Annotated in this window: 47 protein-coding genes and 2 riboswitches (1 of these 49 running past the window's edge); of the genes, 26 read left to right on the top strand and 21 right to left on the bottom strand. The window is 72.3% G+C overall.

Features of this window, described 5'->3' with window-relative positions:
• Window positions 1-155: 155 nt before the first annotated feature.
• From AB0C78_RS00820 to AB0C78_RS00810, 3 genes are read left to right on the top strand one after another with little or no spacing between them, the layout of a single operon-like run.
• Window positions 156-1,184, top strand: a complete 1,029-nt coding sequence (locus AB0C78_RS00820) for an iron ABC transporter permease (protein WP_360740220.1) — start codon at window positions 156-158, stop codon at window positions 1,182-1,184.
• On the top strand, window positions 1,181-1,951 hold the full coding sequence (locus AB0C78_RS00815) for an ABC transporter ATP-binding protein (RefSeq protein WP_360740217.1): 771 nt from the start codon (window positions 1,181-1,183) through the stop codon (window positions 1,949-1,951). The genes AB0C78_RS00820 and AB0C78_RS00815 overlap by 4 nt, the downstream gene beginning before the upstream one ends.
• Window positions 1,952-1,953: 2 nt before the next feature.
• Window positions 1,954-2,700: an adenosylcobinamide amidohydrolase gene (locus AB0C78_RS00810; protein ID WP_360740452.1), complete on the top strand. Its 747-nt coding sequence runs from the start codon at window positions 1,954-1,956 to the stop codon at window positions 2,698-2,700.
• Between the two features lie 134 nt (window positions 2,701-2,834).
• Here the strand turns inward: AB0C78_RS00810 and AB0C78_RS00805 are convergent, their stop codons facing one another.
• The 3 genes from AB0C78_RS00805 to AB0C78_RS00795 all read right to left on the bottom strand — a co-directional run bounded on the left by AB0C78_RS00805 (window position 2,835) and on the right by AB0C78_RS00795 (window position 6,576).
• Entirely contained in the window at window positions 2,835-4,112 is a 1,278-nt protein-coding gene (locus tag AB0C78_RS00805) for a chromosome segregation ATPase (RefSeq protein ID WP_360740214.1), read from the bottom strand.
• 161 nt (window positions 4,113-4,273) lie between these two features.
• The gene (locus tag AB0C78_RS00800; RefSeq protein ID WP_360740211.1) at window positions 4,274-5,830 is read right to left on the bottom strand and encodes an AMP-binding protein; all 1,557 of its coding nucleotides are present in this window, start codon (window positions 5,828-5,830) and stop codon (window positions 4,274-4,276) included.
• A gap of 134 nt (window positions 5,831-5,964) precedes the next feature.
• On the bottom strand, window positions 5,965-6,576 hold the full coding sequence (locus AB0C78_RS00795) for a TetR/AcrR family transcriptional regulator (RefSeq protein WP_360740208.1): 612 nt from the start codon (window positions 6,574-6,576) through the stop codon (window positions 5,965-5,967).
• Between the two features lie 76 nt (window positions 6,577-6,652).
• Here AB0C78_RS00795 and AB0C78_RS00790 point away from each other — a divergent pair, with 76 nt between their 5' ends.
• The 4 genes from AB0C78_RS00790 to AB0C78_RS00775 are packed head-to-tail and all read left to right on the top strand — an operon-like array spanning window position 6,653 to window position 12,334.
• Entirely contained in the window at window positions 6,653-8,266 is a 1,614-nt protein-coding gene (locus AB0C78_RS00790) for a carboxyl transferase domain-containing protein (protein ID WP_360740205.1), read from the top strand.
• A gap of 56 nt (window positions 8,267-8,322) precedes the next feature.
• Entirely contained in the window at window positions 8,323-10,260 is a 1,938-nt protein-coding gene (locus AB0C78_RS00785; RefSeq protein ID WP_360740202.1) for a biotin carboxylase N-terminal domain-containing protein, read from the top strand.
• Window positions 10,260-11,183: a hydroxymethylglutaryl-CoA lyase gene (locus tag AB0C78_RS00780; protein WP_360740199.1), complete on the top strand. Its 924-nt coding sequence runs from the start codon at window positions 10,260-10,262 to the stop codon at window positions 11,181-11,183. Before AB0C78_RS00785 ends, AB0C78_RS00780 begins: the two co-directional genes overlap by 1 nt.
• Window positions 11,184-11,185: 2 nt before the next feature.
• Window positions 11,186-12,334, top strand: a complete 1,149-nt coding sequence (locus AB0C78_RS00775; RefSeq protein ID WP_360740196.1) for an acyl-CoA dehydrogenase family protein — start codon at window positions 11,186-11,188, stop codon at window positions 12,332-12,334.
• Between the two features lie 36 nt (window positions 12,335-12,370).
• Here AB0C78_RS00775 and AB0C78_RS00770 read toward each other — a convergent pair whose 3' ends face one another.
• A complete protein-coding gene (locus AB0C78_RS00770; protein WP_151541991.1) occupies window positions 12,371-12,817 on the bottom strand; it encodes a MarR family transcriptional regulator in 447 nt (148 codons plus the stop codon).
• A gap of 114 nt (window positions 12,818-12,931) precedes the next feature.
• Here AB0C78_RS00770 and AB0C78_RS00765 point away from each other — a divergent pair, with 114 nt between their 5' ends.
• From AB0C78_RS00765 to AB0C78_RS00735, 7 genes are all read left to right on the top strand, one after another.
• Window positions 12,932-13,600 (top strand): class I SAM-dependent methyltransferase, encoded by a 669-nt coding sequence (locus AB0C78_RS00765; RefSeq protein ID WP_360740193.1) that lies wholly within the window; start codon window positions 12,932-12,934, stop codon window positions 13,598-13,600.
• A 62-nt stretch (window positions 13,601-13,662) separates the two neighbouring features.
• A complete protein-coding gene (locus AB0C78_RS00760) occupies window positions 13,663-14,232 on the top strand; it encodes a DUF4240 domain-containing protein (protein ID WP_360740190.1) in 570 nt (189 codons plus the stop codon).
• Window positions 14,233-14,314: 82 nt separating this feature from the next.
• Complete coding sequence (locus AB0C78_RS00755; protein WP_360740187.1) at window positions 14,315-14,734, top strand: DUF4260 family protein; 420 nt, start codon at window positions 14,315-14,317, stop codon at window positions 14,732-14,734.
• 43 nt (window positions 14,735-14,777) lie between these two features.
• A riboswitch (cobalamin riboswitch) is annotated at window positions 14,778-14,970 on the top strand.
• A gap of 34 nt (window positions 14,971-15,004) precedes the next feature.
• Window positions 15,005-15,619, top strand: a complete 615-nt coding sequence (bluB, locus tag AB0C78_RS00750; RefSeq protein WP_360740184.1) for a 5,6-dimethylbenzimidazole synthase — start codon at window positions 15,005-15,007, stop codon at window positions 15,617-15,619.
• Between the two features lie 56 nt (window positions 15,620-15,675).
• Window positions 15,676-16,557: a GNAT family N-acetyltransferase gene (locus AB0C78_RS00745; RefSeq protein ID WP_360740181.1), complete on the top strand. Its 882-nt coding sequence runs from the start codon at window positions 15,676-15,678 to the stop codon at window positions 16,555-16,557.
• A gap of 136 nt (window positions 16,558-16,693) precedes the next feature.
• Complete coding sequence (locus AB0C78_RS00740; RefSeq protein ID WP_360740178.1) at window positions 16,694-17,275, top strand: RNA polymerase sigma factor; 582 nt, start codon at window positions 16,694-16,696, stop codon at window positions 17,273-17,275.
• Window positions 17,268-18,434, top strand: coding sequence for a hypothetical protein (locus AB0C78_RS00735; protein WP_360740175.1), 1,167 nt, complete (start codon window positions 17,268-17,270; stop codon window positions 18,432-18,434). The genes AB0C78_RS00740 and AB0C78_RS00735 overlap by 8 nt, the downstream gene beginning before the upstream one ends.
• A 65-nt stretch (window positions 18,435-18,499) precedes the next feature.
• Here AB0C78_RS00735 and AB0C78_RS00730 read toward each other — a convergent pair whose 3' ends face one another.
• Together AB0C78_RS00730 and AB0C78_RS00725 are read right to left on the bottom strand one after the other, a co-directional pair.
• Window positions 18,500-18,832, bottom strand: a complete 333-nt coding sequence (locus AB0C78_RS00730) for a DUF397 domain-containing protein (protein WP_360740173.1) — start codon at window positions 18,830-18,832, stop codon at window positions 18,500-18,502.
• A complete protein-coding gene (locus tag AB0C78_RS00725) occupies window positions 18,829-19,677 on the bottom strand; it encodes a helix-turn-helix transcriptional regulator (RefSeq protein ID WP_360740170.1) in 849 nt (282 codons plus the stop codon). The genes AB0C78_RS00730 and AB0C78_RS00725 overlap by 4 nt, the downstream gene beginning before the upstream one ends.
• Window positions 19,678-19,863: 186 nt before the next feature.
• Here AB0C78_RS00725 and AB0C78_RS00720 point away from each other — a divergent pair, with 186 nt between their 5' ends.
• Window positions 19,864-20,253, top strand: coding sequence for an ATP-binding protein (locus tag AB0C78_RS00720; protein ID WP_360740168.1), 390 nt, complete (start codon window positions 19,864-19,866; stop codon window positions 20,251-20,253).
• Window positions 20,254-20,263: 10 nt separating this feature from the next.
• On the opposite strand, the gene AB0C78_RS00715 is transcribed toward AB0C78_RS00720, so the two are convergent.
• A complete protein-coding gene (locus AB0C78_RS00715; protein ID WP_360740450.1) occupies window positions 20,264-20,749 on the bottom strand; it encodes an Lrp/AsnC family transcriptional regulator in 486 nt (161 codons plus the stop codon).
• A gap of 94 nt (window positions 20,750-20,843) precedes the next feature.
• Here AB0C78_RS00715 and AB0C78_RS00710 point away from each other — a divergent pair, with 94 nt between their 5' ends.
• Window positions 20,844-21,392 (top strand): alpha/beta hydrolase, encoded by a 549-nt coding sequence (locus AB0C78_RS00710; RefSeq protein WP_360740166.1) that lies wholly within the window; start codon window positions 20,844-20,846, stop codon window positions 21,390-21,392.
• 28 nt (window positions 21,393-21,420) lie between these two features.
• On the opposite strand, the gene AB0C78_RS00705 is transcribed toward AB0C78_RS00710, so the two are convergent.
• Both AB0C78_RS00705 and AB0C78_RS00700 read right to left on the bottom strand, forming a co-directional pair.
• Window positions 21,421-22,047, bottom strand: a complete 627-nt coding sequence (locus AB0C78_RS00705) for a GNAT family protein (protein WP_360740164.1) — start codon at window positions 22,045-22,047, stop codon at window positions 21,421-21,423.
• A complete protein-coding gene (locus tag AB0C78_RS00700; protein WP_360740162.1) occupies window positions 22,044-22,661 on the bottom strand; it encodes a GNAT family protein in 618 nt (205 codons plus the stop codon). Before AB0C78_RS00700 ends, AB0C78_RS00705 begins: the two co-directional genes overlap by 4 nt.
• Window positions 22,662-22,667: 6 nt before the next feature.
• A riboswitch (SAM riboswitch) is annotated at window positions 22,668-22,757 on the bottom strand.
• 404 nt (window positions 22,758-23,161) lie between these two features.
• On the opposite strand from AB0C78_RS00700, the gene AB0C78_RS00695 reads away from it, so the two are divergent.
• A complete protein-coding gene (locus tag AB0C78_RS00695; protein ID WP_360740159.1) occupies window positions 23,162-23,419 on the top strand; it encodes a DUF397 domain-containing protein in 258 nt (85 codons plus the stop codon).
• A 24-nt stretch (window positions 23,420-23,443) separates the two neighbouring features.
• Here the strand turns inward: AB0C78_RS00695 and AB0C78_RS00690 are convergent, their stop codons facing one another.
• The gene (locus AB0C78_RS00690) at window positions 23,444-24,325 is read right to left on the bottom strand and encodes a helix-turn-helix transcriptional regulator (RefSeq protein ID WP_360740157.1); all 882 of its coding nucleotides are present in this window, start codon (window positions 24,323-24,325) and stop codon (window positions 23,444-23,446) included.
• Between the two features lie 298 nt (window positions 24,326-24,623).
• Between AB0C78_RS00690 and AB0C78_RS00685 the strand changes: the two genes are divergently transcribed.
• From AB0C78_RS00685 to AB0C78_RS00675, 3 genes are all read left to right on the top strand, one after another.
• Complete coding sequence (locus AB0C78_RS00685; protein ID WP_360740155.1) at window positions 24,624-25,262, top strand: hypothetical protein; 639 nt, start codon at window positions 24,624-24,626, stop codon at window positions 25,260-25,262.
• Between the two features lie 46 nt (window positions 25,263-25,308).
• Window positions 25,309-28,563 (top strand): NACHT domain-containing protein, encoded by a 3,255-nt coding sequence (locus AB0C78_RS00680; RefSeq protein WP_360740152.1) that lies wholly within the window; start codon window positions 25,309-25,311, stop codon window positions 28,561-28,563.
• A 384-nt stretch (window positions 28,564-28,947) separates the two neighbouring features.
• The gene (locus AB0C78_RS00675) at window positions 28,948-30,498 is read left to right on the top strand and encodes a DHA2 family efflux MFS transporter permease subunit (RefSeq protein WP_360740150.1); all 1,551 of its coding nucleotides are present in this window, start codon (window positions 28,948-28,950) and stop codon (window positions 30,496-30,498) included.
• 111 nt (window positions 30,499-30,609) lie between these two features.
• Here AB0C78_RS00675 and AB0C78_RS00670 read toward each other — a convergent pair whose 3' ends face one another.
• Complete coding sequence (locus AB0C78_RS00670; protein WP_360740147.1) at window positions 30,610-32,145, bottom strand: acyl-CoA synthetase; 1,536 nt, start codon at window positions 32,143-32,145, stop codon at window positions 30,610-30,612.
• A 57-nt stretch (window positions 32,146-32,202) separates the two neighbouring features.
• On the bottom strand, window positions 32,203-32,430 hold the full coding sequence (locus AB0C78_RS00665) for a DUF397 domain-containing protein (protein ID WP_151541974.1): 228 nt from the start codon (window positions 32,428-32,430) through the stop codon (window positions 32,203-32,205).
• Between the two features lie 198 nt (window positions 32,431-32,628).
• On the opposite strand from AB0C78_RS00665, the gene AB0C78_RS00660 reads away from it, so the two are divergent.
• Window positions 32,629-33,240: an ATP-binding protein gene (locus AB0C78_RS00660; protein ID WP_360740145.1), complete on the top strand. Its 612-nt coding sequence runs from the start codon at window positions 32,629-32,631 to the stop codon at window positions 33,238-33,240.
• Here AB0C78_RS00660 and AB0C78_RS00655 read toward each other — a convergent pair.
• From AB0C78_RS00655 to AB0C78_RS00645, 3 genes are all read right to left on the bottom strand, one after another.
• A complete protein-coding gene (locus AB0C78_RS00655) occupies window positions 33,221-34,648 on the bottom strand; it encodes a trehalose-6-phosphate synthase (protein WP_360740143.1) in 1,428 nt (475 codons plus the stop codon). The two genes, AB0C78_RS00660 and AB0C78_RS00655, sit on opposite strands and share 20 nt — an antisense overlap.
• 229 nt (window positions 34,649-34,877) lie before the next feature.
• Entirely contained in the window at window positions 34,878-35,744 is an 867-nt protein-coding gene (locus AB0C78_RS00650) for a PCRF domain-containing protein (RefSeq protein WP_360740140.1), read from the bottom strand.
• A 68-nt stretch (window positions 35,745-35,812) separates the two neighbouring features.
• Window positions 35,813-36,283 carry a DoxX family protein gene (locus AB0C78_RS00645; protein ID WP_360740137.1) on the bottom strand — a complete coding sequence of 157 codons (471 nt, stop codon included), beginning with the start codon at window positions 36,281-36,283 and terminating at the stop codon, window positions 35,813-35,815.
• 125 nt (window positions 36,284-36,408) lie between these two features.
• On the opposite strand from AB0C78_RS00645, the gene AB0C78_RS00640 reads away from it, so the two are divergent.
• Together AB0C78_RS00640 and AB0C78_RS00635 are read left to right on the top strand one after the other, a co-directional pair.
• Window positions 36,409-36,870 (top strand): MarR family transcriptional regulator, encoded by a 462-nt coding sequence (locus tag AB0C78_RS00640; RefSeq protein ID WP_360740134.1) that lies wholly within the window; start codon window positions 36,409-36,411, stop codon window positions 36,868-36,870.
• Between the two features lie 75 nt (window positions 36,871-36,945).
• Complete coding sequence (locus AB0C78_RS00635; protein ID WP_360740132.1) at window positions 36,946-38,040, top strand: FAD-binding protein; 1,095 nt, start codon at window positions 36,946-36,948, stop codon at window positions 38,038-38,040.
• 112 nt (window positions 38,041-38,152) lie between these two features.
• On the opposite strand, the gene AB0C78_RS00630 is transcribed toward AB0C78_RS00635, so the two are convergent.
• The 5 genes from AB0C78_RS00630 to AB0C78_RS00610 are packed head-to-tail and all read right to left on the bottom strand — an operon-like array spanning window position 38,153 to window position 41,817.
• Window positions 38,153-38,737, bottom strand: coding sequence for an HDIG domain-containing metalloprotein (locus tag AB0C78_RS00630; RefSeq protein WP_360740129.1), 585 nt, complete (start codon window positions 38,735-38,737; stop codon window positions 38,153-38,155).
• Between the two features lie 2 nt (window positions 38,738-38,739).
• Window positions 38,740-39,258: a YbaK/EbsC family protein gene (locus AB0C78_RS00625; protein WP_360740125.1), complete on the bottom strand. Its 519-nt coding sequence runs from the start codon at window positions 39,256-39,258 to the stop codon at window positions 38,740-38,742.
• 27 nt (window positions 39,259-39,285) lie between these two features.
• Window positions 39,286-39,930, bottom strand: coding sequence for a response regulator transcription factor (locus AB0C78_RS00620; RefSeq protein ID WP_360740122.1), 645 nt, complete (start codon window positions 39,928-39,930; stop codon window positions 39,286-39,288).
• Window positions 39,921-41,117, bottom strand: coding sequence for a sensor histidine kinase (locus AB0C78_RS00615; RefSeq protein WP_360740119.1), 1,197 nt, complete (start codon window positions 41,115-41,117; stop codon window positions 39,921-39,923). The genes AB0C78_RS00620 and AB0C78_RS00615 overlap by 10 nt, the downstream gene beginning before the upstream one ends.
• Entirely contained in the window at window positions 41,101-41,817 is a 717-nt protein-coding gene (locus AB0C78_RS00610; RefSeq protein ID WP_360740116.1) for a DedA family protein, read from the bottom strand. The genes AB0C78_RS00615 and AB0C78_RS00610 overlap by 17 nt, the downstream gene beginning before the upstream one ends.
• 226 nt (window positions 41,818-42,043) lie before the next feature.
• Here AB0C78_RS00610 and AB0C78_RS00605 point away from each other — a divergent pair, with 226 nt between their 5' ends.
• The 3 genes from AB0C78_RS00605 (at window position 42,044) to AB0C78_RS00595 (ending at window position 43,991) form a co-directional block, all read left to right on the top strand.
• Window positions 42,044-42,859: an SAM-dependent methyltransferase gene (locus AB0C78_RS00605; RefSeq protein ID WP_151541964.1), complete on the top strand. Its 816-nt coding sequence runs from the start codon at window positions 42,044-42,046 to the stop codon at window positions 42,857-42,859.
• A gap of 295 nt (window positions 42,860-43,154) precedes the next feature.
• The gene (locus AB0C78_RS00600) at window positions 43,155-43,643 is read left to right on the top strand and encodes a hypothetical protein (RefSeq protein ID WP_360740113.1); all 489 of its coding nucleotides are present in this window, start codon (window positions 43,155-43,157) and stop codon (window positions 43,641-43,643) included.
• 138 nt (window positions 43,644-43,781) lie between these two features.
• Window positions 43,782-43,991: a DUF5999 family protein gene (locus AB0C78_RS00595; protein WP_190858671.1), complete on the top strand. Its 210-nt coding sequence runs from the start codon at window positions 43,782-43,784 to the stop codon at window positions 43,989-43,991.
• A 73-nt stretch (window positions 43,992-44,064) separates the two neighbouring features.
• Here AB0C78_RS00595 and AB0C78_RS00590 read toward each other — a convergent pair whose 3' ends face one another.
• Window positions 44,065-46,121, bottom strand: the 3' portion of a protein-coding gene (locus AB0C78_RS00590) for a molybdopterin-dependent oxidoreductase (RefSeq protein WP_360740110.1). The gene runs 100 nt beyond the window's last position; the window shows 2,057 of its 2,157 coding nt (coding positions 101-2,157); its start codon lies off the right edge, out of view — the gene reads right to left on this strand; its stop codon occupies window positions 44,065-44,067.

Genomic DNA, 46,121 nt, shown 5'->3' with positions numbered 1-46,121 from the left:
TCACGGCAGATGCGGGAGGCGTCTCCGCGGACGCTGAGGACGTCCGGGGGGACGGGGAGGGCGTCTCGGGGCGGGCTGAGGACGTCTCCGGGCGCGGGTTTCGGAGCGCGCGCGGGGCGGGGGTCGTGGCGGGGCGGAAGGAGGCCGGGCCTCGGGTGCGGGGGCGGCTGCGGGCGTTGCCGCTGGCGGTGGCGCTGGTCCTGCTGGCGGCGACGCTGCTGGCGGGCCTGGTGGTGGGCGCGGCCGGGCTGCCGGTCGCGGGGATCCTGAAGGCGCTCGCCGACCGGATCCCGTTCGTGCACGTCGACAGCGGGTTCAGCGTCGTCGACGAGAACGTCCTGTTCCAGCTGCGGGTGCCGAGGGTGCTGATGGCGGCGCTGGTCGGCGGGATGCTGTCGATGGCCGGCGCGGGATACCAGGGGGTGTTCCGCAACCCGCTGGCCGATCCGTACCTGCTCGGCGCGGCGGCGGGCGCGGGCGTCGGGGCGACGCTGGTGATCGTGCTGGTGCCGGGCGACCCGGGGTACGGGGTGCCGCTGGCGGCGTTCGCGGGCGCGATCCTCGGCGTCGCGATGGCGTACGCGCTGGGCAGCGCGGCGGGGCGCGGGAACCGGGCGGCGACGCTGGTGCTGGCGGGGGTGGCGGTGTCGTCGTTCCTGTCGGCGGTGCAGACGTTCGTCCAGCAGGTGAAGGCGGAGGAGCTGCAGCGGATCTACTCGTGGATCCTCGGCGGCGTCGGTTCGGCGGACTGGCACCAGCTGGCGCTCGTCGCGCCGTACTCGCTGGTCTCGACGGTGGTGCTGCTCGCGCACGGGCGGCTGCTGGACGTGCTGAGCGTCGGCGACGAGGAGGCGGCGTCGCTCGGGCTGTCGGCGGTGCGGGTCCGGTTGACGGTGCTGGTGGCGGCGTCATTGGCGACGGCGAGCGCGGTGGCGGTGAGCGGGCTGATCGGGTTCGTCGGGATCGTGGTGCCGCACGCGGTGCGGCGGCTGGCGGGCGGGTCGTACCGGGTGGTGCTGCCGCTGTCGCTGCTCGGCGGGGCGGCGTTCCTGGAGCTGGCCGACCTGGTGGCCCGGACGGTGATCGCGCCGGGCGAGCTGCCGCTCGGCGTGGTGACGGCGTTCGTCGGGGGGCCGTTCTTCGTGGCGGTGCTGCGGGCGAGCCGCCGGCAGGTGGAGACGTGACGGTCGCGGTGCGGGGCCTCGACGTGGCGCTGGGCGGGCGTCCGGTGCTGAAGGGCGTGTCGCTGGAGGTCCCGGGTGGGTCGTGGACGGCGGTGATCGGGCCGAACGGGGCGGGGAAGTCGACGCTGCTGCGGGCGGTGCTGGGGCTGCTGCCGTGCGCGGGCGAGATCGCGGTGGCGGGCGCGGACCTGTCGGCGCTGAAGCCGCGGCAGCGCGCGCGGCTTGTGGCGTACGCCCCGCAGAGCCCGAACCTTCCGGTCGGGATGACGGTGTTCGACTACACGTTGCTGGGCCGGTCCCCTTACATCCCGCATCTGGGCCGCGAGAGCGCGCGCGACCGGACCATCGCGGGCGAGGTCCTCGACCGCCTCGACCTGACCGGGCTCGCGGATCGTCCGCTCGACCATCTGTCCGGCGGAGAGCGGCAGCGCGTCGTGCTGGCGCGCGCGCTGGCCCAGCAGACGTCGGTGCTACTGCTGGACGAGCCGACGACGGCGCTCGACATCGGCCACCAGCAGCAGGTGATGGAGCTGATCGACCAGCTCCGGCTGTCGGACGGGCTGACCGTCGTGACGACGATCCACGACCTGACGCTGGCCGGGCAGTACGCCGACGACCTGGTGCTGCTGTCGGGCGGCCGGGTCGCGGCGGCGGGGGCGCCCGGCGAGGTGCTGACCAGGGCGGCGATCCAGGAGCATTTCGACGCCCGCGTGCACGTCCTTCCCGGGCCGGACGGCCGGCCCCTGCTGTCGCTGGAGCGTCCGTGAACATCGAGCTGGTCTGGCGGGACGAGGACGGCGCGCGGCTCGCCGCGACGGTGTGGCGCGCGGGCGGCGGGTGGCGGGCGGTGTCGTCGGCGATGCTCGGCGGCGGGATCGGGCCGCTGAACTGGGTGATGAACGCGCAGGTCCGCGGCCGGTACGCGCGGACGGACCCGGTCGTCCATCTGGCGGAGCTGGCCGCGTCGTTCGGGCTGGACGGCCCGGGGACCGGCATGCTCACGGCCGCGTCCGTGGCCCGGACGATGCGGCGCGAGGACGGCGGCGTCGCCGTCTCGGCGACGGTCGGGCTGCGCGTGCCGACGTGGGCGGCGGCGCCCGAGGGGGCCGCCGACCCGGAGCTGGCGCCGCTCCACCTCGACGTCCCGCTGCCGGCGCACGAACCCGCTCCCCCGCGACCCGCGCCACCGCGACCCGCGCCACCGCGTCCCGCTCCCCCGCGACCCGGGACGATCAACATCGTCGTCGCGGTGCCGGTCGCGTTGAGCGATGCCGCGCTGGTGAACGCCGTGGTCACCGCGACGGAGGCCAAGACGCAGGCGCTCCTGGAGGCGGGCTACCCGTGCACGGGCACCGCGTCGGACGCGATCTGCGTGGCGGCGTCGACGTCGGGCGAGCAGGAGCCGTTCGCGGGCCCCCGCTCGACGTGGGGCGCCCGGATCGCGCGCGCCGTGCACGCGGCGGTCCGCGCGGGCGCGGAGGACTACACCGAGTACCTGCGAACCAGCCGGCCCTAGCCAGGCATACCGACCTGAAAACCGGCGTACCGGCCGCCCCACCACCCCGGTGCGGTGCGGGCGGCCGGTTCAGGGCCAGTGCCTTGGGGTGAAGGGCCTCACCTCCTCCTCGTCGTCGGTACGCCGGCCGATGGTCAGCCGGCGTGGGGAAGGCGGTGGCCGTTGACCGCGAGCGGATCGGTACCGTCCAGCGACGACCCGTTCGACCGCGAGGACGCATGCGGCGAGGACCCGTTCAGCGACGACCCGTTGAGCGGGGGCAGGGGGTGCAGGCCGGTCGGGGGCTCCCGGTCGGCGGCGGGCCGGCCGTCCGGCCGCGGGTCCGCCGGGCGGGTGAGCGCGTCGACGCGGCGGCGGGCGCGGTCGGCCTCGGCGCGCGCGGCGTCCCGTTCGGCGGTGAGGGTCTGGACGGCGGCGCGGAGCTCCTCGTTGGCGCGCGACAGGTCCCAGTTGCGCTCCTCGATCTCGCGGGCGCGGGCCTGGATCTGGTCGCGGTCGGCGACGGCCTGGCCGCGCTGGGTCTCGGCGTCGCGGACGGCCGCGCGCAGGTCGTCGGCGGCGCGCCGGGCGGCGGCGGCCTCGATCCGCTGCCCCTCGACGACGGTCTCGGTCTCCGACAGCCGGCCGTGCAGGCCGACGAGCTCGGTCCGGGCGGTCTCGAGCGCGGCGAGCAGCTCGCCCTCGCGGGAGGCGATCCGGTCGCGCTCGCGTTCGGCGGCGAGCTGGGCGGCGACGGCGGCGTCCGCGGTGTCCATGGCCTCCTGGCCCTCGCGCCGGGCGGTGTCGCGTTCGGCGGCGGCCTGCTCGGCCGCGGCGCGGGCGGCGGCGGCCTCCTCCTCGGCGGCGTCGGCGCGCGCGCGGGCGGTCGTGGTCTCGCGCCAGGCGGCCTCGGCCTGCCGCTGGGAGGCGTCCCGTTCCCGCTGCGCGATGGCGACCTCACCGGCGGCGTCGGCGCGGGCGTCGGCGACCCGCCGCTCGACGCCGGCGACGCCCAGCTCGGAGACCAGCGACCCGGCGAGCCGGTCGGCGACGGCTTCGAGCCGCTCCACCATCTCCCACGTCCAGGCGACCTGGCCGGTGAGTCCCGGCACCTCGCGCGCGCGCTCGCGTTGCTCGTGCGCGGCCCGCTCGCACGCGCCGCCGGTGTCCTGGCAGTAGCGGACGGTGCGGGCGCCGCGCACCGGCTGCGGTACGGGCCTGCCGCAGCCGGCGCACGGCCAGACCGCGACCGGGTCGCCGACGCGGGCGATCCCGGCGCGGGGCACGGTGTCGAGCCCGGCGTCGAGCCCGGTGTCGAGCCCCGTGTCGAGCCCGGCTCCGTCGCCCGCGGGCGCGGCGGACGGCGCGTCCTCCGGCGGGACGCTCTGGGCGGCGTACGCGGGGTCGTTGTAGAAGCCGGGGTCCGTGATCACTGGAAGGTCGGTCAACGTCGGGGCGGCAGGGGTCGGGGCGCTGTCGAACGGGGCGACCTTCTGGTCTTCCATGTGCCGTTGTACGCGGCGCAACGCGGGAACGTTCGACGGTCTCGCCGGCGACTTGCGGCGCCCCTCCCCCACGCGCCGCGCGCGACCGCCTAGCCCGCCTGTTCCCGCAGGTAGGCGTCGCGCACGCGGCTGCGGCTGAGTTTGCCGGACGGGGTGCGCGGCAGCGTCGCGCGGAACTCCACCTTGCGCGGGTGCTTGAGCCGGGCCAGCCGGGGCTCGCAGTGGGCGAGCAGCTCGGCGGCGAGGGCGTCGCCCGCGTCGGCGCCGTCGGCGCCGTCGGCGGGTTCGACGAGGGCGACGACGCGCTGCCCCCAGTCCTCGTCCGGGACGCCGATGACGACGACGTCGCCGACGGCGGGATGCTGGAGCAGCACGGACTCGATCTCGGCCGGGTAGATGTTGACGCCGCCGGAGATGATGAGGTCGGTGCGGCGGTCGCTCATGTAGAGCCAGCCGTCCTCGTCGAGGTGGCCGAGGTCGCCGGGGGTGTAGAACGCGCCGCGCATGGTGGAGGCGGTCTTGTCGGGGTCGCCGTGGTATTCGAAGCCCGGCTGGCCGGCGGCGTAGATCAGGCCGGTCTCGCCGGGCGGCAGCTCCGCGCCCTCCGGGTCGAGGATCTTGATCTGCACGCCGTCGACGGCGCGGCCGACCGTCCCGGGGTGGGCGAGCCAGTCCTGCGGGGTGGCGACGACGACGGCGCCGCTCTCGGTGGAGCCGTAGTACTCGTAGAGGACGGGCCCCCACCAGTCCATCATCCGCTGCTTGGTCTCGACGGGGATCGGTGCGGCGCTGTGGTAGACCTGCCGCAGCGACGACAGGTCGTAGCGGGCGCGGACCTCGTCGGGCAGGGCGAGCATGCGGTGGAACATGGTCGGCACCATGAAGGAGTTGGTGACGCCGTGCCGCTGGATCAGTTCGAGGGTCTGCTCGGGCCGGAACCGGGACGCGACGACGACGGCGTGCCCGAGGTTGAGCGCCATCATCGCGTGGACGCAGGGCGCGGAGTGGTAGAGCGGTCCGATCGCGAGGTGCACCTCGTCGCCCGGTTCGAGGCCCAGGTGGGTCATCAGGGTCGAGCGCATGAGGTCGAAGAGCAGTTCCGGCGGGACGTCGAGCAGCGGGCGCCGCACGCCCTTGGGGCGCCCGGTCGTCCCGGACGTGTAGAGCATGATGGAGCCCATCCGGCGCTTGGCCGGGGGTGCGGCGCTGCCGGTCGCGCACAGCCCCGCCATCGAGCGGTAGCCGTCGGCGGGGTCGACGCTGATCCGCAGCCCGGCGGCGATCCCGGCCTCATCGGCGGCGCCGGAGACGACATCCGCGAACGCGCTCTCGGTCACGACGGCGCGGGCGCCGCAGTCGGCGAGGATGTAGCCGATCTCGGGCGCGGTCAGGTGCCGGCTGACCGGCACGATGTAGAGGCCGGACTGCATCGCCGCCAGCAGCACGGTGAGGAAGTCGGGGCGGTTGCCGAGGACGGTCGCGACGGCGTCGCCGGGCCGCAGCCCGAGCCCGTCCAGGGCGTTCGACAGCCGGTTCACCTCGGCGTGCAGCTCTCCGTAGGAGACGGGTACGCCGGGGGCCAGGATCGCGGGGCGGTCCGGGTCGTTGGTCGCGATCTCGTAGAAGCCGACGCCCTCGACGCCCATACGGCTCTCCTCTGCAGCGGGTGGGATGGCCGGTGACCTTTCATCCCATATGACCCACCCGGGTGTCGGCGCGTCAAGATTGCGGACCGTCCGGAATCCGGGCCGCCCGGGGCCGGCCGGGCGCGGCGCGCGCGTCAGGCGGCTTCGAGGGCGGCGCGGGCCATGGTGTGCAGCAGGTCGCCCATGGCGTCGCGGTCGAGGCCGGCGGCGCTGCGCGGGGTGGAGTTGAGGAGGCCGAAGCAGGCGTGGACGGCGGCGCGCGTCCGCCCGTCGGGCAGGGCGGGGCGCAGCCGCCGCAGCACCGCCACCCATTCCTCCACGTAGGCGCGCTGCAGCCGGCGGACCTCGTGGCGCTGCGGCGCGGGGACGTTGTCGAGCTCGCGTTCGTGGACGGTGATGAGCGCGGGGTTGTCCAGCGCGAACGCGATGTGCCAGCGCAGCAGCGCGTCGAGGGCCCGGCCGGGGTCGGGGTCGGCGGCGCGGCGGACGCCCTCGGCGTGCAGCCGCTCGCTGATGTCGACGAGCATCTCGGCGAGGACGGCCTCCTTGCCGGTGAAGTGCCGGTAGAGCGCGGGCCCGGTGAGCCCGACGGCCCGGCCGAGGTCGCCGATGGACGCCCCGTGGTAGCCGCGGGCGGCGAACAGCTCGGCCGCCGCGGCGAGGATCTCGGCGCGGCGCGGGTTGACCGCGGCGAGCGGCGGCCCGGCGGCCGGGTCGCCGGGCGCCGGGGCCGGGTAGGAGGACATGGGGACAGTCTAGACTAGAGATGTTAATCGGCATTAACATCGGCGTTGTTAACGAGCATTAACTGGGAAGGGGACCATGACCGGACCCGAGATCGGCAGCCGCGCCGACGTCGCCGGCGAGGCGTTCAAGGCGAGCGCAGCGCACAACGAGGCGCTGGTCGCCGAGCTGCGCGACCGCGTCGACCGGGCCGGGCGCGGCGGTCCGGAGCGGGCCCGCGAGCGGCACGTGGCGCGCGGCAAGCTGCTCCCCCGCGACCGGGTCGACACGCTGCTCGACCCTGGCTCGCCGTTCCTGGAGCTGTCGCCGCTGGCCGCGAACGGCATGTACGGCGACGAGGCGCCGGGCGCCGGGATCATCACCGGCGTCGGCCGGGTGGCCGGCCGCGAGTGCGTGATCGTCGCCAACGACGCCACCGTGAAGGGCGGGACGTATTACCCGGTCACGGTCAAGAAGCACCTGCGCGCGCAGGAGGTGGCCCTGCACAACCGGCTGCCCTGCGTCTACCTGGTCGACTCCGGCGGCGCGTTCCTGCCCCGGCAGGACGAGGTGTTCCCCGACCGCGAACATTTCGGCCGCATCTTCTACAACCAGGCGACCATGTCCGGGCGCGGCATCCCGCAGATCGCGGCGGTCCTCGGCTCGTGCACGGCGGGCGGCGCCTACGTCCCCGCGATGAGCGACGAGGCGGTGATCGTCCGCGGCCAGGGCACGATCTTCCTCGGCGGCCCGCCGCTGGTGAAGGCCGCGACCGGCGAGGTCGTGACGGCCGAAGAGCTCGGCGGCGGCGAGCTGCACTCCCGCACGTCCGGGGTGACCGACCACCTCGCCGAGGACGACGCGCACGCGCTGCGGATCGTCCGCGACATCGTCGGCACGCTCGGCCCGCGCGAGCCGCGCCCGTGGGACGTGGCGCCGTCGGAGGAGCCCGCGGTCGACCCGTCCGAGCTGTACGGGGTCGTCCCGCCCGACCCGCGCACCCCCTACGACGTGCGCGAGGTGATCGCGCGGATCGTGGACGGCAGCCGGTTCCAGGAGTTCAAGAAGGAGTACGGCGCGACGCTCGTCACCGGGTTCGCGCGCATCCACGGGCACCCGGTCGGGATCGTCGCCAACAACGGCATCCTGTTCAGCGAGTCGGCGCAGAAGGGCGCGCACTTCATCGAGCTGTGCGACCGGCGCAGCGTCCCGCTGGTGTTCCTGCAGAACATCACCGGTTTCATGGTCGGCCGCGAGTACGAGGCGGGCGGCATCGCCAAGCACGGCGCGAAGATGGTCACGGCCGTGTCGTGCGCGCGCGTCCCGAAGTTCACGGTCGTCATCGGCGGGTCGTTCGGCGCGGGCAACTACGCGATGTGCGGCCGGGCGTACTCGCCGCGCTTCCTGTGGATGTGGCCGAACGCCCGCATCTCGGTCATGGGCGGCGAGCAGGCCGCGAGCGTGCTGGCGACGGTCCGCCGCGACCAGATGGACGCCCGCGGCGAGGACTGGCCCGCCGAGGACGAGGAGGCGTTCAAGGCGCCGATCCGCGACCAGTACGAGGCGCAGGGCAACCCGTACTACTCGACGGCCCGGCTGTGGGACGACGGGGTGATCGACCCGCTCGACACCCGCCGCGTCCTCGGCCTCGGGCTGTCCGCCGCCGCCAACGCACCGCTGGAGCCGGTCGGCTACGGCGTCTTCCGGATGTGAGGGGCACAGTGTCAACCCGACGCGGAGCAGCAGCGTCATCCCGACGCGGAGCATCGATGTTCGACAGCGTCCTGGTCGCCAACCGGGGTGAGATCGCCGTCCGCGTGTTCCGTACGCTGCGGCGGCTCGGGATCCACTCGGTCGCCGTCCACACGGACGCCGACGCGGGCGCGCGCCATGTGCGGGAGGCCGACGAGGCGCTCCGCATCCCGTCCTACCTGGACATCGAGGCGGTCGTCGGCGCCGCCCGCGCGGCGGGCGCGGCGGCCGTCCACCCCGGGTACGGGTTCCTCGCCGAGAACACGGCGTTCGCGCGGGCCTGCGCCGATGCCGGGCTGGTGTTCATCGGGCCGCCCGCGTCCGCGATCGAGGCGATGGGCGACAAGATCCGCGCGAAGCGGACGGTCGCCGCGGCCGGCGTCCCGGTCGTGCCCGGACGGGACGAGCCGGGCCTGTCGGACGCCGAGCTGGAGGCCGCCGCGCTGGAGGTCGGCCTTCCGGTGCTGCTGAAGCCGTCGGCGGGCGGCGGCGGCAAGGGCATGCGGCTCGTCCGCGACGCGGCGGACCTGCCGGACGCGATCGCGTCCGCCCGCCGCGAGGCGCGCGGCTCGTTCGGCGACGACACGCTGCTCGCCGAGCGGTTCGTGGAGAACCCCCGGCACATCGAGATCCAGGTGTTCGCCGACGCGCACGGCAACGCCGTCCATCTGGGCGAGCGCGAGTGCAGCCTGCAGCGCCGGCACCAGAAGATCGTCGAGGAGGCGCCGTCGCCGCTGCTGGACGAGGCGTCCCGCGCGCGGATGGGCGCCGCCGCCGTCGCGGCCGCGCAGGCCGTCGGGTACGTGGGCGCGGGGACGGTCGAGTACATCGTGTCCGCCGACCGCCCGGACGAGTTCTTCTTCATGGAGATGAACACCCGGCTGCAGGTGGAGCACCCCGTCACCGAGCTGGTCACCGACCTGGACCTGGTCGAGCTCCAGTTGCGGGTCGCGGCCGGCGAGCCGCTGCCGTTCGGGCAGGACGGCGTGCGGCTGGACGGCCACGCGATCGAGGCGCGCGTCTACGCCGAGGATCCGGCGCGCGGCTTCCTGCCGACCGGCGGAACCGTCCTCGCGCTCGGCGAGCCGGAGGGCGCCCGCGTCGACTCGGGCCTCGACGTCGGGACGGAGGTCGGCGGGTCCTACGACCCGATGCTGGCGAAGGTGATCGTCCACGGCGCCGACCGCACCGAGGCGCTGCACCGCCTCGACCGGGCGCTCGCCGGGTACACGCTGCTGGGCGTGCCGACGAACGTGGCGTTCCTGCGGGCGCTGATCAAGCACCCGTCCGTCGCGTCCGGCGACCTCGACACCGGCCTGGTGGAGCGCGCCCTCGACGAGCTGACCTCGGGCGACGGCGTGCCGCCGGAGGTGCTCGCCGCCGCCGCGCTGGACCGGATGCTCGCGCTGGAACCGGCCGACGGCGACCCGTGGTCGATCCCGGACGGCTGGCGCCCCGGCGCGCACGCCTGGACGCCGTGGATCATCACCCCGTCCGGCGGCGAGCCCGTCGAGGTCCGCGTGCAGGGACGCGCCGCGTCCGCGCAGGTCGTCATCGGCGACGGCGAGCCGGTCGCGGCGTCGCTGTCCGGCTCGACGCTCACCTACGGCGGCCGGACGGTGTCGTTCACCGCCGCCCGCGACGGCCGAACGCTCTGGCTCGGGCGCGACGGGCACGCGTGGGCGCTCGCCGAGCACGTCAAGGCGGAGGGCGGCGCCGCGGCGGACGCGTCCGGCGACGGCGTCCTGCGCAGCCCGATGCCCGGCACGGTCCTGGCCGTCAAGGTCGCCGAGGGCGACCGGGTGGACGAGGGACAGCCGCTCGTCGTCGTCGAGGCGATGAAGATGGAGCACACCGTCACCGCGCCGCGCGCCGGCGTCGTGGCGCAGCTGCCGGCCCGCGCCGGCGCCCAGGTCGCCCTGGACGCGGTGCTGGCCGTGATCGAGGAGGCATGATGCCGACACCGCTGCCGGGCCTGCCCGAGCGGGTCACGATCTACGAGGTCGGACCCCGGGACGGGCTGCAGAACGAGAAGGCGATCGTCCCTGTCGAGGTGAAGTCGGAGTTCGTCACCCGGCTCGCGGACGCGGGGCTCGGCACGATCGAGACGACGAGCTTCGTCCACCCGAAGTGGGTGCCGCAGCTCGCCGACGCCGAGGAGCTGCTCGGGGTCCTCCCCCGGTCCGGCGTCGTCCGGTACCCGGTGCTCGTCCCGAACGAGCGGGGCCTGGACCGGGCGCTCGCCAACGGCATCACCGAGATCGCCATCTTCGGCAGCGCCACCGAGACGTTCGCCCGCCGCAACCTCAACCGGACCGTGGACGAGTCGCTCGCGATGTTCGCGCCCGTCGTGGAACGCGCGCGCGCCGAGGGGCTGTGGGTGCGCGCGTACGTGTCTATGGCGTGCGGCGACCCGTGGGAGGGCGACGTCCCGATCGAGCAGGTCGTGTCCGTCGCGTCCAGGCTGATGGACCTCGGCTGCTCGCAGCTGAGCATCGGCGACACGATCGGCGTCGGCACGCCCGGCCACGTCACCGCGCTGATCGAAGCGCTGGTCGCGGCGGGCATCGGCACCGAGCGGCTGGCCGTGCACTTCCACGACACCTACGGGCAGGCGCTCGCCAACACGCTCGCCGCGCTGCGCGCCGGCGTCACCGTCGTGGACGCGTCGGCGGGCGGCCTCGGCGGCTGCCCGTACGCCGAGAGCGCCACCGGGAACCTGCCCACCGAGGACCTCGTCTGGATGCTGAACGGGCTCGGCGTCGAGACGGGCGTCGACCTCGGCAAGCTCGTCGCCACCAGCCGCTGGATGGCGGGGCGGCTCGGCCGCCCGAGCCCGTCCCGCGTCGTCCAGGCCCTGTCACCGAAAACGGAGTAATGATGATCGACTTCAAGCTCAGCGACGAGCAGGAGGAGCTGCGGCGCACCGTCGAGCGGTTCGCGCGCGAGACCGTCGCCCCGGTGATCGGGGACCTGTACGAGCGCGGCGAGTTCCCGTACGACATCGTCGCGGCGATGGGCAAGATGGGGCTGTTCGGGCTGCCGTTCCCCGAGGAGCACGGCGGGATGGGCGGCGACTACTTCGCGCTCTGCCTGGCGCTGGAGGAGCTGGCCCGGGTCGACTCGTCGGTCGCGATCACGCTGGAGGCGGGCGTCTCGCTCGGCGCGATGCCGATCTACCGGTTCGGGTCGGACGAGCAGAAGGCGCGCTGGCTGCCGATGCTGACGTCCGGTGAGAAGCTCGCCGGGTTCGGGCTGACGGAGCCGGGCGGCGGCTCCGACGTCCCGGGCGGCATGCGGACGACGGCCCGGCTGGACGGCGACTCGTGGGTGATCAACGGGTCGAAGGCGTTCATCACCAACTCCGGCACCGACATCACCGCGTTCGTGACCGTCACCGCGTTCACCGGCGACGGCGAGATCTCCACGATCATCGTGCCGAGCGGCACGCCCGGCTTCACCGTCGGCCGCAAGTACTCCAAGGTCGGCTGGTCGTCCTCGGACACCCGCGAGCTGTCGTTCGACGACGTCCGCGTCCCGGCGGAGAACCTCGTCGGCGAGCGCGGCCGGGGCTACGCGCAGTTCCTGCGGATCCTGGACGAGGGCCGGATCGCGATCGCCGCGCTGTCGGTCGGCCTGGCGCAGGGCTGCGTGGACGAGTGCCTGCGCTACGCGGGCGAGCGGCAGGCGTTCGGCAAGGAGATCGGCCGCTACCAGGCCATGCAGTTCAAGATCGCCGACATGGAGGTCCGCGCGCACACGGCCCGCCTCGCGTACTACGCGGCGGCGGCGAAGATGCTGGCCGGGGAGCCGTTCAAGAAGGAGGCGGCGATCGCCAAGCTCGTCGCGTCGAACGCGGCGATGGACAACGCCCGCGACGCCACGCAGGTCTTCGGCGGGTACGGCTTCATGAACGAGTACGCGGTCGGCCGCTTCTACCGGGACGCGAAGATCCTGGAGGTCGGCGAGGGGACGTCGGAGGTGCAGCGGATGCTGATCGCCCGCGCCCTCGGCCTGCCCCCGGCCTGAGACCGGAGCGGGAGAGGGGGCGCGCCCCTCTCCCGCTCACTGGACGATGCGGTCGAGGACGGCGAAGGCCCTCAGGACCGTCTCGCGCTCCTCCTCGGTGCAGCGGTCCTGGAGGGCGCGGCTCAGCCATTCGTCGCGGGCCTGCCGGGAGCCCTCGACCCATTCGCGTCCGGCGTCGCTCGGCGTGACCAGCTGGCGGCGGCCGTCCTGCGGGTCGGGGTCGCGGCGGATCAGGCCGCGCTCCTCCAGCACGGCGAGCGTGGCGGCCATCGACTGCGGGCGGACGCCCTCGGCCGCGGCGAGCCCGCTCGCGGTGGCGGCCCCGTCCTTGAGCAGCCGGCTCAGTACCGCCGTCTGCGACGGCGTGAGATCGTGGGCTCCGCCGATCTCGCGCAGCCTGCGGCGCAGCCGGCTGAACACGACCCGCACCTCGCGGGCGGCGCGGGCGGCCGACGGGGAGATGGCCTCGACGCTGTCGCTCATGACCCCAGTGTAATTTATTCAGTTCAAACTGTCCAGTTCAACCTGTCCAATGCGCGGGTTGACGGCGGCCGGGGCGCGCGCCGAGCATGGTGATCAAGACGGGGAGGCGACGCCATGGCGGGAACGGCCGGGACGGGGCCCGGGGAGATCGCGCGCGACGGGTCGGCGGTCGAGTTCTACGCCGCGCTCCCGCCGGACGTCGCGAGCGCCGCGCTCGTCCACACGACGATCCCGGCCGGCACGCCGATCCTGGAGCTGGGCGCGGGCGCCGGGCGGGTCACCCGTCCGCTGATGGAGTTCGGCCATCCGGTGACGGCGGTGGACGACTCCGCCGCGATGCTCGCCCGGATCGAGGGCGCGCGGACGGTCCGCTCGCCGATCCAGGACCTCGACCTGCCCGACCGGTTCGGCTGCGTGCTGCTGATGTCGTACCTGGTCAACTACGGCGACCGGGACGCCCTCCTGGCGGCCTGCCGGCGCCACGTCCGGCCGGACGGCGTGGTCGTGATCCAGCGCGACACCGACGCCACCTGGCGCGACGACGCCCCGCGGGAGTGGACGCGCGACGGCGTCCGGTACCGGAAGGCGCGGGTCGAGCGGCCCGAGCCCGGGACCGTCGTCGCGACGCTCGAATACCGGATCGGGGAGCACCGCTGGACGCACACGTTCACGACCCGGCGCCTCGGCGACGAGGACCTGCCCGCGGTGCTGGAGGCGGCGGGCCTGCGCCTCGACCGCTTCCTGGACGACGACGGCGCCTGGTTCACCGCCCGCCCCGTCTAACCGGTATGTCCGACCCGTACGCCACATTGGTCGGCGGACGAAGCCGAGGTGCGGGAGGACGCATGGACGAGCAGGCCTGGTGGGATCTGATCGAGGACGCGCGGGCCGAGGCCGGCGAGCACGCCGACGACCGCGACTCCCCCGACGACCCGCTGGTCGACCTGGTGACCGATCGGCTCCTCGCCCTGGACGGCCCCGGCATCGTCGCGTTCGACGCCATGCTGACCCGCGTCCTCGACTCGGCGTACCGGCGGCCGCTCTGGAACGCCGCCTACCTCATCGAGGGCGGCTGCGGCGACGACGGCTTCATGGACTTCCGCGCCGGCCTCGCCCTGCTGGGACGCGACGTGTTCACCCGGGCCGTCGACGACCCCGACACCCTGGCCGACGTCCCGACCGTCGTGCGGATGGGCCAGGAGGACGAGGGCTGGATCGGCGCGGAAGGCCTGCACTACGCGGCCCGCAACGCCTACAAGCGCACCATCGGAGAGACCGAGTCGTTCGACGCGGCGATGGAGTCGGCCGTGCGCGCGATGCAGCGCCCCGAGCATCCCGTGGGCGACGACTGGAACGTCGAGGACGACACCGCAACCCGCCTCCACCTCCCCCGCCTAGCCGCCCTCTTCCTCTGACCACCTGGTTCAGCTCATGAGCTTGACAGCTAATGAGATTAGCTTTAGGTTGTGGCTAACGTCATTAGCCAGGAGGTAGGTCATGAGCACCGTCACCGCGCACGCCGTCCGCAAGCACCTCGTCCCCGTCGTTGTCCGCCGCAGCGCGTGGGGCGCGAACGCGCTGTTCTGGACCGCGTTCGCCGTCGTCGAAGGCGTCAACCACGGCTGGGTCGCGGCGCTCCTGGCCGTCGTGTTCTTCATCGCGCCCGACCTCACGTTCCTGGCCGGGATGCGCGACGCGCACACCGTCGAGCGCGGGCAGCTCCCGGCGCGCGCCGTCCCGTACTACAACGCCGCGCACCGCGCGCTGGTCCCGCTCGCGCTCATCGCGCTCTACACCGTCGCCCCGATCACGTGGGCGCCGATCTTCGCCGGGCTCTGCGGCTGGATGGCGCACATCTCGTTCGACCGCGCCGTCGGCTACGGCCTGCGCACCAAGGACGGCTTCCAGCGCCGCTGACCCCCTCCCCCGTCCCGGACGAGGGCACCGCTACGATCGCGGACGGCGTGAACTGACGCGAGGTGCCCCTCGGGGAGAATCGGGAAGCCGGTGCGAATCCGGCACGGGCCCGCCGCGGTGACCGGGGAGCCGCCGCCCATGCGCGCGAGCGCGGCCACTGGCCGGAAGGCCGGGAAGGCGGGCGGTGAGGCGTCGATCCGGGAGTCCGAAGACCGGCCTCGCTCCGACGGCCGCCCGACCGGGCGGCCCGACCGCAGCGGGAGCCTGCCCATGAACCTCTACGACGTCATCCACCGCCGCCGCGACGTGCGCGCCGAGTTCACCGGCGCGCCGATCCCGGACGGCGTCCTCGACCGGATCCTCACCGCCGCGCACGCGGCGCCGAGCGTCGGCCTCTCCCAGCCCTGGGACTTCGTCCTGGTGCGCGACCCGGACGCCCGCCGCGCGTTCCACGACCACGTCCGTGCCGAGCGCGACGCGTTCGCCGCGACCCTCACCGGCGACGCCGCGGACCGCTTCGCCCGCATCAAGATCGACGGGGTGCTGGAGTCGAGCCTCTCGATCGTGGTCACCTACGACGCCGAACGCGGCGGACCGGCCGTCCTCGGCCGGCACGCCATCGCCGACGCGGGCCTGTACTCGGTCTGCCTGGCCGTCCAGAACCTCTGGCTGGCCGCGACGGCGGAGGGACTCGGCGTCGGCTGGGTGTCGTTCTACCGGGAGCCGTACCTGCGCGGCCTCCTCGGCATACCGGAGGGCATCCGCCCGGTCGCGTGGCTGTGCGTCGGGCCCGTCACCCACCTGGAGACGGTCCCCGACCTCGAACGCCACGGCTGGCGCCACCGCCGCGCCCTGAACGCCGCCGTCCACCACGACCGCTGGTGAGCGCCGTCCCCGGATAATCAGGTGCGCACCCGCGCCCGTCGCGTGATCATGCGTGCATGGACCCGGTACGCATCAGGCGCATGGCGCGGGACGACCTCGTCGCGACCGAGCGCGCGGCGGCGGTGACGTTCCTCGAAGGCGACCGCCTCACCCGGCGAGCGAACGAACCGGAACCCGAACCGCCGACCGAAGAGCAGTCCCGCCGCCTGATCGACCGCCTGGACCACTTCCTGTCCGTCGATCCGGACGGCTGCTGGATCGCCGAGGACGGCCGGGACGTCGTGGGCTTCGCCATCTCCCAGAACCGCGAACGGCTCTGGTACCTGGCGACCTACGGCGTCCTGCCGGGCCGGCAGGGCAAGGGCATCGGCAGGCGCCTGATGGACGCCGTCCTCGCCCACGCCGGCGACCGCCCGGGCCTGTTCTCCTCGACGGTGCATCCCGCGGCGACCCGCCGCTACCGGCTGGCGGGCTTCACCTTGCACCCGCAGATGCGGATGGTCGGCACCGTCGACCGGTCCACGCTGCCCGCCGTGCGTGGCCTGCGGGAGGGGCGCGCCGACGACCTCGAATGGATGGACGAGCTGGACACCGCCGTCCGCGGCGCGGGCCACGGCCCCGACCACGTCCACATGCTGGAGACGCTGCGGCTGGTCGTCTCCGACGCGCCCGGCCGGCGCGACTACGTCTACATCGACGAGGCCGCCGGACGTCCCGCGCTGCTCGCCGCCGACCGTCCCGAGACCGCCGAGACCCTGCTGTGGGAGGCGCTCGCCAGCGCGCGCGGGGACACGCTCGTCAACTGCATCACCACAGACAACCACTGGGCGGTGGACGTCGGCCTCGCCGCCCGCCTCGACATCGGCCAGGAGGGCTACATCGCCGTCCGCGGCATGCCCGCCCCCGCCCCCTACCTGGCGAGCGGCCACTACCTATGATCCGACCGTCCGGCCCGGAGAAGACCGTCCGGCCGGAGAAGGGGTCGGACGCTTCCGGGCAATCAAGGACGTGACCCCCCTCCACGCTTCCAGAAGGGTCCCGCATGACCCTTCCCCCAGCGCCACGGGACGAGCCGTGACGCGCGGATCGGCGGAGCCGTCGGACGCCGACATCATCACCGCCGCGCAACGCGACCCCGAACGGTTCGCCGACCTCTTCGACCGGCACTACCGGGACATCCACCGCTACGTGGACCGGCGGCTCGGCGCGGACGCCGCCGACGACATCGCGGCCGAGACGTTCCTGATCGCCTTCCGCCGCCGCGCCGTCTTCGACACCGCGCACGCCTCGGCGCGGCCCTGGCTGTACGGCATCGCGACCCGGCTGATCAGCCGCCACCGCCGCGACGAGCTGCGCCGCTACAAGGCGATGGCCCGGATGCACACCACCGGCGTCGTCGAGAGCCACGAGAGCAGCGTGACCTCAGCGGTGGACGCCGCTAGCTTCGGCCTGAGCCCGGCCCTCGCACGCCTGCGGCACGGCGACCGCGACGTCCTGCTCCTCGTGGCGCTCGCCGAACTCAGCTACCCGGAGGTCGCCGAAGCCCTCGGAATCGCCTACGGCACCGTCTGCTCGCGGCTGAGCCGCGCCCGCAAGCAGGTCCGCGCCGCACTGCGCGCCTCGGGACACGACGAGGAGGACGACGACCGTGGATGACCTGACCCTCATCAGCCGCATGCACACCGCCGAACGCCCCCCGTCCCCCGAGACCACGCAGACGGCCCGCCGCCGCCTCCTCGCCGAAGCCACCGCAGCCGCCGGGACGCCCACCCGGAGCCGCCGCGTCGCACCGCTCCCCCGGTCCAAGCGGGCGATAATGCTCGTCGCGGCCGCCACCGCCTGCGTCCTCGCCGGTGTCTCCTGGACGGCCTACCGGTGGGAGACGCGGCCGCTCTACCACCCCGAACCGCTGGCCGACCAGAGCGGGCCCGCGTCCACGTTCCTGCTCTCCGCCGCAGACGCGAAGACGCAGCACGCGTCGGACGGACGGTTCTGGCACGTCCACCGCGTCGTGGGCGAAACCGTCGTGGTGTCGTCCCCCTACCACCCCGGCGTCCACTACACGGTGCAGCTCACCCAGGACGCCTACAGCCTCGGCGCCAAGACGGCGAAGGAGTTCGGCACGCTCCCCGGCAGCAACAGCCCGGTGAACGGACTGGAGTGGGACGGCCCGAACGTCAACGTCCGCCCCGCGACACCCGCCGATGCTAAGGCGTGGGAAGCGGATCTGCGCCCCAGCGCTTCAGACCTCCACCTCACCGGGCCCGACGAGGAACGCGGCCCGTTCAAGCAGGAGGGCGCCGAACTCGACTTCGGTGTCCGCGACGAGCGCCGGCTCCCCGCGAATCCGTCCGAGCTGCGGGCGTGGATCCTGAACTACGCGACCAAGTTCGACCACCAGCGGCTGCGGAACCCGGACCTCTACCTGTTCACGGCCGCCCCCATCCTGCTGGCCGACCGCGTGGTCAGCGACCGAGTGCGGATCGCGACCTACCGGATGCTCGCCGGTCTCCGCGACGTCAGGACGATCGACGGCACCGACGCCTCCGGACACCCGGGACGAGGCGTCGCGATGAGGCAGACCACACGCGACTACGGCACCATCGAGTGGCAGCTCCTCATCGACCCAGAGACCGGACGCCTCACCGCCAGCCAGGGCATCGTCGTGACCCCCGGCCAGAAGAACGCCGGACTGCGCCCCGGCACCCGCCAGTTCTTCGAGATCGTCAAGACCGCCGAATGGACGAACGCGCCCCGCGACAGCCTTCTCCCGAAGGAGGTCACTGACCCGAACTGGCAGCCTCCGGTGAACTGACCGCGACAGCGTTGGGCAAGTGGCCATGGGACGGGCGCATCACGCGCCCGTCCCCCATGCCTGCGTCAGCGGGCCAGGTCGAGGGAACCGGCCTTGACGTCGGCGAGCAGGGACGCCCACCCGGACGGCGCGACGGCCAGCACCGCCCCGTCCGGATCCTTAGAGTCCCGCACCGCCACCCGCCGCTCCCCCGCCGCCACCTCGACACACTCCTGACCTTCACCGCCGCTGTGACCGCTCTTGCGCCATGCAGAGGCGACCTCTACGCACTCCTGCCCCACGCTTCCGCTATGGCTGCTCTTGCGCCACACGGCGGCGACCTCCACACACTCTGAGCCTTGACTCCCACTGTGGCTGCTCTTGCGCCATGAAGAGAAGACGAACTCCTGAATGCTCATGTTTCCGACACTATCCGTTCGACGAAGGAACGGGAGGCTGAAGGCGACAGCGCTCTCGCCCTCTGATGGTCGAAGACCATGTCATATTGACTGATCTCATCAGGATCTTCCAGGTACCACCCGGTGGTTAGGTTCTCAACCAGGACCACCGAAAGATCATTGGTTTCCAATGTGGTAAATGAGCCGTTGAGGCCCGGGTGAGTACCAGCCGAAAAGGGAAGAATCTGAAAGGTCACATTGGGCAGCTCCGCAAGCTCAATGAGCCGCCTGAGCTGCCCTCGAGCCACTTGCCGCCCACCGAACTGCTGATGGACAACGGTCTCGTAGACGACAACCCACAGATGAGGCGCGTCCTCCTCGAACAAGAGTTGCTGGCGCCGCATACGAACTTCCACCAGCCCGTCAATGTCAGGCTCAACGCCCAAGACCTTGGCGGACCCAATGACCTCACGAGCGTACTCTTCGGTCTGCATAAGCCCAGGTACAAGGTGTAGCTGGTGACTCTTTATCGATGCCGCATCCGACTCCAAGGAGATGTAGTCCAGCATCGAAGGGGCCAACTTCCCCTCGTAGCGGAGCCACCAGCCCTTCTTGCCGGAGTCTCGGGCGAGGTCGTACAGGGCTTGGCGCTCGCCAGGATCGCTGATCTCGTAGCGGTCGAGCATGTGCTCCAGGGCGGGGCGGCGGATGCCGCGTTTGCCGGTTTCGAGCTTGCTGAGCGAGGACGGGGTGCGGTTGAGCAGGCGGGCGGCCTTCTGGAGGGTGAGCCCTCGGTCCTCGCGGATGGCGCGAAGGCGCTGGCCGAGCTTGCGGCTTCGCATGGTCGGGCGCTGCGCGTTCTCCATGGAGTAATCATGCCTTGACTTTGCGTCACGATGAAGGTTTCCAACGAAGGCGGCAAGAGTGCCTCAGTCAAAAGTGACTGGGGCACTCTTGCCCGAGGACCTGCGGACGAGGCCGGCGAACGCATCGTTCGGCGGGGGATGTCCGGCTCATTCTTTTCGGCGACAGCGATGCGAAGGGAGTGGGCGATGACTGCGCCGACCATGAGGTTCGACGCGCTTCTGTTGCCGGGGATGGACCGGGCGGTGGGGCACGCACGGCGCTGGCTGCGCGACGTGCTGGGCCGGGAGCATCCGTGCCTGGACGACGCGGCGCTGTGCATGAGCGAGCTGCTGACGAACGCGCTGCGCTACACCGAGTCGGGACGCGACGGGCAGATCCGCGTGGAGGTGACCCACTCGGCGCGGGCCGTCCGAATCGAGGTGATTGACGACGGGCAGGCGGCGACCGTCCCGCACGTCGCCGAGGCGGCCGAGTTGGACGTCACCGGACGCGGCCTGCGGATCGTCGCGTCCGTCGCGAAGACCTGGGGCACGGAACCGCGCGCCGCAGGCCACGCCGTCTGGTTCGAGCTCTAGCCGCTTCGGGTCATGACGTCGCCGGCGTCGCGTCGGTCAGCGGCTTCTGCGGATAGGCGCGGAGCACGAGGGACGTCGTGACGGGACCGTACCGGGCGAGTGCGTCCACGACCTCTTCGAGCCGTGCCGCCTGCGGGCAGTAGACGTCGAAGATGAGGCAGTCCTCTCCGGTGACCCTGAGGGTGGAGGCGATCTCGGAAGTCCGGGCGGCGAACTCCAGAGCGCGGGAAAGCCGGGCGTGCGTGGTGCGCAGCCGGACGACCGCGTGGATGTTCAGTCCGAGGGCTTCCGGATCGACCAGCGCTCGGTAGCCGGTGATGACGCCGCTCTTCTCCAGCCGCTGGATGCGGGCGCTCGCCGCGGGCTGTGAGAGCCCGACGCGGCGTCCCACCTCAGCGCCGGTCAGCCGGCCGTCGGCCTGGAGCAGGGCAAGTATGTCCCGGTCTATCCGGTCGAGTGATTCCATCGTCGTCCGCACCATCTTCTTTGAGATCACTTGCAAGTCGACCACCGTGCCGATGCATCCATCAGAATCGGCGTCGGAACGCCCTCATGATCGCAGAGAGCGACGAGTGAAATGGTGGTGGGCATTGACCGCGCACGTCATCGTCCCGGGCATCGACGGATCGGACGAGCAGCACTGGCAGACCTTGTGGGAGCGGCAGTGGGGCGCCTCGGCGGTGAGGATCTCCCCTGCCTCGTGGTCCGCCCCCGACCTGGACGACTGGGTCGGCGCCGTGCAGCACGCATACGACGACGCGTCCCGGCAGGACAGCCAGGTCGTGCTGGTCGCCCACAGCCTTGGCTGCTGGGCGGCGTCCACCTGGCTGCTCAGGAACCCCTCAAGCCGAGTAGGCGGCGCGTTCCTGGTCGCGCCGCCCGACCCGGACGCACCCGCATTCCCACGCCAGGCGGCCGCGACGTTCACCGACGTGTCAGCGCAGCCATTGCCATGCCCGGCCTTGGTGGTGGGCAGCGCCAACGACCCGTACTGCACTCCCGAGGCCGCCGTCGGCTTCGCAACGCGCTGGGAGGCACGATTTCACCTGACGGGCGCATGTGGACACATCAACTCCGCCAGCGACCTCGGCTCGTGGCAGCAGGGCCGCGACCTGCTGGACTCGCTGTCCCAACACTGAACGGCCACCACCGCAGGTCGCGGCGCCATCAGACCTGGCCGGCGTCCGCCAAGCGGTTCGCCATCGCCGCCTTCACGGACGGCCACTCCGACTCGACCACCGAGTACATGGCTGTGTCCCGCAACTCGCCCTCCTCGCCGGCCACCCACGACTCCGAGTACCTGCGCAGGACGCCCTCGAAATGCGCGCCGAGCCGCTCGATCGCCCGACGCGCCCGCTCGTTCCGCGCATCCGTCTTCAACTCCACGCGGGCCACGCCCAGCGTCTCGAACGCGTAGCCGAACAGAAGCCGCTTCGCCTCGACATTGACGCCGGTGCCCTGCGCGGACGCCGACAGCCACGTCCACCCGATCTCGACCGCGCACAGCCGGTCCCGGCCTGGCCACGGCCGCGGATGCAACAGCGCGGTATGCCCGACCGCCCTCCCGTCCACCACCCTGACCTGCGCGAACGCCATGAGCCCAGGACGGTCGAGCTTGTCGGATACGTACGCCTCCATGCCCGCCCCCGAGGGCACCGGAGTGAACCCGTACGACGACCTGTCCTCCTCGGCGGCCTCCGCAAGCTCCGGCACATGCCCCATCGCCAGCGGCTCCAGCCGTACGACCGTCCCGCCCAGCACCGGCACGCGCCCGGGAAACCCGCTCGCCGTCACCTCGCGACGGTCTCCGCCAGCCGGTTCGTCATGGCCGTCTTCACCGACGGCCACTCGGACTCGACCACCGAGAACATCGCCGAGTCGCGCAGCGTGCCCTCCTCGCCCGGCGCCCACGACGGCGACCAGCTCCGCAGCACCCCCTCGAAGTGCACGCCGAGCCGCTCGATCGCCCGCCGCGACCGCTCGTTCCGCGCGTCCGTCTTGAGATCGACGCGCACGACGCCCAAGGTCTCGAACGCGTAGGTGAACAGAAGCCGCTTCGCCTCGACGTTGATGCCGGTGCCCTGCGCGGACGCCGCCAGCCACGTCCACCCGATCTCGATCGCGCACAGCCGGTCCGTGCCGGGCCACGTCCGCGGATCCCACAGCCCCGTATGCCCGACCGCTTTCCCGTCCGCGACCCTGACCTGCGCGAACGGCGTCAGCCCGGGCCGCGCGAGCTGCCCGGCGACATACGACTCCATATCCGCCGCCCCAGGCACGAGCGTGAACCCGTAGGACGACCGGTTCTCCTCCGCGGCCTCAGCCAGCTCCGGCACATGCTCCAACGTCAACGGCTCCAGCCGAACCAGCGTCCCGGCCAGCACAGGAACATCAAGGCGCACGCCCATGAACTCTCCTCATCGCTCCTGGCGTTGGCACCTTGCCGCGAAGGCAGGTTGCCGGACCGTCACCGGGCCAGGTCCCTCAGATCCTCTAGATGATCACAACCCCCCGCATCCTGCCTCGCCCCTTCCCGCCCCGTCAACACGTTTCCAGGCGCCTCATCGTCCCGTCTCGCGCCAACGGACGTCCCGTACTGCCTTCTGATGCACACCCAAGCGTTTTCGATTGAGAATCTCACCTCACCGGCAACTGCACAAAAATGTACCCGAGCGGTCATTGCGGTGAGCGCATCACGCGCTTCCAAACCGTCGGCCCACCCCGCTCGCCCTCATGTTAACTACCACGTAAATCCGCTTTTGCTGCTGACTGTCCGATTTACACTAGTTGGACGGTTCATCAATGTCGGAAATGCTGGGGAAAACACCCGCGAAACCGGCGCTCGGCTCGCTAGCCTCTACCTCGACCACACACCCCCGCGCCGTGGTCACGCAGAAGGGAGCAAAGCATGCCCGCACGGACGCACAACGACGGAAGAAGCACCGGCGACCCACCCACCGGAACGCCGGCGCGGGCATGGCGCAGAAGCACAGGATGCACGGACGACAGGGAGTGCTCGGGCGACTGGAACTGCGTCGAAGTGGCGCGGCTTTCACCGGGTGAGATGGGACTGAGGGACTCTGAACGACCGGAGCGGGTTCTGCCCCTCTCGGCCGAACGCTTCGCCGGCCTGCTGCAGGCGATCAAGGACCATCCGGATCGGTGATCGCCGTGGCCATCCCGGCGCAGGTCAGCGGGGGCCGGCCCGCCCCCACTCCTCGGCCGCCTGGGATATCCGGCGCAGGGAATCGTCGGCGGAGAGCGAGACCGACCTGAGGGCGTCCCAGCACAACCGGTACATGTGCGTGGCGTCGTCGCTCTGCAGTATCGCCATGGTCAGTAGATTGTCCAGATAGACGGCATCCGGAAAGGTGACATCGTAGGCGGGAGCGAACTCCAGAAGCGTGAAGGTGTCCGCGAATATCGGCTCCCTGTCGACATCCATCGGAAGCACGTGGACGTGCACGTTCGGCAACTCGGCCAGTTCAATGAGATCGAGCATTTGCCCGCGCATGATGTCGCGGTCGCCGACGGTGCGCAGCAGGACGGACTCATCGATAACGGCGGAAAGGGTCAGTGGATTCTCGCGACGCAGTACGTCCTGCCGTCGCATGCGGAGATCCAGGCGGCGTTCGACCTGCCGAGGCGTGGAAACGGCGATAATTCTGCCGCTGTCCAATATTCGGTGCGCGTACTGCCTGTTCTGCAGGAGCCCAGGAACGGCGTATGTCCCGAAGGTCAGGGCAGTGCGCGCCTCGTCCTCCAGCGCGACGTAGGTACCGAATTCGCCGGACAGGACGTCCCGGTACCCGGCCCACCAGCCCTGCTCCGTCGCGGCCTGCGCGAGCGCCAGCACCTCCCCTTGGTGGCCCTCGCCCACCCGGTACAACTTCAGCAGCAGCCGGACGTCCGAGACCCGCACGCCGATACGGGCGTTCTCGATCCGGCTCAATTTCGACGGTGACCAGTCGAGCCGATCCGCGATCTCCTCGACCGTGTGGCCCAGGCCCTCCCGGAGCCGCCGCAACTCGATGCCGAGGCGGCGACGGCGGACGGTCGGCGCTGCTGCCACCCCTGCCTCCCAGCGAATCGGTTTCGGCCCTGCGGCCCGGGCGCCGATCTGCAAGTTGCAGGGCAACGATAACCTCGTCCTCTCCGGATCACCAGGCTTCGCGCAAAAGCGGTCCCCTACCTTTGACATCCTGCTGTCCCACCAGAAGTCGTCAAGCTTGCCAGATGGATACAGAGGCGATGCATGTCGCCGTGCACCTTGCACGGTTGCCGAATCCGGTCGCAGACTATTGGCGAACCTTCTAAGAGGAGAGCGACGATCGCCGGCAGGCGGGACGTGCGGGATTGGGGGCGCTCGGGTGAGCGGCAACCCGGTGCACAGGAGCATTCTGGCCGTCGACCTGGAGAACTCGACGGGGGCCTTTCGCACGAATCCGATCAAGGAAGCGCTGCGGAGCCAGATCTACGGCCAGCTGAAAGAGGCCATGGCACGCACCGGCATCGACGACCGGTGGTGCGATCCCTTCGAGGACCGGGGAGACGGCGTCCTCGCGCTGTTCCAGCCGGTCGACGAACTGCCCAAGACCTATCTGCTGTCCCGGCTCGTCCCCCGGCTCGCCCGCCAGCTCGCCGACTACAACGAGGCGTTACCGGCGGCGGAGCGCCTGAGCAGGAGCATGCGGCTGCGGGCCGTGGTGCACGCCGGAGAGATCCACCAGGACGAGAACGGTCCGTTCGGAGAGGCCATCGACCTGGCGTGCCGCCTGCTGGACGCCCCGAAACTGAAGAAATGCCTGCGGACGAGTAGTGCACCTCTCGTTCTGGTCGTCTCTGAGGACATCTACTGGGGAATCGTCAAACACGGTTACGACGGCATATGCCCTGCGGAGTACCGACCGGACGTGCGAGTGTCGGTCGCCGCGCGCCGCCGCCAGGGATTCGTTCACGTGCCGGAGATAACGGCGGCGGTCGAGAGCCGGCCAATGGCCATCGCATGACCGGGTTTCCCGCCATAATGGCTCAGCCGGTCTCGTCGGAGGTGCCATGTCGGTTGAGGTGGCCGCGTTGCGGGTGGGGGCATCGGTGGCGCGGCTGGCCGTGGGACGGTGGCTCGCCGGGCGCTCCACGCGTGACGCCGCTGGCAAGGACCTCACCGAGCTGATCAGGACGGGATTCCCGGACGAACTCAAGCGGCGGCGCGTCCAGCGGCAGTTCGAGGGCATCGCCGACGCGGTCGCCGAGCGGCTACTGACGTTCGCGGGTAACGAGTTCGGCGGGCTCACGGACGGCGACCGCGACGCCGCGTTGTTCGAGGTCGTCCGCACCCTGGAGAACGCCGACCTCTCTGATGACGCCTTCTTCGCGGCGGACGCCGACCCGGTGAAGCTCGCACGAGGTCTTCGGTCGCGGCTCCCGGCGCGGCGGGCGGAGTTCGAACTGGGCGAGGCGGGCGCGCACCTTTACGAGGTCGTCCTCGACGAATGCTGCGACTGCCTGGCACGCATCGTCGTTCACCTGCCGGAGTTCGGCCCACGCGCGTCCGCCGAGATGCTCGGACGTCTCAGCGGGCTCGCCGAGCAAGTCGGGACCGTCCTGGCCCGGCTTCCGGCGCGGACGCTCACCGCGCCCGAAGGCGTGGCCGACGACGAGGAGTTCACCCGGCGGTACCTCGCGTCAATCAGCGAATCACTCGACACGCTGGAACTCTTCGGCGTCCGGTTCGAGCGGTTCATGCGCCCGCAGACGACGTTGAGCGTCGCCTACATCAGCCTGAACGTGTCTGATGAGAGCGCGCGCAGGCGCCCCCGGGCGCCGCAAGCCGTGCCGCTCAGCGAATGGCGCGACCAGGTGCGAACGGGGGCCGTCCGCGTCGAAGCCGCCCTGGGCGACCATCGGCTGATGTTGCTACGTGGTGAGGCGGGCGGCGGCAAAAGCACCCTGCTGCGCTGGATCGCCATCACGGCGGCGCGCGGTTCCTTCACCGGGCCGCTCGGCGAATGGAACGGCTCCGTGCCGTTCCTCATCAAGCTGCGCAGCCATGCGGGCGGCGCGCTGCCGCGTCCGGAAGAGTTCCTCGATGACGTCGCAGGCAACCTCGCCGGGATCATGCCGCGCGGCTGGGTGCACCGCCGGCTGTTGTCCGGGCGGGCATTGCTGCTTGTGGACGGCGTCGACGAGGTGACGAGCGGCCAGCGCCAGAACGTCCGGCAATGGTTGAAGCGGCTCGTCACCGAGTTCCCCGGCATCCGCGTCATTGTCACGTCGCGCCCGGCCGCCGCCGCGTCCGACTGGCTCCAAGCCGAGGGCTTCGCCACGGCCTTCCTGGAACAGCTCGCTCCGGCGGACGTGCGGACGCTCGTCCAGCACTGGCACAACGCCGTCCGCGACTGTGCCGACATCCCGTGCACGCCGGAGCGGCTGCCCGCCTACGAGGCCCGGTTGCTGGCGCGCCTGGAGGCGGCCCCTCACCTGCGGACTCTCGCGTCCAGCCCCTTGCTCGCCGCGATGCTCTGCGCGCTCAACCTCGACCGCGAGGCACTCCCCCGCAACCGCATGGGCCTCTACACGGCCGCACTCGACATGCTGCTGGAGACACGGGACACCAAACGCGGCATCCCGAGCGTCCTCGAACGCGACCAGAAGATCCGGATCCTGCAGGACATCGCCTGGCAGCTGTCGACCAGCGCCCGTGTCGAACTTCCCAAGGGGATGGTCGAGCGGCTCGTCGCCGACCGGCTCGCTTCGATGCCACAGGTCCGCGTCCCGGCTGCGCAGGTCTTGGACGAGCTGCTGCAGCGCAGCGGCGTCCTCCGCGAACCGGTGCCCGGACGCATCGATTTCGTCCACCGGACCGTGCAGGAGTACCTCGCCGCCAAGCAGGCCGCCGACCTCGGCGACATGGACCTCCTCGTCCAGAACGCCCACCGCGACACCTGGCGCGAGACCGTCATCATGGCCGCCGGCCACGCCAACGAACCCCTCCGCTGCGAACTGCTCACCGGCGTCCTGAGCCGCGCTCGCACGGAGAAGCGACGCGCCCGCGCCTTGAAGCTGGTGGCGGTCGCCTGCCTGGAGACGCTCCCGTCCGTCCCCGACGACCTGCGCGAAGACCTCGACCGCTGCCTGGACGACCTCATCCCGCCCCGCGACGAAGCCTCCGCCCGCTCCCTCGCCACCGCAGGCGAACCCGTCCTCCGCCGCCTCCCCGAGACCCTGGACGGCATTCCCGCCGGGGCCGCGAGGGCGACGATCCACACGGCCGCCTTGATCAACGGCCCGGAAAGCCTGGACGTCCTCGCCCGTTACGGCGCCGACCAGCGTCCGAAGGTCTGGATGGCGCTGAACGATGCCTGGCAGTACTACGACCCCGGGGAGTATGCCGAGCGGGTTCTCGCCTCGCTTCCCGACGGCGCCGGACTTTCAGTGGACGACTCCGCGCCCCAACTCGCTGCGCTCGCGGCCGTCCCTCCTCTCTCCAGAATCTCCGCCTGGTTGGACCGGCCGAGCGATCTCGGCTTCCTCAGCCGTCATGCCGCCTCACTCCGCAAGCTGGCCTTGCTGTCGGACGACCCCTTCTTCGACCCCTGCCTCCTTCCCCCGCTGCCCAGACTCCGTGAGCTGGAGATCCGAGCACCGGGGATGACCACTCTGCGATTCCTGGACGCGCTTCCCGACCTGGCGATGATCTGGCTCAGCGCATGCGAACACATCGAGGACTTCACGCCCCTCACCCGCCACAAGCGGGTCCGGCTCCTCTCTGTCAGCGGTGGAGTGCATCTGAAGAGCTTGGAATCCCTTCCGCCGCTCCGGGAGGTTCAGGCGCTGTCGCTCGGTCAGACCGACCTCGACTGCGGGCTGGCCGATGTCGTCGAAGCGGCCCCGCAGGTGCGGGGTCTGATCCTCGACCGGTGCACTTGGGTGGACGATCTGAGCCCGCTCAACCGGCTCCCGCTGACATGGCTCATATTGCAGCAGTGCGAGGCCGCGGCGGACATCTCCGTGTGCGCGGGGCTCAGGCGCCTGCGGGAACTCGTCCTCCGCTCCACTCCGGTCGCCGACCTGACACCGCTCGCCAGCCTCCCATTGCTGTCGGAGTTGGTCCTGGCGAACTGCCAGGAGATCCGCGACCTCACCCCGCTGGCCTCCCTGCCGCGGCTCGAGTCGCTGGATCTCACGGGAGCCGCGCCAGGGCTCGATCTCGCCCCGCTCCGCCAGAACCGGAAACTCACGGTCCGCATCGCCGCGGGGCAGGAGGTGCGGGGCGGCGAGGTGTTGGGGCGGCGGTTGAAGGTCTCCTGAGGGCGTCCGTCCGTCCGCGCCGAGCGGAGGGCGGACGGTTACGGAAAGTTGTCGGGAAATTTCGGCATACGGGCGATGAGTTCTTTGTAGTGCCCTGGTCTGCCTGTGCGTCCGCTTCGGAGCGCCGCGGGAAGGGGGAGACCTCGATGTCGGATGCGTCACACTGTGTTGACCTCGAGTGCGGTCGAGGTCGGAGGCTGGACGCCGGGGAGCAGCGCAGACCCCGGCCAGAGTGTCGGACCCCCCTGGAATAGTCCCGAAGGCCGCGAAGTTTACTCGTTCGCGAAAGTGTCAGTCTCTGCAGTATTTTGCTGCGGTATCCCCGAGAACGTTCCCACGGTCCCTGCGTGCCCGCGTGCACGGGCCCTGACGATTGGAAGAGAGTTGACCGCTCCCGCGTCTTCGCAGACGGCGGACGGCCCGCTGGAGGACTCTGCCCCCGGAGGCGGGCTGGACCGCGGCGTGCTCGCGGTGGCCATGTGCGTCGTCCTCGGCGCGATCATGTCCATCCTCGACGTCACGGTCGTCAACGTCGCGATCAATGACCTGACCAAGGAGTTCGACGCCCCGCTGGCCACCATCCAGTGGGTGGCGACCGGGTACACCCTCGCGCTGGCCACGGTGATCCCGATCACCGGCTGGGCGGCGGCGCGGTTCGGCACCAAGCGGCTCTACATGATCTCGATCGGGCTGTTCGTGATCGGCTCGATGCTGGCCGGGCTGGCCTGGTCGGCGAGCTCGCTGATCGTGTTCCGGGTGCTGCAGGGCCTCGGCGGCGGCATGATCATGCCCGCCGGCATGACGATCCTGACGCAGGCCGCCGGCCCGAAGCGGGTCGGCCAGGTGATGAGCGTCGTCGGCATCCCGATGCTGCTCGGCCCGATCCTCGGCCCCATCCTCGGCGGCTGGCTGGTCGACGACGTGTCGTGGCGGTGGATCTTCTTCATCAACCTGCCGATCGGCATCGTCGCGCTGTTCATGTCCGCGCGGATCCTGAAGCGGGACGAGCCGCAGCGCGGTGAGCGCCTCGACATCCCCGGCCTGATCCTGCTGTCGCCCGGCCTCGCCGCGCTGATCTACGGCCTGGCCAAGGGCGCCGAGCTGAAGGACTTCACCAAGCCGGAGGGGCTGATCCCGACGGTGATCGGCGCCGTCCTGGTGATCGGGTTCGTGTTCCGGGCGCTGAACGCCAAGAGCCCGCTGATCGACCTGCGGCTGCTCAAGCGCCGCTCGGTGCTGGCCGCGTCCGGCACGATGGTGCTGTTCATGGCGGCGTTCATGGGCGCGATGCTGCTGCTCCCGCTGTACTACCAGACGGTGCGCGGGCAGGGCGCCCTGCACTCCGGCCTGCTGCTGGCCCCGCAGGGCCTCGGCGCGATGGTCACCATGCCGATCGGCGGCAAGCTGACCGACCGGATCGGCCCCGGCCGGGTGGTCCTGGTCGGCCTGGTCGTGGTGGTGCTGTCGGTGGCGGGCTTCGCCGCGATCCTGGAGGCCGACACGTCCTTCTGGGCGCTCGGCGGGGTGCTGTTCGTGATGGGCCTCGGCATGGGCATGACGATGATGCCGACCATGGCGGCGGCCATCCAGACCCTGCAGCACGACGAGGTCCCGCGGGCCAGCACGATGCTGAACATCATCCAGCAGGTGTCGACGTCGCTCGGCACCGCGCTGATCTCGGTGCTGCTGGCGAACAAGCTGGCGTCGAACCTCAAGCCGTTCGGCGGCGGCGGCAACGCGAACTCGCAGGGCCCGGTCCCGAAGGCGGTCATGGACAAGATTGGCGGGCCGATGGCGGACGCGTTCCAGCACACCTACTGGTACGCGGTGGCGCTGCTGGCGCTGGCGTTCATCCCGGCGCTGCTCCTGCCGCGCAAGCGGCCGGACACCACGGCGGCCGCGGAGAAGGCCGAAGTGCCGATCGCGATGCACTAGGACGTCCCAGACGTCCGAGAAGCCCCGGTTCGGGAACCTGGGTTCCCGGGCCGGGGCTTTCGCCGTCCGCGGGCCTCTCAGCGCCGTCCATGGACGGTTCCAACGCCGCGGTCAGGCGGTCGCCGCGCTCTGGTCCTTCCAGTACTCGTCGCGGAGCAGGCGCTTGTAGAGCTTGCCGGTGGGGTGGCGCGGGAGCTCGGCCCGGAAGTCGACGGAGCGCGGGCACTTGTAGTGGGCGAGGTGGTCGCGGCAGTAGGCGATCAGCTCGGCCTCCAGGTCGGGGCCCGCGTCGGCCATGGACGCCGGCTGGACGACGGCCTTGACGGCCTCGCCCATCTCGGTGTCGGGGACGCCGAACACCGCGACGTCGGCGACCTTGGGGTGCACCGCGAGGACGTTCTCGGCCTCCTGCGGGTAGATGTTCACCCCGCCGCTGATGATCATGTAGGAGCGGCGGTCGGTGAGGTAGAGGAAGCCGTCCTCGTCGACGTGGCCGATGTCGCCGAGGGTCGTCCAGCCGTGCCCCCAGGGGTCGCGGGACGCGTCGGTCTTGGCCTGGTCGCCGTGGTACTCGAACGACGGGCCGCCGCCGAAGTACAGCGTGCCGGGCGTGCCCGGGGGCTGCTCGGCGCCGTCCTCGTCCAGGACGTGGACCTCGCCGAGGATGGGGCGCCCGACGGTGCCCTTGTGCGCCAGCCAGTCCTCGGAGTTGGTGTAGACGAAGCAGTTGCCCTCGGTGCCCGCGTAGTACTCGTGCAGGATCGGGCCCCACCAGTCGATCATCCGCTCCTTGACGGGGACGGGGCAGGGCGCGGCGGCGTGCACGGCGCACGCGAGGCTCGTCAGGTCGTACTTGGCGCGGACCTCGTCCGGGAGCTTCAGCATCCGGATGAACATGGTCGGCACCCACTGGCTGTGCGTGACGCGGTACTTCTCGATGGCGGCGAGGGCCTGCTCGGCGTCGAACTTCTCCATCACCACGACGGTGGCGCCGCACCGCTGGAAGATCAGCGAGTAGCGCAGCGGCGCGGCGTGGTACAGCGGCGCCGGGGACAGGTAGACCGAGTCCTCGCCGGCCCCGAACAGCCCGGTGATGAGCATGTAGAGCGGTCCGGCGGTGCCCATGGGGGCCTGGGTGAGCGGCGGTTTGACGCCCTTGGGACGGCCGGTCGTCCCGGAGGAGTAGAGCATGTCCGAGCCTTCGCACTCGTGCTCGATCGGCTCGGCCGGGTGCGCGGCGACGCGTTCCTCGTAGGAGTCGTAGCCCGGTGCCGTGCCGCCGAGCATGAGGCGCAGCGGCACGTCCGGCGGGTCCTGCGCGGCGGCCTCCATGGCCGCGCTGGTGATGAAGGCCTTGGCCTCGCAGTTGCCCACGATGTAGGCGAGCTCCTCGGGCTGGAGCCGGGAGCTGATGGCGGTGTAGTAGAGCCCGGACCGCTGGGCGGCCCAGGCGATGGCCAGGTAGAGCGGGTGGTTCTCCAGCATGAACGCGATGTGGTCGCCCGGCCGGAGCCCTTCCGCGTGGAGCAGCTGCGCGAGCCGGTTGGACGCGTCGTTAAGTTCCCGGAAGGTGACGACCCGGCCGGAGCCCGCCATGATCACGGCGGGCTTGTCGGGCGTCTGTGCGGCTACGTGCCCCAGGTGCATGGCCGCACGTTACCGGCCCGGACGGGCGAATGGAATCCCGTTCGGTTTATTGGACGGTCAGACCAGCATGTGGTCGAAGTCACCGTCCTTGGCCCCGCCCACGAACGCCTCCACCTCCTCGCGCGTGTAGACGAGCACGGCCCCCTCCGGGTCCCGGGAGTTGCGCACGGCGATCTCCCCGTTCGGGAGTTCGGCCATCTCGACGCAGTTACCGCTGGGATTGCTGCGCCGGCTCTTCTGCCAGACCAGCCCGTCGCGCCAGTCCGGCATCTGGTGGCCGTTCATCGTTTGTGCCCCCTCAGGCGTCTCAGCCTCCCCCGACGGGAAGGCCGCGATCTCGCCCCACCCCACACCATGGTACGAGATGCACGTGCATTCGTTCTTGCATTCGTTCATGCAGACGGTCTTGCATCTGCACGACTTGGGGAGCAAGATAGCGAACGCTCGCCGGTACCGACCCAGCACGCCTTCGAGGTTCGAGAAATGACCGTTGACCAGGCAGACGACATCGCGGCCCACGCCGCCATGGGCGGCCGCGGACCGCGGCACGCCGTGCACGCGCCCTGGCCGGACGCCCCGCAGGAGCCCGCGCGCCCGAACGCTCCCGCGAGCGCCCCGGTGACCCCGCCCGGGCTGGCCGGCCTGTGGCCCGCCGCGTACGCCGGCACCCCCCGCACCGCCCGCCGCGTCCTGCCCGCCGAGATCACCGCGCCCCGCACGGCGCGCGAGTTCACCCAGGCCACGCTGCGCGAGTGGGGCCTCGGCGAGGGCGCCGAGGACGTGGTGGTCGCCGTCTCCGAACTGGTGACCAACGCGCTGCGGCACGGCCTGGAGGGGCTTCCTCAGCCGCTGCCGCTGTGCCCGATCCAGGTCGTCCTCGTGGGGCACCCGCGGCGGCTCGTCGTCACGGTGACCGACCCGGGGGCGCGCGCGCCCGAGGCGCTGCCCAACGACCCGGACCGCTTCATCGAAGGCGGCCGGGGCCTGCTCGTCGTGGGCGGCGTCAGCGACGCGTGGGGCTGGGCCCGGCTGTCCACCGGCGGGAAGGCCGTGTGGGCCTCCTTCGACCTGCGGGTCAGCCCTCCGCGACGCTGACCGGCGACGGCACCGACCGGACCGGGCGCTCCAGCTCGCTGAGGAAGTCCTGCGCCCAGCGGTCCACGTCGTGCTCGATGACGCGGCGGCGCATCGAGCGCATCCGCCGGGCCTGCTCGGCGGGCTCGGCGCCGAGGGCGGCCAGCAGCGTGCCCTTCAGCCCGTCGATGTCGTAGGGGTTGACCTGGAAGGCGCCCCGCTTCAGCTCGGCGGCGGCGCCGGCGAACTCGCTGAGCACGAGCGCACCGCGCAGGTCGCGGCGGCAGGCCACGTACTCCTTGGCCACCAGGTTCATACCGTCGCGCAGCGGTGTGACGACCATCACGTCCGCCGCCAGGTAGAGCGCGGTCAGCTCGGAACGGTCATACGAGCTGTGCAGATAGTGGATGACCGGAAACCCGATCTCGCCGTACTCGCCGTTGATCCGGCCGACCTGCTGCTCGATCTCCTCGCGCAGCAGCTGGTACTGCTCCACCCGCTCCCGGCTCGGCGTCGCGATCTGCACGAACACCGCCTGGCCCGGCTTGAGGTGGCCGTCGCCGAACAGCTCGCCGAACGCCTGCAGCCGCTGGGTGATGCCCTTGGTGTAGTCGAGCCGGTCGACGCCGAGCAGCACCGTCGCGTCCCCGAGGTCGCCGCGGATCTCCTGCGCGCGCTCGACCACCTCGGGCCGCCCGACCAGGTCGTTCAGCTCGCCGACGTCCACCGAGATGGGAAACGCGCGGGCCCGCACGACCCGGTCGTCCCAGAACACGTCCTGCTTGGAGTAGCGGGTGTCCAGCAGCCGCCGGCACAGCCGGACGAAGTTCGCCGCCGCGCCGGGCAGCTGGAAGCCGACCAGGTCCGCGCCGAGCAGCCCCTCGAGGATCTGCCGCCGCCAGGGCAGCTGCCAGAACAGCTCGACGGGCGGGAACGGGATGTGCAGGAAGAAGCCGATGCGCAGGTCGGGGCGGAGCGCCCGCAGCATCGCCGGGACGAGCTGGAGCTGGTAGTCCTGCACCCAGACGATCGCGCCGTCGGCCGCGACCTTCGCCGCCGCCTCCGCGAAACGCCGGTTCACCCGCACATAGGCGTCCCACATGGCCCGATCGTAAACGGGCGGGGCGACGACGTCGTGATACAGCGGCCACAGCGTGGCATTGGAGAAGCCCTCGTAATAGAGCGCGACCTCCTCGGCGGACTGCGCGATCGGATGGAGCGACATGCCGTCCTCTTCGAACGGGTCGAGCTCCTCGCCGGGCGCGCCCGTCCAGCCGATCCACGTGCCGTTCCTGCGCCGCATCACCGGGGCGATGGCGCTGACGAGCCCGCCGGGGCTGCGCCGCCACGCCGGAACCCCGTCCGCCCCGACGCTCCGGTCCACCGGAAGCCGATTGGCCACCACAACGAACTCACTACCGCGCGACACCAGCGACCCGCCTCTCCAGGAACTCTCGGTCATCACCATGCCCAGAAACGGTCATCGGGAACATTGTGTCACTTCGACGTAAAGACCCGGTGACAGCAAAGCGGGATGTCAGGGAGGCGGGGCGCCCAAGCTCCGGTTTTGGACCGGACCATATCCCTTTCCAGGCTGGTGACGGTTGTTTACCGGAAAGTCACCTTCCCTGTACGTCGCACAAGAAAAGTTGCGTAGATCACACTGACGCGGGACGGCCGGCCACGGCCCGCAGGCGCAGATGCCCGCCCGGCGCCTGCGGAACCGCCTGATAACGGCCTTCTAGAGCGCTTCCCAGTACTGCGAGCTGGGCCCACACGACGCGCATGGCGTTCGCCTGGGCGCGCGCGGGCACCGGGGCGCCTCCGTAGGCGCCGACGCGGGTCGGTTCATGGAGCACCCGGAGCATCGTCTGAGCGCCCGGTTCGCGCGTGCAGTACAGGTCGATGCGGACGTCCCGAGGGTCGACGGCCGCGGGTTCCGCTTCGGGGAGGACGGTGACGTGCGCGGTGCCAGGGCCGTCCGCGGTGCGCACCGCCCGGGGCCCGCCGCCGTCCTTAAGGACGGACCAGGGGCCGGGCCCCTCCTCCCCCGCCGTGATGCCCAGCATCGCCCAGTGCGGCGGCGGGTCGTTGTAGAGGTGCTCGACGTGCCAGCCTCTGGCCCGGGCGTCCTCCTGGTAGGCGTCCACGACGGCCTGGACGGGACGATGACCGCCCGTCTCCGCGTCGATCAGCACGATCACGTCGTACGGGTCGAAGGGATCGCGCGCGGCGACGGCGGCGGCCAGGTCCGCGCGCAGGGACGCCGCCTCCCGCTCGATCCGGTCTCCCTCGGCGCGCCAGGCGGGGTCGGCGCGCCAGGCGGGGTCGGCGGCCAGATCGCGGACGTCGCGCAGATCGTCCAGGAGCGCGCGAAGGCGCAGCGCGTCCTCGTTGAGCGGCCGTAGTGCCGCTGCGCAACGGCGCAGCCTGCGCGCGCGCCGGAAGTCCCTGTGGACGCGGGGGTCGGCCAACTGCGCCTCCAGTGCGGCGTATTCGGCCGTCACCGCCTCCCACGCGTCCATGGCGCCATCCTCGCAACGCGGCGGCCCCTGCGCACGGGAACCGCGCGCAGGGGCCGATACGGGACGGATCAGACGCGTGCGGGCTCCCGTCCGGGGACCTCGGTTCCGCTGCGGCGGGTAAGGCGGCTCCAGAGCGCGGCGTCGAGCGAGAACCGCCCGCCGCCGGCGAGGGCGAACAGCAGCGCGGCGGCGCCGAGCATCAGGACGTACTCGTAGCCGCCCTTCTCCGAGAACAGGCCGTGGTCCTTGTGGACGAACCAGAACGCGCCGGCCATGTCCACGGCGATCAGCACGCCGGCGACGGGGAGCAGGACGCCGAGGACCAGCGCGACGCCGCCGGCCAGCTCGACCCAGGTGCCGAAGTAGGCCGACGCGCCGGGCATCGGGATGCCGAGCCCGTCGAACTGGGCGGCGACCGCCGCGTGGCCGGTGTCGTGCAGCTTCTGCCAGCCGTGCGCGATGAAGATCGCGCCGAGGGCCAGCCGGCCGATCAGCAGTCCGGCGTCGGGCAGCAGGGGATGGCGTCGGGCGGGGAGCATGCCGGTCCTCCGGTGTCTCTCTCGTCGGTGGTTAAAAGTTGAACAAACCTGACCGTAGCAGAGGTCGTTCAAATTCAGACCATCTAGAAACTTCAATCCGAATCCAGGTCAACTAGAATCACCCCATGACGGACGCGGGGGACGCCCTGGACCCGGCCGAGCTGCGCGCCTGGACGGCCTTCCTGGCCGCCGGCCACCTGCTCGACCACGAGATCGAACGCCAGCTCAAGCGGGACGGCGGGCTGTCGCACGCCGAGTTCGAGGTGCTGGTGCGGCTGCACCGGGCCGACGGCGGCCGGCTGCGCATGTCCGACCTCGCGCGCGAGGTGATGATCTCCAAGAGCCGGCTCACCTACCAGATCACCCGGCTGGAGCGTGCCGGGCTCGTCAAGCGGACCGGCTGCGAGTCCGACCGGCGCTCGGTGTGGGCGGAGCTCACCGAGGACGGCGCCGCGACCCTCGACCGCGTCCGCCCCGGCCACCGCGGCGTCGTCCGGGAGGCCCTCATCGACGTCCTCACCCCCGCGGAGATCGAGGTGCTCGGGGACGCCCTGACGCGCGTCGGCGCCCGCCTCCGCGCCCGCTGAACCGCACCCGGGGGCACGGTGCCCGACCCCTGGGAGGGGTTTCCTGGGCGGGGCGACGCTGGAACGCTCGGTTCCATGCGGGACTTCGGCGGGATCGTGGAGCGTGCACCGGCGCGGGTGGTGCGGCCGGGCGGCGCTGACGAGGTCGCCGAGGCGCTCCGGGAGGCGCGCGCCCGGCGGTTGGACGCGGTCCCCCGCGGGTGCGGGCACTCGACGTTCGGCCAGTCGCTGACCAGCGGGCTCTGCCTCGACATGCGGGGCCTCGCGGGCGTCGAGGACGTCACGCCCGGGCACGCGGTCGCCGGTGCCGGGACGACGTGGCGCGAGGTGCTGGCCGCGACGCTCCCCCACGGTCTCGTCCCGCCCGTGCTGACCGACTTCCTCGACGTCACCGTCGGCGGGACGATCTCGGCGGGCGGCGTCGGCGGCACGTCCCACCTGCACGGGACGCAGGCCGACCACGTCCTCGCCCTCGACGTGGTGGACGGCGGACGCGTCGTCGCGTGCTCACGCGACGTCCGGCCGGAGCTGTTCGACGCGGTGCGGGGCGGGCTCGGCCGCAACGGCGTGATCACGAGCGCGACGCTGCGCCTCGTCCCGGCCCCGGAACGGGTGCTGACCTGCACGATCCCGTGCCGGGACGCGGCCGGTCTGCTGCGCCTGCAAGGCGAGATCGCGGCCGACGACATCTCCGGCCAGGCCAAGCCGTCGCCGGACGGGTGGCGTTACGAGATCAAGGCGACCCTGTACGGGGACGGCCCCGTCCCGCCGGGCACGACCGAGACCGAGGAGCTGCCCTTCCTCGCGTTCGCCGACCGCATGCGTCCCGACGTCGAGGAGCTGGTCGCGCTCGGCGAGTGGGCGCGGCCGCACCCGTGGGCCATGGTCTTCCTGCCGCGCGACCGGGCCGCCGGCGTCATCGAGACCACGCTCAAGGAGATGGCGCCGCGCGACCTCGGCCTCAGCGGCGTCGTCCTGGTCAAGGCGCTGCGCGTCGGGCACGTGCCGCTGCTCGCCGCGCCGCCGGAGCCGGTGCTGTTCAGCGTGCTGAAGACCGCCTCACCCGGGTCCGCGCCCGTCGCGGAGATGCTCGCGGCCAACCGCGCGCTGCTCGACCGGGCCCGCGCGGCGGGCGGCACCGCCTACCGGGTCGGCGCGATCCCGGATTGATTTCGGCCCGCGCGATGAGTTTCGGGCGGCCCGCTGGTCTACCCGCGATGTCGATCCACACGACGCGGCGCGGCGGGCCGCGGGGGCCCCGCCGCGGAGCCGCGCCGGACGGTCACGCGACGACCGGATAGGCCGACTGGAACGCCAGGCGGCCGTCCGCGCCCGCGGCGAGGCGGTCGCAGGCGTCGTCGAGGTCCATGAAGACCTCCCACTTCTCGGCGCCGGACGCGGCGGCCAGCACGTCCACGACGCGCTGCTCCAGGCCGGGCACGCGCTTGGCCTTCCAGACCTTGTCGGCGAGGCTGACGAGCAGGTCGTCGGCGCCGATGCCGGGGCCGTCCCAGGACGCGTGGGTGCGGGCGAACCGGGCCAGCCGCTCCTCTACGCCACGTTCGCGGAGCAGCGCGTGGCCCGCCGCCTCGTGCCGCGATCCGGGCCCGGACAGCTCGTCCGGGTGCAGGGCCTTGCCGATGTCGTGGGTCGCCGCGCCGAACAGGACGGCATCGCCGTCCACAGCGAGGGCCGGGTAGCGGCCCACGACCCAGGCGAGGAGTTCGGCGGCGACGTCGTGGACGGCGCGCAGATGCGCCGCCAGGCGGGGCGGCGCGTCCAGGTCCTCCAGCAGCCGCGCGGCCTCGTCCGGCAGCGGGCGCGGGCCGGGGTCGGTGAGGGCGCGGCGCAGGGCGTCGGACGGCACGGCTACTGCGCCAGGGCGATGACCTCGGCGCCGGGCAGGCCCGCCAGGGCCTTGCCGGGCAGCAGGACCTTGGACTTGCGCAGGCCGCTGCCGATGACGACGCTGGGCGCGGCGGCGACCGCCTCGTCCACCAGGACCGGCCAGCCGGCGGGCAGGCCGACCGGGGTGATGCCGCCGTACTCCATGCCGGTGAGCGAGGTGGCCTGGTCCATCGGCGCGAACGAGACCTTGCGGGCGCCGAGGTGCTTGCGGACGACGCCGTTCACGTCGGCGCGGTCCGTCGCGAGGACCATGCACGCCGCGTACGTCACCTCGCCGCCGCGCTTGGCCGCGACGACGACGCAGTTCGCGCTGGCCTCCAGCGGCACGTCGTAGCGTTCGCAGAACGCCGCCGTGTCCGCGAGTTCCGGATCGATCGCGGCGGCCTCGGCGTCCGGGACGCCGCCGATCGCGGCGGCCACCGGGTCCGCCAGCAGGTCCGCCCGCCCGGCGGCCGGTTCCCAGTCGAGCTTGCCGACCATGGTCGTCTCCTCCCGTGTCACCGGCTCTCAGGAGCCGAGGTAGCGCAGCACCGCCAGCACGCGGCGGCTGTAGCCGGCCGCGTGCGACAGGTCCAGCTTGTCGAAGATCGCGTTGACGTGCTTCTCGACCGCGCTCTGCGAGACGTGCAGGTGCGCGGCGATCGAGGCGTTCGTGTGGCCCTGGGCCATGTGGTCGAGGACGTCCCGCTCGCGCGGGGTCAGCCGCGACAGCGGGTCGGCGTGCGTGCTGTGCGCCAGCAGCCGCCGCACCACCTCCGGGTCGAACGCGGCCCCGCCGGCGCCGACCCGGTCGAGGGCGTCCAGGAACTCCTCGACCTGCGCGACCCGGTCCTTCAGCAGGTACCCGACGCCGGTGGTGTCCGCGGTGATCAGCTCGGTGGCGTAGCGCTTCTCGACGTACTGCGACAGGACGAGCACGCCGACGGCGGGCCACCGGCGGCGGATCTCCAGCGCGGCGCGCAGGCCCTCGTCGGTGTGCGTCGGCGGCATCCGGACGTCCACGACGACGACGTCCGGCGGGCTGCCCGCGACGGCGGCGATCAGCGCGTCGCCGTCGCCGACGGCCGCCGCGACCTCGTGGCCCTCCTCGGCGAGCAGCCGCACCAGGCCCTCGCGCAGCAGCGTGGAGTCCTCGGCCAGCATCACCCGCACGGCAGCTCCGCGGTGATCACGGTGGGGCCGCCGGGCGGGCTGTGCACGGCGAACGTCCCGTCCAGCGCGGCGACCCGGCGGGCCAAGCCGGCGAGCCCGCCGCCGGACGGGTCGGCCCCGCCGGTCCCGTCGTCCTCGATGCGCACGCCGATCATTGTCCCGGATCCGGCGACCTCCACGCGTACCCGTCCGGCGCCGGAGTGCTTGGCGGCGTTCGTGACGGCCTCGCAGACCACGAAGTACGCGGCGGTCTCGACCGCGTGCGGCGGGCGGCCCGGCACGTCGTAGCCGATCGTCACCGGCACCGCGGACCGCTCGGCGACCGACTCCAGCGCGGCCCGCAGCCCCTCGCCGTCGAGCGCCGCCGGGTAGACCCGCCAGGTGACCTCGCGCAGGTCCTCCAGCGCCCGCTGCGACTCCTCGTGCGCCTGTCTCAGCAGCTCGGACGCCCTCTCGTGGTCGCCGGCGCGGCGCGCGCGGCCGATCAGCATGCCGAGCGCGACGAGCCGCTGCTGGACGCCGTCGTGCAGGTCCCGCTCGATGCGGCGGCGCTCGTCGTCGACCGCGTCCACGACCTCCGCGCGGGTGACGGAGAGCTGCGCGATCCGCCGCTCGTACTCGGCGAGGGGGCTCGGGCCGAGGCAGCGGCGCGCGACCGCCCGCTCCAGCGCCGCCACCCCGACCAGCCCCTGGACGGCCAGGAACAGCAGGACGATCCCGGCGACGCCGGTGTACAGGACGATCCACCAGGTCGGCGGGATGCCGTCCAGGTAGCGGCCGGTCACCCACCAGCCGAGCGCCAGCTCGGCGGCCGCCGCGGCGCCGTAGCCGATCAGGCCGAGGATGACCCCGCCGAGCAGCCCGACCGGCACCCGCAGGACGAGGTAGGCCAGCGCGCGCAGCGGGCCGTACTCGGCGGCGCCGGCCTCGCCGAGGAACGCCAGCCGGCGGCGCTCCAGCTCGGTGAGGCGGCGCGCGCCGTCCGCGACGACGGCCGGCACGGCCCGCTGCCCGCGGGAGAACGCCAGCGCGTACGCCATCAGCAGCGCCGCGGCCGCGAGCAGGACGAGCTCCACGACGGCGGTGACCGCGCCGAGCAGCAGGCCGGCCACGGCCCGCGCCGCCGCGACGGCCGGCGCGCGTGGGCCGGAGCGGCGGGCGGGCGGCGGATCAGAGGATGCGGTCACGTTCGAGTTCTCGGTGGGGGCGCGCGGGCGTGCCGCGGTGCCGTCCACCGCGGGACTTCACGATACGCACCGCCAGGAACGCCGCGACCGCGACGGCCACGACCGCGACCACCGCCTTGGAGTACACGCCGACGAGGTCCTCGACGGCCGTCCAGTTGTCGCCGAGCCAGTAGCCGGCCAGCACGAACACCGTGTTCCACAGCAGGCTGCCGAGCGCCGTGTAGAGCAGGAACGCCGCCATCCGCATCCGCTCCAGCCCGGCCGGGACGGAGATCAGGCTGCGGAAGATCGGGATCATCCGGCCGAAGAACACCGCCTTGCCGCCGTGCCGGGCGAACCAGGCCTCGGTGCGGTCGAGGTCGGCGAGCTTCACCAGCGGGAGCCGCGCGACCAGCGCGCGGATCCGGTCGCGGCCGATCAGCGCGCCGACCCCGTAGAGGGCCAGCGCGCCCGCCACCGAGCCGAGGGTCGTCCACACCAGCGCGGCGGCCAGGCTCATCCGGCCCTGCGCGGCGGTGAAGCCGGCGAGCGGGAGGATCACCTCGCTCGGCAGCGGCGGGAACAGGTTCTCCAGCGCGATCGCCGCCCCGGCGCCGGGCGCGCCGAGCTGCTCCATCAGGTGCGTCGCCCACCCGGTCACGCCGCCGGACGGCTCGGTCCCGGCCGCCGCGGACGCCATCGCGTACGTCGTCTCGATCATGCCTTCGACGCTAGGAACGGGACGTGCGCGCCACCATGGAGCGCACCGCCGACCCGTCCGGACGCGCACCGCAGGCGCGCCCCTGCGGAAAACCGCACCCCGTGCCAGGACGGGCCGGGCAAAGCCGCGAAAACCCCGCCGGGCACGGCGGATCGGCCTAATCTTGGGCCATCTCGTTCCGCCCCGCAGGCGTTCGACGCGGGGTCCAACAGAAGGAGCCGCACGCGTGGCCGACGAACTCCCGGAGAGCGCGCCTCCCGGCATCGACACCTCCACGCCGACGTTCGCCCGGGTGTACGACTACTTCCTCGGCGGCAAGGACAACTTCGCCGCCGACCGGGAGGTGGCCGACATGGTGATGCAGCTCGTCCCGGAGGCGCCGGTCGTCGCGCAGGGGAACCGGGTCGCGATCGGGCGCGCGGTGACGTACCTGGCGGGCGAGCTCGGCATCGACCAGTTCGTCGACATCGGGTCGGGGCTCCCGACGGCGTCCAACGTGCACCAGTTCGCCCGGTCGGCGAACCCGGACGCGCGCGTGGTGTACGTGGACAACGACCCGATCGTGCTGGCGCACGGCCGCGCGCTGCTCACCGAGCAGGGCGTCGCCACGTTCATCCAGGGCGACCTGTACGAGCCGGAGAAGATCTTCGCCGACCCGGCGCTGACCGGGCTGATCGACCCGGGCCGGCCGGTCGGGCTGATCCTCGCCGCGATCATCCACCACGTCCCGGACGAGCGGGACCCGGCGGCGGTCGTGCGGGCGCTGCACCCGTTCCTGCCGGCGGGCAGCCACGTCGTGCTGACGCACCTGCACGACGCGGGCGACGACCCGCGGGTCGAGGAGGCCAAGCGGATCCTGCAGTCGGGGCTCGGCGGGTCGTACTTCCGGCACTCGTCGCAGATCGAGCGCTTCATGGACGGGCTGACGATCCTGGAGCCGGGCGTGGCGAACGTGACGGAGTGGCGCCCGAACGGTCCGAAGGGCCCGCTGGAGCACCCGCTGCACAGCCAGATGGTGGCGGTGATGGGACGCAAGGACTGATCATCGGGTGAGGCCCGGGCACGGCGGCGGAGAGGGGCCGGATTCAGCGGAGAGTGAAACCGGCGGCGTCGCCCGCGCGGCCTCCGCGACGCTCGGACGCCCCGATTCCGCAGGCCGTGCGGGTTCCGGACGGTGCCCGGGCCGGGTTTCGGTCCCCGTGCCGATCATGGTCCAGGCGAAGATTCTTTTCTGATCGACTTTTCCGTTAAGAGCCTTTCTTGTACCGTTCGCAGGGTTTTGTGAAGTGAATTCATGATCGGACTTTCCCGCCACAAGATCATGTAAGGACGCCGCGATGCCCCTGGCGACTGGCCTGGCAGCGGCCGCGCTCCTCGGCCTGCTGACCCTGCTGGCCACCGCGCGGCGCGCCGGGCGCCGACACCGCCCGCGCGACGAGCACCCCGAGTCGCTGACGGCCGTGCTCGCCCCCGGAGAGGAGGAGTACCTGGCCTGGCTGGCCGACCACCACTGGCCGGGCGACGAGTACCTCGACCTCGAGCACGAGTGGCGGGACGAGCTGGGCCTCCCCGACCCGGCCGAGCAGCCGCTGTGCCCGCGGTGCGACCGGCGCTGCGAGGACGTCTGGCCGTGCCCGACCTGCGGGCGCCTGCTGCACTCCTCGTGCGGGCACGGGATGCGGCGCCGGTGGGTCGACCGCCCGTACCGGGCGCACGGGATGAACTCCGAGGCCGTCATCGCCGAGTGGATCTGCACGGGGTGCCTGTCGGTCGTCGGGCTCGACGTCGACCACGGCGGCGAACCGGACGAGGGGCTTCTGCGCTGAACGTCCCGATGTGCCCCATCTTGTCCGGCGGCACACGCGACGAACGGTAAAGAATCCCTCAATCACTTGCATATTTCGGACGAACGGCGGCAGGCTTCCACTATGTCCTTAATCACAGGGACGTCCGTGGAGGAACCCGTGACCGATCAACGCGCCCCGTCCTGCCCGCACCAGCCGCCGTGCCCCCGGCCCGACGCGCTGGACCGCGAGGCCGCCCGCACCGTCGCCGCCCACCCGGAGCAGGGCTGGAGCCTGCTCTGCAACGGCATCGTCGTCTTCGAGGACACCGGCGAGCTGCTGCCCGACGGCCGCGTGATCGCACCGCACCGCCCGACGACCGCCGCCTAGCGCCGCGCCGCGGCCCGCGGGTCCCCGCGCCTCCTCCCCGCATCCCGCCCGCGAGGCCGCCGCGCTCCGGCGATCAGGCCGGCCCGATCCTGATCGGGACGCCGTTCAGCCATGCCATCCCGGCCAGCGGCTCCAGGTCCGCCGGATCCGGCGACGCGAGCACGTTGACGTTCGCGCCGCCCGCCGCGTTCGCCGTCCGCCAGCCGCCCCGGTGCCCCCACCCGTGCGGGACCGCGACGGTGCCCTCGGTCATCTCGTCGGTCACCAGCGCCGGCACCTCGATCGTCCCGTGCGGCGAGGTGATCCGGCACGGCGCGCCGTCCTCGATCCCGTGCGCCGCGGCGTCCTTCGGGCTGATCCGCGCCGCCTGGACGCGCCCGCCGCGCATCAGCGCGGGCGAGTTGTGCATCCACGAGTTGTGCGAGCGCATCTCCCGCAGGCCGATCAGCCGCAGCGGGAAGCCGTCCGGCGGCTCCGGCGCCCCGGCCAGCCGCCGCACCTCGGCGGCGATCTCCGGCGGGGCGAGATGCACCCGTTTGTCCTTGTGCAGGATGCGGCGCCGCAGCGTCCCCGTCCGCTGATGCTCGGCGAGGACGATGCCGTGCGGCGCCTTCCGCAGCCTGCGCAGGCTGAGCCCGCCGCCCTTGCCGATGAGTCGGCGCAGGCCGTACCAGTCTCCCTCCGGGCCCGTGCGCAGCAGCGCGTCCGCCAGGGAGCGCGGCGACGGCCGGACGCCCAGCCGGTGCGCGAGCCGCTGCAGCGGGAACGCGCCGACCCCGATCCCCATCCGCCGGGCCAGCGCGTCGATGATCTCCCACTCCTGGCGGGCCTCGCCGCGCGGCGCGACGACCGGCTCCGTCCACGTCACGTACGGCGTGAGATGGTTCTGCAGGAACGGCAGCGGGAGGTCCTCGCGCTCCAGGAACGTGGTCGCCGGCAGCACGTAGTCGGCCTTGCGGCCGGTGTCGGTGACGTACAGGTCGATGGTGACGAGCAGGTCCAGCTCGTCCAGCGCCCGGCCGAGCGCCTCGCCGCCCGGGACGCTCAGCGCCGGGTTGCCGCCGGAGACGATCAGCGCCCGGAGCCGTCCCGGGCCCGGCGTGGTGATCTCCTCGGCCATCACCCCGGCCGGGAACGTGCCGAGGATGTCCGGATATCCGCCGACCCGTGAGCGGGCCTTGCCGTAACTGGCGAGGCCGGACAGCCGGAGGATCTGGTCCAGCCACAGCGGCGCGGCGCCGAAGACCGCCCCGCCCGGACGGTCCAGGTTGCCGGTCACCAGCGTCACGGCGTCGATGAGGAACGCGGTCAGCGTCCCGTGCCGGCCGAGGCAGGTGCCCGTCCGGCCGTACACGACGGCCCGCTCGGCGCGCGCGAGATCGCGGGCCAGCTCCCGGACGGCCGCCGCCGGGACGCCGCTGCGGGCCTCGGTCTCCTCGGGCGGGAAGCCGCCGGCGAGCGCCCGCAGCTCGCCGGCGCCGGACGCCCGGCGCGCGCAGGCGTCCCGGTCCTGCAGCCCCTCCTCGAAGATCACGTGGAGCATCGACAGCAGCAGCCAGGCGTCCCCGTCCGGACGGACCGGCAGATGCTCGTAGGCGCGGGCCGTCTCGGTCCGACGCGGATCGGCGACGACCACCCGGCCGCCGCGCGCCACGATCGCCGACAGGTCCTCGCGGATGCGCGGCGCGGTGATCAGGCTGCCGTGCGACACCAGCGGGTTAGCGCCGAGCATCAGCAGCAGGTCCGTGCGCTTGAGGTCGGGGATCGGGACCAGGACGGGCGCCCCGTACAGCAGCGCGCTCGCCGCGAACCGGTTGTTCACGTCCTGCGACCCCGCCGAGTACAGGTGCGGCGACTTCAGCGCCGCCATGAACCCGTTGAGCCACAGCGGATGGCTGTAGGAGAACGTCGCCGGGTTGCCGAAGTACCACCCGATCGACGACCCGCCGTGCTCGCGGCGCAGGGCGTTCAGCCGCGCGGCGATCCCGCCGAGCGCCTCGTCCCAGCTCACCCGCTCGAACTCGCCGTCCGGACGGCGCCGCAGCGGATGCAGGACGCGGTCCGGGTCGTTCTGCACCTCGGTCATCGCGATGCCCTTCGGACAGGCGAAGCCCTTCGACAGCGGGTGCT

Source organism: Actinomadura sp. NPDC048394 (genome assembly GCF_040651755.1).
In the GTDB taxonomy this organism is placed as follows: Bacteria; Actinomycetota; Actinomycetes; order Streptosporangiales; family Streptosporangiaceae; genus Spirillospora; species Spirillospora montaniterrae.
Note: the sequence above shows the minus strand (reverse complement) of the source record. Positions and strands in the feature narration are given on the sequence as shown.

Coding starts and splice junctions, on each gene's coding strand:
- AB0C78_RS00670 (WP_360740147.1), bottom strand. CDS start 32,145: ATGCACCTGGGGCACGTAGCCGCACAGACGCCCGACAAGCCCGCCGTG.
- AB0C78_RS00635 (WP_360740132.1), top strand. CDS start 36,946: ATGCGGGACTTCGGCGGGATCGTGGAGCGTGCACCGGCGCGGGTGGTG.
- AB0C78_RS00725 (WP_360740170.1), bottom strand. CDS start 19,677: ATGGAGAACGCGCAGCGCCCGACCATGCGAAGCCGCAAGCTCGGCCAG.
- AB0C78_RS00625 (WP_360740125.1), bottom strand. CDS start 39,258: ATGGTCGGCAAGCTCGACTGGGAACCGGCCGCCGGGCGGGCGGACCTG.
- AB0C78_RS00610 (WP_360740116.1), bottom strand. CDS start 41,817: ATGATCGAGACGACGTACGCGATGGCGTCCGCGGCGGCCGGGACCGAG.
- AB0C78_RS00755 (WP_360740187.1), top strand. CDS start 14,315: ATGAGCACCGTCACCGCGCACGCCGTCCGCAAGCACCTCGTCCCCGTC.
- AB0C78_RS00680 (WP_360740152.1), top strand. CDS start 25,309: ATGTCGGTTGAGGTGGCCGCGTTGCGGGTGGGGGCATCGGTGGCGCGG.
- AB0C78_RS00770 (WP_151541991.1), bottom strand. CDS start 12,817: ATGAGCGACAGCGTCGAGGCCATCTCCCCGTCGGCCGCCCGCGCCGCC.
- AB0C78_RS00665 (WP_151541974.1), bottom strand. CDS start 32,430: ATGAACGGCCACCAGATGCCGGACTGGCGCGACGGGCTGGTCTGGCAG.
- AB0C78_RS00730 (WP_360740173.1), bottom strand. CDS start 18,832: ATGAGCATTCAGGAGTTCGTCTTCTCTTCATGGCGCAAGAGCAGCCAC.
- AB0C78_RS00700 (WP_360740162.1), bottom strand. CDS start 22,661: ATGGGCGTGCGCCTTGATGTTCCTGTGCTGGCCGGGACGCTGGTTCGG.
- AB0C78_RS00695 (WP_360740159.1), top strand. CDS start 23,162: ATGCCCGCACGGACGCACAACGACGGAAGAAGCACCGGCGACCCACCC.
- AB0C78_RS00760 (WP_360740190.1), top strand. CDS start 13,663: ATGGACGAGCAGGCCTGGTGGGATCTGATCGAGGACGCGCGGGCCGAG.
- AB0C78_RS00775 (WP_360740196.1), top strand. CDS start 11,186: ATGATCGACTTCAAGCTCAGCGACGAGCAGGAGGAGCTGCGGCGCACC.
- AB0C78_RS00660 (WP_360740145.1), top strand. CDS start 32,629: ATGACCGTTGACCAGGCAGACGACATCGCGGCCCACGCCGCCATGGGC.
- AB0C78_RS00790 (WP_360740205.1), top strand. CDS start 6,653: ATGACCGGACCCGAGATCGGCAGCCGCGCCGACGTCGCCGGCGAGGCG.
- AB0C78_RS00800 (WP_360740211.1), bottom strand. CDS start 5,830: ATGGGCGTCGAGGGCGTCGGCTTCTACGAGATCGCGACCAACGACCCG.
- AB0C78_RS00780 (WP_360740199.1), top strand. CDS start 10,260: ATGCCGACACCGCTGCCGGGCCTGCCCGAGCGGGTCACGATCTACGAG.
- AB0C78_RS00795 (WP_360740208.1), bottom strand. CDS start 6,576: ATGTCCTCCTACCCGGCCCCGGCGCCCGGCGACCCGGCCGCCGGGCCG.
- AB0C78_RS00640 (WP_360740134.1), top strand. CDS start 36,409: ATGACGGACGCGGGGGACGCCCTGGACCCGGCCGAGCTGCGCGCCTGG.
- AB0C78_RS00720 (WP_360740168.1), top strand. CDS start 19,864: ATGACTGCGCCGACCATGAGGTTCGACGCGCTTCTGTTGCCGGGGATG.
- bluB (WP_360740184.1), top strand. CDS start 15,005: ATGAACCTCTACGACGTCATCCACCGCCGCCGCGACGTGCGCGCCGAG.
- AB0C78_RS00645 (WP_360740137.1), bottom strand. CDS start 36,283: ATGCTCCCCGCCCGACGCCATCCCCTGCTGCCCGACGCCGGACTGCTG.
- AB0C78_RS00600 (WP_360740113.1), top strand. CDS start 43,155: ATGCCCCTGGCGACTGGCCTGGCAGCGGCCGCGCTCCTCGGCCTGCTG.
- AB0C78_RS00765 (WP_360740193.1), top strand. CDS start 12,932: ATGGCGGGAACGGCCGGGACGGGGCCCGGGGAGATCGCGCGCGACGGG.
- AB0C78_RS00745 (WP_360740181.1), top strand. CDS start 15,676: ATGGACCCGGTACGCATCAGGCGCATGGCGCGGGACGACCTCGTCGCG.
- AB0C78_RS00650 (WP_360740140.1), bottom strand. CDS start 35,744: ATGGACGCGTGGGAGGCGGTGACGGCCGAATACGCCGCACTGGAGGCG.
- AB0C78_RS00785 (WP_360740202.1), top strand. CDS start 8,323: ATGTTCGACAGCGTCCTGGTCGCCAACCGGGGTGAGATCGCCGTCCGC.